Below are 56298 nucleotides of genomic sequence, written 5' to 3'. Positions count from 1 at the left end.
TCGAAGCGTGAACTGGCCGAGAAGGACGCCTACCTCCTCGACCCGTCGGTCGACGACGACCGGATCGTCTTCACCCGGATCACCGCCGACTCGGTCGGTGTCTGGACGGCGAAGGACAAGGGCCACGGCAAGATCCGGAAGCTGGTCGACGGCCCCGCGGACGAGTTGGAGCCCGCGACCGCCGACGGCCGCCTCGCCTACATCAGCCGTGGTACCGGCGAGGGCGCCGAGTCGGACGTCATGCTCCTGGACCGTGACGGCACGACGGTGAACCTGACCCCGGCGGCCGGTTCGGACGCCACCAACCTGACGATGAAGCACGGCACGGTCGCCTGGCGCGACGAGCGCGGCAAGTTCGTCAACGTGTACGACATCGCCACCGGCGAGACCAAGCGGCAGAAGATGACGAGCTTCGCGCTCGGCGAGATCACCGACGTGCAGCTGTCGGAGGACCGGGTCTTCTGGCGCGAGACCACGGCCTTCCTCGTCCGCCTCGACTCGTTCTACTCGGCGCCGCTGTCCGACCTCACGAAGCGCGCGTCGCTGAAGAAGCCGGGCACGACCTACGGCGGCCAGTTCTCCGTCAGCGACGAGTACTTCGCCTACTCGACGTACGACGCCTCGGGCGCGCTGGGCGGCTGGACCGGGAAGATCGGCAAGGTGTACGCGGCTCCGCTCGCGGACGTCGTCAACGGCACCCCGGTCTTCGAGCGGATCTCCTGCTCCTCGGGCATGCAGCTGGCCCCGGCGCTCGGTGACGGGCAGCGCGCGGCCTGGCTGGACACGACGGCCGCCTCGACGGACGTGGTGACCCGGAAGACCTTCGCCGGCACCTGCTCCTGATCACATGACGAGGCGCCCACCGTCCGAGGACGGTGGGCGCCTTGTCGTTCGCTGCGGCTCAGCCCTTGTCGAGGACGGCCATGTCGGCCGGGTCGACGCCGCCGAAGCGGCGGTCGCGCTGGGCGTACTCGACGCAGGCCCGCCACAGGTCGCGGCGGTCGAAGTCGGGCCACAGCACGTCCTGGAAGACCATCTCGGCGTACGCGCTCTGCCAGATCAGGTAGTTGGAGGTGCGCTGCTCGCCGCTGGGCCGCAGGAAGAGGTCCACGTCCGGCATGTCCGGGTAGTAGAGGTACTTCTGGATGGTCTTCTCGGTGATCTTCGCCGGGTCGAGCCGGCCGGCCTTCACGTCCTCGGCCAGCGCCTGCGCCGCGTCCGTGAGCTCCGCGCGACCGCCGTAGTTCATGCAGAAGTACAGCGTGAGCTTGGTGTTGTCCTTGGTCTGCTCCTGCGCGACCTGGAGCTCCTTGGCCACCGACTTCCACAGCTTGGGCATCCGGCCGACCCAGCGCACGCGGATGCCGAGCGAGTCGAGCTGGTCGCGGGACTTGCGGATGAAGTCGCGGTTGAAGTTCATCAGGAAGCGCACCTCCTCGGGGGAGCGCTTCCAGTTCTCGGTGGAGAAGGCGTAGAGGGAGATCGCGCCCACGCCCATCTCGATCGCGCCCTGGAGGACGTCGAGGACCTGCTCGGCGCCGACCTTGTGGCCCTCGGTGCGGGGCAGACCGCGCTCCTTTGCCCAGCGGCCGTTGCCGTCCATGACGATCGCGACGTGCTCCGGGATCAGCTCGGACTGGAGCTTCGGCGGGCGGGCGCCGGACGGGTGCGGCTCGGGGGTGCTGTACTCCCGGCGCTGGCGACCGAGCAGTCGTGCGATGGCCATGACGTGGTCTCTCCTACCTAGCTTTTCTCTACGTACCGCAGGGAGCGCAGGCCGCGCTCCAGATGCCAGTGCAGATAGGCGGACACGAGTCCGCTGCCCTCCCTGACGTGACGCGGCTCGCACGCGTCCGCCGTCGCCCAGTCGCCGGTGAGCAGCGCGCTGAGCAGGCCGACGGCCTCCGGAGAGGGTACGACGCTTCCGGGCACCCGGCAGTCGCCGCATATGACACCGCCCGCCGCGACCGAAAAGAACCGGTTGGGCCCGTGAATGCCGCATTTGGCGCAGTCCTCGAAGCTCGGCGCGTAGCCGTTCACGGCGAGCGAGCGGAGGAGGAAGGCGTCGAGGATGAGGTGGGGGGCGTGCTCACCCCGGGAGAGGGTCCGCAGTCCGCCGACGAGCAGCAGGTACTGCTGCACGGCGGGCTCGCCCTCGTGGTCGGTGAACCGTTCCGCCGTCTCCAGCATGGCGGTGCCGGCGGTGTAGCGGGCGTAGTCGGTGACGATGCCGCTGCCGTACGCGGCGATGGTCTCACTCTGGGTGCAGAGCGGCAGGCCGCGTCCGACCAGCTCACTCCCCCGGGCGAAGAACTGCACGTCCACGTGCGAGAACGGTTCGAGCCGCGCGCCGAACTTCGACTTCGTCCGCCGCACCCCGCGCGCGACGGCGCGTACGCGCCCGTGACCGCGCGTGAGGAGCGTGATGATGCGGTCCGCTTCACCCAGCTTCTGGGTGCGCAGCACGATGCCGTCGTCGCGGAACAGACTCATGGGCCCATTCTCGCGTACGGGGGAAACCCTCCGGACCGGTTACCGGTACGGGATGTTCCATAGGTTTGAAACGCCCCATTCGCTCGAACGAGCGATCGGGACCGTTCTCTCCCCCGCGACGATCACCGCGCGGAGATCATGACGCTGTCACTTCGACACCACCCCCCTGCCATGGAAGGCGGCAACAGCCATGTCCGTTGACGACTACTCGGAGAACCCGTTCGCGCTCAGCGCCGACGACACAGCCAAGCTGGAGGCGATCGAGCAGGCGTTACTCGACCCGTCGCCGCGCCGCATCGGCCGGCTCGACCAGTGGGGCCTGGCCGACACGTACGAGGTCCAAGCGGAGATCGCCGAGTACCGGGAGCTCTCGATCGCCATGGCGGACGGGACGAGGATCGACGCGTCGCTGAGCGTCCCGCGCGGCCTCGCGCCCGGACAGACCTGTCCCGCGATCGTCATGCCCGCCCCGCTGAACGGCCTCGGCCACAGGGCCTGCCTCGGCATGTTCCCGCGCTGGGCCAGCGGCGGCTACGTCGTGCTGGCCTACAGCCAGCGCGGCCTGGCCAAGTCCACCGGCGAGATCCACGTCGCCGGGCCGCAGGACGTGGCCGACGCCAAGGAGATCGTCGACTCGCTGATCCGGATCGACGGCGTCGACCCGGAACGGATCGCCTTCTTCGGCGCGTCCTACGGCGCCGGGACGAGCCTGCTGGCGGCCGCGAACGACCCGCGGATCAAGGCCGTGGCCGGCACCAGCGCCTGGGGCGACCTCTTCGCCTCGCTGTACGAGAACGGCACCCGGCACCTGGCGGCCTTCGAGGCCCTCGTGAAGCTGTTCAAGGAAGACCGCTGCTCGGCGGAGTTCCGCGGCGTCATCCAGAAGATCCGCGGCAACGTCATCGACGACGAGGTCAGGGAGTTCGCCCGGGTCCGCTCGCCCAAGCACCACCTGAAGGCGTACAACGACGCCGAGACCCCGATCCTGATGACCACCGCCTGGCACGAGACGATCTTCTCGGTGCCGGCCGTCGTGGACCTGTTCACGAAGCTCCAGGGCCCCAAGTCGCTGCTCGTCCAGGTCGGCGACCACGGCGACGGCGAGCTGCCCGGTCTGGTGGGCCTCGTCTCCAAGCCCACCGAGATGGCCTACCGCTGGATGGACCACCACCTCGGCGGCACCGCCGGCGACGGCGCTCAGCCGCAGTTCGGTGTCCGCTCGGAGTACATGCACAACCTCCTCTCCGACCTCCAGCACCCCGACTGGGAGAGCTACGCCCTGCCCAAGAAGCGGTTCCACCTCGCCGACGCGGCCGTCGGCGCTGCCGACGGGCAGCTGACCGAGGACAAGCCGCAGCCGGGCTGGACCCGCTCGCTCAAGGCCACGGGCAAGGACACCGAAGCCGTCGTCGCCCCGAAGCTGATCCAGACCGGCCTGGCCGAGCGGGCGGGCCTCCCTCACGTCTACAAGACCGCGGACATCGACCGCGGCCTCGCCGCGATCTGGACCACGGCACCGCTGGAACAGCCCATGCGCGTCCAGGGCGAGTTCGAGTTGCGGGTGACCGTGACCCCGCGGGCGATGGAGGGCACGATCGTGGCCTACCTGATGGACTGCGACCCGGCGACCGGCAAGGCGGCGATCATCACCCACGCCCCGTACACGGTCACCGACCAGGAGCCCGGCCAGGCCACCACCGTGACCTTCCCCCTCCAGCCGGCCCACTACGTCCTGAACAAGGGCCGCCGGCTCCAGCTGATCATCGACACCCACGACCAGTTCTTCGCCGACGCCAACCGCGCGCCGTCCACCGTCGACATCAGCTCCCCGCAGGGCACCGAGTCGTACCTCGACATCCCGCTCCACCCCCTGTCGTAGCCCCGCACGACGAACGCCCGGCCGGAGGTCCCCTCCCGGCCGGGCGTTCCGCGTTCCGCGTCGTGCGGAGTCAGGGCACCTCGCCACGGCTCCGCGCGTTCACGTGCGCCGTGGCCGCGCTCAGCCGCTCGGCCGTGGTGGCCTCCCGTACCCCGTCGGGCTCGACGTCCCATTCCCGTCCACCACCGAGCGGCCGGATCTGGACGTAGGGCCCCTCGTGCCCCATGACCCTCCCGACCCGCCCGGTGCGGATCTCGACGACGTACGACCCGATGGGCAGTGTCATGACCGGTTCTCCTCCCCCGGCGGGACGGCGGCGGCGAGGAGCCGTGCCGTTTCCACCGTGCAGCATCCCAATTCGACGAGCGGCCTCGGAGGATCGGCGGCGAGGGTGACGACGTCGAGCCCGAGCGAGGGAAGCCGGATTCCGGCCCTCGCGAGCGCCTCACGCAATTCCGTCACTGCCTCTTGTGCGACGTCGATGGCCCCCGTGGTCGTCTTCATGATGTCTTCCTTCACCAACGTATGCCTTTCTGAATCCATTTCCTGCTTCGCCTCACCAGGGTGGGGCCGGATCCGTAGAATCGGCAGATGCGCAGGTCGCACAACTGCGGCGTAGGGTTGGGGAGTTAATCCATGGCCAGAGGCAAACAGCAGGATGTACGGGAGTTCTTCGGCGAGCTGCTGAAGGAGCGCCGGGAGGCAGCGGGCCTTACTCAGGGCGAACTTGGCAGACGCGTGTTCGTATCCGGTGGATACATGGGCCTGTTCGAGCAGGGAATCCGAAAGCCGCAGCTGGATGTGGCGATGCGAATCGACGAGGTCCTACAAACCGGCGGTATTTTCGAACGAACGTGGCGCAAACTCATCAACAAGTCGCCCTACGCGTCCTATTTCCAGGCCGCAGCCGCCCTGGAGGACATCGCGACGAAGATCTGCGAGTTCGAGGCCGCTGCCGTCCCCGGCCTCGACGGCGTCACCGGGTTCGCCCCCGTCCGCGACGGCAGGAACCCCACCGGCCCCGTCCTGGTCGTGGCCGCCGCCGCCTGGTCCACGTTCGTCGGCTCGGCGCTGAAGAGCTGACGCGGAAGGCCGTCCGCCCTACGATCTCGGCCATGTCGATCATCGCGTCCATACCCGTCCTCAAGGGGCACGGCGGCACCACCCTGAGCGCCGACCCCGAGGGGCTGCTCCTGGAGCGGCCCCGCGAGGAGCTCACGATCCCCGGCCAGGCCGTCGCCCGGGTGCGGGCCGAAGGAGGGGCCGTCGCCGTCGAGCTGCGGGCTCCCACCGGGACCACGCCCGTGGTCCACCGGATCGAGGGTGTGAGCGAGGCCGCGGCCACCGCCTTCGCCGACGGCGTGAACTCACTGCTGCTCGAACCGGACGAGGAGATCGACGGCGCCACGCTCCTCGTCCTGAGGACCTTCAGGACGCGCAGGCAGCGGAGGCACCTGCGCCGGTTCATGTGGTTCATGCTCGGATGCCTCGGGGCGGTCGTCGCCCTGTCCGTGATCGCCGGGGTCGCGGGAGACGACCCCGGCTACGTCGTCGGCATCGTCCTGATCGGGCTGATCACGGCCGCGGCCCTCGGGGGCGCCTTCTACGAGTTCGGGGAGTGGAACCACAGGCGACGCGTGCGAAGGCACGGCGTCAGGGAGTTCGCCCGGCCGGCCAACGTGCCGGGGATCTACCTCTACGTCGACACCACCGGGATGACCCGCACCGTGTCCCACCTCAGCCACGGGCCGTACCTCGAGGTCGCCTACGACCCGAAGGACCCGGCGGACGTCTGCACGCTGAAGCCGGGGTTCATGCAGCGCCTCAGCATCTCGGCGGGGACGTTCCTCCTCGTCTGCGGGCTGGGTGGCGTGGCGGCGCTGGCCCTCATGACGGTCGACGCCCTCGCCGACAGCGGGGTCTAGTCCGACTTTGGGTAGTCATAAGTTCACCTTATGGGTCCATAGACCGGGGGCGGGTACCAGTCTGCGTACCGCATTATTTAGGGTGGCCTAAGTGTCGGCGGCTTCGCCGCCACGTCGCTTGCGAAGGGAACCCCGTCATGCCCCGCCCCCTCCGGGTCGCGATCGTCGGCGCCGGCCCCGCCGGAATCTACGCCGCCGATGCGCTGCTGAAGTCCGAGGCCGCCGCCGAGCCGGGTGTGTCCATCGACCTCTTCGAGCGGATGCCCGCCCCCTTCGGCCTCATCCGCTACGGCGTCGCCCCCGACCACCCGCGCATCAAGGGCATCGTCAAAGCCCTCCACCAGGTCCTCGACAAGCCGCAGGTCCGCCTCTTCGGCAACATCGACTACGGCACCGACATCCACCTCGACGACCTGCGTGCCTTCTACGACGCCGTGATCTTCTCGACCGGCGCCATGGCCGACCGCCCGCTGAGCATCCCGGGCGTCGAGCTGGACGGCTCCTACGGCGCCGCCGACTTCGCCTCCTGGTACGACGGCCACCCGGACGTCCCGCGCACCTGGCCGCTCGAAGCGGAGAAGGTCGCCGTCCTCGGCGTCGGCAACGTGGCCCTCGACATCGCGCGCATCCTCGCCAAGACCGGCGACGAGCTGCTGCCGACCGAGATCCCGGCGAACGTCTACGACGGTCTCAAGGCCAACAAGGCCGTCGAGATCCACGTCTTCGGACGCCGCGGCCCGGCCCAGGCCAAGTTCAGCCCCATGGAGCTGCGCGAGCTGGACCACTCCCCCACCATCGAGGTCATCGTCAACCCCGAGGACATCGACTACGACGACGGCTCGATCGCCGAGCGGCGCAAGAACAAGCAGACCGACATGGTCGCGAAGACCCTGGAGAACTGGGCGATCCGCGACGCCGGCGACCGCCCGCACAAGCTCTTCCTGCACTTCTTCGAGTCGCCCGTCGAGATCCTCGGCGAGGACGGCCAGGTCGTCGGCCTGCGCACCGAGCGCACCGAGCTGGACGGCACGGGCAACGTGAAGGGCACCGGCACGACCACGGACTGGGACGTCCAGGCCGTCTACCGCGCCGTCGGCTACCTCTCCGACGAGCTGCCCAAGCTCCCCTGGGACGCCGTCAGCGGCACCGTCCCGGACGAGGGCGGCCGGGTCGTCGAGGAGACCGGCGAGCACATGGCCTCCACGTACTGCACCGGCTGGATCCGCCGCGGACCCGTCGGCCTCATCGGCCACACCAAGGGCGACGCCAACGAGACCGTGGCGAACCTCCTGGACGACTTCGCGAACGGCCGGCTGCTCACCCCCGACACCCCGGAGGCGGACGCCGTCGTGTCCTTCCTGGAGGGCAAGGGCCTCACGTACACCACGTGGGAGGGCTGGTACGCCCTGGACGCCGCCGAGAAGGCGCTCGGCGAGCCGCAGGGCCGCGAGCGCGTCAAGATCGTCGAGCGCGAGGACATGCTGCGCGCGAGCGGCGCGATCACGTAGGACTTCGCAGGCTCTCGCCCCTTCCCCGGCCTACCCTGAAAGGACCGGGAAGGGGCGAGAGCCATGTCCGTACCCACCACGACCGACCCGGTCGAACGCGCCAGGGACGCCGCCGCCCGTGAGTCCTGGGCCGAGGCGTACCAGCTGCTCCACGCCCACGACCGGCATCCCTCGCGCGGCCTGACCGCCGACGACCTCTCCGTGCTCGCCGACGCCGCCTGGTGGTCCGGGCACGTCGACGAGTCCGTGACCGCCCGGCTCCGGGCGCACGCCGCCTATCTCGCCGCCGACGACCACCGGGGCGCCGGACTCGCCTCCTGGTGGCTGTACTACGAGTACGCCGGCCTCGGGCGGCCCGCGGCGGCAGCCGGCTGGCTCCACCGGGCCCGGCACCACCTGGAGGACCTGCCCGACTGCCCGGAGCAGTGCTTCCTGGAGATGACGGCCGCCGAGGAGGCCTCGGCGCACGGCGACCACGAGTCCGCCCTCGCCGCGACCCGTCGCATGACCGCCCTGGCCCTCGCCTGCGGCAGCCCCGACCTGCTCGCCCTCAGCCGCCAGGCCGAGTCCCGCGTGCTCCTCGCGGCCGGCCGCAGGACCGAGGGCCTCGCCCTCCTCGACGACGCGATGTGCGCGGTGTCGGCCGGCGAACTGAGCGGCATGGTCACGGGCTGGCTGTACTGCCTCGCCCTGACCCAGTGCATGGAGGCCGCCGACTTCGCGCGCGCGGTGGAGTGGACGAACGCGGCGATGGAGTGGTGCGCCCCGCCGTGGACCGGCCGCCCGCCGGACAGGAACGGGGACACGGACACGGCCCCGGACACAGCGGAAACGTCCGCGGCTGCGGCCCCGCTCCCCATGACCGTCCCCTCCGGCGAGAACCCCTTCCGCGGCGTCTGCCGGGCCCACCGGGTCGAGGTCCTCGACCTCCTCGGGGCCTGGGCGCTCGCCGAGGCCGAGGCCCGGCAGGCCTGCCGGGAGGTGCCGGTGGACTGTCTGGAGTCGGCCGCCGCCGCGTACTACGCCGCCGGGGACGTCCAGCGGCGCCAGGGCCGCCTCGAAGCGGCCGCCGTCTCGTACGGGCACGCCCACGAGCTGGGCCGGATCCCGCAGCCGGGCCTCGCGCTGCTGCGCCTCGCGCAGGGCAGGGCCGACGCGGCCGTGGCGGGCGTCGACCTGGCCCTCGCCTGCCGGAACGACCCCGACCACGACGTGCTGGGCCGGGCCCGTCTGCTCGCCGCCCGTACGGAGGTGGCGCTCGCCGTCCGTGACGTCCCCGGGGCGGCGAAGGCGGCGGCGGACCTCGACGCCCTCGCGGGCGCCGCCGCCGGGGACGTACCCCTGCTGCGTGCCCTGGCCGACACGGCCCTCGGCTCGGTGGCCCTCGCCGAGCAGCGCCCCGGCGCGCTGCTCCCGCTGCGCCGGGCGCTCGCCGGCTGGCTGGAGCTGCGGGTGCCGTACGAGGCCGCGCAGGTGCGGATGCTGCTCGCGGCCGCCTGCCGGGCCGCGGGCGACGAGGAGGCGGCCGGTCTGGAGCTCGGCACCGCGCGGGCGGTCTTCGAGCGGCTCGGGGCCGTACCGGACGCCCGGCGCGCGGCCGCCCTGCTCAGCGGCGGGTCGCGGCGGCGGCTCCCGGGCGGGCTCACCGCACGGGAGGCGGAGGTCCTGCGGCTGGTCGCCTCGGGCGGCACGAACAAGGACATCGCCCGTGCGCTGGTGATCAGCGAGCACACCGTCGCCCGGCACCTGAACAACATCTTCGCCAAGCTGGGCGTCGGCTCCCGCGCCTCCGCCACGGCCTACGCGTACGCGCACGGCCTGGTCTGAACGGCCCATACGCACCGGTGGCCGCGCATGGGCGGTTCGGGCGATGCGCGGCGGGAGCCCACCGGGCTACACCGGAGACATGACCACCACCGACCCCCAGACCACCACCGACAAGCTCCGCGGTGCCGTACGCGGCACCGTCGTGACCCGCGGCGACCCGTCGTACGACGAGGCCCGCCGGGTCTACAACGCCCTGCACGACCGCCGCCCGGCCGTCGTCGTCCACGCCGTGGACGCCGGCGACGTGATCGCGGCGGTGCTCCACGCCCGGGAGCACCAGCTCCCGCTGGCCGTGCGCGGCGGCTCCCACTCGGTCGCCGGCTTCGGCACCGTGGACGACGGCCTCGTCGTCGACCTGTCCCGGATGCGGGGCGTCCGGGTCGACCCGGAGGCCCGTACGGCACGGGCCGAGGGCGGCGCCACCTGGGGCGACTTCAACCACGCCACCCACGCCTTCGGGCTCGCCACCACCGGCGGGGTGATCTCCTCGACCGGCATCGGCGGCCTCACGCTCGGCGGCGGCATGGGCCATCTGTCCCGCCGCTACGGCCTGAGCTGCGACAACCTGATCGCGGCGGACGTGGTGACCGCCGAGGGCACCCTGGTGACCTGCGACGCCGAGCGGAAGCCGGACCTGTTCTGGGCGCTGCGGGGCGGCGGCGGCAACTTCGGCGTCGCCGTCTCCCTCGCGTACCGGCTGCACCCGGTCGCGGACGTCTTCGGCGGTCTGAGCTGCTACCCCCTCGACGGGGACGTGGCACGCGCGTGGCGCGAGCTGATCGCGGACTCCCCGGAGGAGCTGAACTCGATCCTGGTCCTGGCACTGGGCCCGGAGGAACCGTTCCTCCCCGAGCGCTGGCACGGCCGCCCGATCTGCGCCGCGTTCACCTGCTTCAGCGGCCCGGAGGCGGAGGACGAGAAGGTCCTCGCCCGTCTGGACGGAGTCGGCCCGGTGATCGGCCGGTTCATGGAGCGGATGCCGTACCCGATGATCAACACCCTCTTCGACGAGCAGCTGCCGGCCGGGCTCTACCACTACTGGAAGGGCAACTTCAGCCGTGAGCTGTCGGACGGGGCGATCGCGGTCCACACGGAGTACGGCGCGACGATGCCGTCCCTCGAATCGGACACGGCGATCTTCCCGATCGACGGCGCCTGCCACCGGGTGGGCCCGGAGGAGACCGCGTTCGCGTACCGGGACGCCGTCTTCTCGCACTCCTTCGGCGGCACCTGGACCGACCCGGCCGACTCGGACCACAACATCGCCTGGACCCGCGCCTACGACACGGCCCTGCGCCCGCACACCCAGGAGGGCGGCTACGTCAACTTCATGGACACCGACGACCAGGACCGCGTACGGGTCAACTACCGCCAGAACTACGACCGGCTGAGGACGGTCAAGCGCCGCTACGACCCCGACAACGTGTTCCGGCTGAACCAGAACATCGCCCCCTAGCACCCTCGAAATGGGGAAAGGCGGTGTGGCACCGCCGGCCTGCGCGCTCCGGCGTGAGGCAATGGCCGGGTGAACCGGTCCACGTCCCTCGAACGGATCCGCCGTAGCCGGCGACGGCGGGCCGCCCGGCGTCGGCTGGCACAAGGCCGCAGGGCGGCCGGGGCAGGTGGCGGCGCCACGGCCCCCGCCTCACGGCTCTCGCTGGTCCTGCTCAGCCTGCCGGGGCTGGCCGCCATCGCCGCGCTGCTCTTCACCTGGCTGCAGGTCAGCCAGTCGGGCAAGGAGCTGCGGATCGTCGAGGACCAGCAGATCACCACCCGCTTCAACGCCGCGATCGACAACCTGGCCTCCACCTCGCTCGACGTCCGGCTCGGCGGGATCTACGCGCTTGAGCGGATCATGAAGGACTCCGCCGCCGACCAGCCCACCATCGTGTCCGTGCTCTCGGCGTACGTACGCCAGCACGCGCCGCTGCCACGGAAGGCCGCGCCGACGACCGATGTACGGGTCGCCATGGACGTGCTGGTGCGGCGCCGGCCCGAGCGGGACGGCGGGCTGACCATGGACCTGAGCCGGGCGGATCTGCGGGGCTGGGGCGCGGAGGGGACCCGGCCGCCGGGCGAGCGCATCCGGTTGCACGGCGCGGTGCTCGCCGGGGCGGACCTGAGCGGCGCGGAGCTCTCGGACGCCGACCTCGGCGAAGCCGATCTGGAGGCCGCGAACCTGGACGGCGCGAACCTGTCCCGAGCGGACCTCGGTGATGCCTACCTGTACCGCGCCCGATTGACCGACACGCAATTCCTCAGGGCCGACCTCACGGCTGTCACCCTCTGCGCGCCCGACGGCCCCTGCTCCGAGATGAACGGAACGAACTTCTCGGGTGCCGACCTCAGCGGTGCCTCCCTCTTCCACGCCGACCTGAGGAAAGCGCAGCTCTGCGATCGCGAGCACTACATCCAGTCACCGGGACAGGACGAGGCGGAGGCGATCGGCTGCGCCCGCCTGAGCGAGGCGGACCTCACGTCGGCGAATCTCACGGGAGCCGACCTGAGCGGGGTGGACCTGTCGGACGCCGCCCTCGACGGCGCCGATCTGACGGGCGCCGACCTGACCGGCGCAAACCTCACCGGCACGACCTTCGAGGGGGCGGTCATTACCGGAACCAAGGGGCTGCCCGCGGCAGACCGTCCTGCGCGGTCGCCCGGCAGGTGAGACGCCCCGGGGCTACGAGACCGTCCGGGCCGAGGCAAGCAGCCGCACGACGTCGTCCGGGGCGAGTGCGAGCGCGTTGCCGACCGTCCCGAGGACCTCTCGCTCGGCCGGGCTGTAGACGCCGTCGGCGAGGGCGATCCCGGCGGCCTGGAGCAGGATCGACTCCCGGCCGGAGGGCGCCAGGTGCGGGGTGAGGGGCTCCAGGGCCTCGTGCAGCTCGATCGCGAGGAGCGCGCCCTCGGGGTTCACCTCGGGCATGAAGCGCCCGGTGTCGGCCTCCAGGGCCTCGACGAGGTCGACGAGCTGGACGGCGGTGCACTCGGCGAAACCGGCGGACCTGACGGCGCTCACGGCCCGGTCGAGGACCGCGCGCGAGTCGGTGCCGCCGGCCGCGAGCACGGCGAGGGCGACGGTGTGCACGGCGTCCCGCAGCATCGCGGAGAAGCGGCTGGTCGTGGGGTGGTCGAGCACCTCCGTACCGAAGTGGGTGTGACAGGCCGCGCACTCGACGACGGGCCCCGTACAGCCCCGGGGCAGGACCGGGACCCCCAGGACGGCGAACCTGCGGCGGCCGGTGCGGCGCCGGTAATTGCGGTCGCCGCCGCACTCCTCGCAGAAGAACTCGCCGTCTCCGACCGTGTTCCAGGAGGTACGGATTCCGCAGACGCCCACTTTCCCACCACGTGAATTCCGGGCAGACCGCACACGCACCTCCTCAACGGCCCGGCTGCACTGCCGGCGTTGGCGTGATGTTAGCCACATCCTTGATGTGGCGTCAGCACCCCGTCAGGACTTCACCGCGGAGATGGCCGAGACACGTCACCGCCCGCGGAGCGCGGCGTCGGCGCTTTGTGAAGGCCAGGAAGCCTCCGCCGGCCCGGCCGGCCGCCTCCACCGGGCCTGTCGCACCGGATTCGATGGCCGAAGCGGTCGTCGCGAGATCACCCTCCGGGGTGGCACCGAGCCCCGGAAACATGACACGGGCCGGAAACGGGACGGCCCCCGCCCCTCGGAAGGGTGCGGGGGCCGTCTCCTGGGGACCGGGTCAGCGGGCGGAGCGGTTGACCGCCGAGATGACCGCCTTCAGGGAGGCGCGGGTCGTGTTGGCGTCGATGCCGATGCCCCACAGGACCTGACCGTCGATGGCGCACTCGATGTACGAGGCGGCCTGCGCGGAGGCGCCCTCGCTCATGGTGTGCTCCTGGTAGTCCAGCAGGCGGGCGTCCACGCCGATCGCCTGCAGGGCGGCGAAGAAGGCGGAGATCGGGCCGTTGCCGGAGCCGGTCAGGACGGTCTCGGCACCGTCCACGACCGCCTCGACGGTCAGCGTGTCCGTGCCGTCCGTGTCGGAGGTGGTCTGGCCGGAGCGCAGCTGGATGCGCCCCCAGGCGTTCTCCGGGTTGGGCAGGTACTCGTCCTGGAAGACGGACCAGATCGCGGCCGGGGTGACCTCGCCGCCCTCGGTGTCCGTCTTCTGCTGGATGATCTTCGAGAACTCGATCTGCATCCGGCGGGGCAGGTCCAGCTTGTGGTCGTTCTTCAGGACGTACGCGATGCCGCCCTTGCCGGACTGCGAGTTGACCCGGATGACGGCCTCGTAGGAGCGGCCGACGTCCTTCGGGTCGATCGGCAGGTACGGCACGGCCCACTCGATGTCGTCCACGGTGACGCCCTTGGCGGCCGCGTCGGCCTCCATGGCGTCGAAGCCCTTCTTGATGGCGTCCTGGTGGGAGCCGGAGAAGGCGGTGTAGACCAGGTCGCCCGCGTAGGGGTGGCGCGGGTGGACCTCCATCTGGTTGCAGTACTCGGAGGTGCGACGGATCTCGTCGATCTGCGAGAAGTCGATCTGCGGGTCGACGCCCTGGCTGAACAGGTTCATGCCCAGGGTCACCAGGTCGACGTTGCCGGTGCGCTCGCCCTGCCCGAACAGGCAGCCCTCGATGCGGTCGGCGCCGGCCATGATCGCCAGCTCGGCGGCCGCCACGGCCGTGCCGCGGTCGTTGTGCGGGTGGACCGATACGCAGATGTGCTCGCGGCGGGTCAGGTTCCGGGACATCCACTCGAAGCGGTCCGCGTGCGTGGACGGCGTCGAACGCTCCACGGTGGCGGGCAGGTTCAGGATGATCTCGCGGCCCGGGCCCGGCTGCCAGACGTCACAGACCGCCTCGCAGACCTCCAGGGCGAAGTCCAGCTCGGTGTCGGTGAAGATCTCGGGGCTGTACTGGTAGCCGAAGATCGTGCGCTCGTCGAGCAGCTTCTCCGCGTACTCCATGACCAGGCGGGTGCCGTCCACGGCGATCTGCTTGATCTGCTCCTTCGAGCCGCGGAAGACGACCCGGCGGAAGGTGGGCGCGGTGGCGTTGTACAGGTGGACGGTGGCGCGCTTCGCGCCGACCAGGGACTCCACGGTCCGCTCGATCAGGTCCTCGCGGGCCTGGGTCAGTACGGAGATGGTGACGTCGTCCGGGATCGCGCCCTCTTCGATGATGGAGCGCACGAACGCGAAGTCGGTCTCGCCGGAGGACGGGAAGCCGACCTCGATCTCCTTGTAGCCCATGCGCACGAGCAGGTCGAACATCTCGCGCTTGCGGGCCGGGGACATCGGGTCGATCAGGGCCTGGTTGCCGTCGCGCAGGTCGGTGGACAGCCAGCGCGGGGCCTTGGTGATCCGCTGCTCGGGCCAGGTGCGGTCGGGGATCCGTACCTGCTCGTACTGGCCGTACTTGTGGATCGGCATCCCGGACGGCTTCTGCAGCTGCGTCGCGTTGGTGATCGGCGTGGGGCGGCCGACGAACGGAGACTGGGTCATTGCGTTGGGCTCCTCGGGTCCAGCAAGAAGGACGGCCGACTGTCGAACGCAACACCAGGTCCCGCGGGGAGGGGGTCGGCCTACGACTACAGGCCCTCGCCGCGGCAGCTAAGGAGAAGCAGCCCGAAACGCATGATGTGCCGCAGCCTAGCCCAGGGACGCCGGAGGCGGACGTCCCGTATCAGTATGCGGGACGGCGCCCGCGTCAAGGCCGAACAGTGACGCATCACTCCATTTCGCCAATCTTCGTCTCACCCCGTGACAGTCGCCTCACGCAGTGCCACATTGCGAGCATGACTCCCCAGACGCCCGTCTTCTGCTCGATCGTCCCCCCGCACCTCCTGGAGCACCTGGCTCACTCCTCGAACCCGGCCGTCGCCGCGGCCGCGCGCCGCACGCTCATCGCGGACGCCTCGGCCCGTACGTTCCGGATCCTGCCGCTGCCCGGCACCGCGCCCACGCTCGCCCCCGCCGAGGCCGGCAAGCCGCACCGCACGATCTACGACTGCGAGCGCGGCACCGGCCTGCCCGGGGTGAAGGTCCGCGGCGAGGGCGACGCGGCGACCGGGGACGCCACCGTCAACCGGGCGTACGCCGGCCTGGGCGCCACCTTCGACCTCTTCCTCAACGCCTTCGGGCACAACTCCATCGACGGCGCCGGGCTGCCGCTGCTCGCCTCCGTCCACTACGACGAGAAGTACGGCAACGCCTTCTGGAACGGCGAGCAGATGGTGTTCGGCGACGGCGACGACGAGATCTTCCTCGACTTCACCCTCCCCGTGGACGTCATCGGCCACGAGCTCGCCCACGGCTTCACCCAGTACTCGGCGAACCTGGAGTACTTCAGCCAGTCCGGCGCCCTCAACGAGTCGGTCTCCGACGTCTTCGGCTCCCTCGTGAAGCAGTACGCGCTCGGCCAGTCCGCCGAGACCGCCGACTGGCTCATCGGCGAGGGCCTCTTCCACCCGAACGTGGAGGGGACGGCGCTGCGCTCCATGAAGGCCCCGGGCACCGCGTACGACGACGACGTCCTCGGCAAGGACCCGCAGCCCGGCCACATGGACGACTACGTCCGCACCGGCCGCGACAACGGCGGCGTCCACATCAACTCCGGCATCCCCAACCACGCCTTCTACCTGGCGGCGACCGAGCTGGGCGGCAACTCCTGGGAGCGGGCCGGGCAGATCTGGTACGACGTGATGACCGGCGGGACGCTCACCCCCGAGGCCCGGTTCTCCGAGTTCGCGGCGGCCACGGTGGCGGCGGCGCGGGCGCGGTACGGCGACGGGGAGGAGATCCAGGCCGTCCTGAAGTCCTGGTCGGCGGTGGGCGTACCGACCGACTGATCCGGCTGGTACACAGGTCCCATGCGGATTCGAGTGCGGCGCACGGGCGGTTTCGCGGGCATCGAGCGGTCGGCGGAGGTGGAGGTCTGGGGCCCCGAGTGGGAGTCCCTGGCCACCGCCGTCCTCGCCGACGGCGACGACGGGAGCCAGGGCGTGCCGGACGGCTTCCGGTACGAGATCACCGTCGACGCCCGCACGGTCCACTGCTGCGACCCCCGCCTCACGGACGCGCAGAGGACCCTCGTGACGAGGGTCCTCAAGGAGGGCGCGTAGCGGGCCCTAGGGGGTGTCTTGTCGATCAGGCCCCGCGAGCCCGGCCTGATCGGCAAGACACCCCCTAACGGGTGCGGCGCCAGAAGCGCCCGGACCGGCGCCCTTCGTCCCGGACGGGCCCGACGTCGAGGGTCCAGTCCCCCTCGGCGCTCCGGACGGCCACGAGCAGCGGCCCTTCGGGCAGCGGCCGCGAGGACTTCGGCCGCCTGGCCGCCTCGTTCACCAGCAGGTGGTCGCTACCGTCCGGCTCGTAGCCGCGCGCGTAGAAGTACGCGTGGTCGTCGCGCGGGCGCAGCCGGCCGACGAGCTCGCCGGCCGGCCCCGTGTGGAGCAGGACGTCGGCGCCCCGCCCTGCGGCGCCTTCGCCGAGTGGCCGCACGGCGCTGATGGGCCGGATCACGATCTTCCAGTCCTCCTCGCTGTGGGAGCCGACGCGGAGGCGCAGCGGATTCCGGCCCTCGTGGCGCAGCAGCATCCGGCCCTCGTAGTCCCGCAGCGTGGTGTTCGCGAGGAGCTTCTCGCCCTTGCCTGTCTTGCCGACCGCTTCGAGCAGGAAGTAGCCCTCACCCCACCGGTAGGAGTCGACCAGCAGGAACCCGGCCGGCAGGGGAACGTCGACGGTGATGTCGGTCCTGCCGTTGCCGGTGCAGACGAACTCGGGAAAGTCCTCGCCGAAGAGACCGGCGGGTGAGGCCGCCGGGGAGACCGGTGGCCACGGCGACGGGGGTGCGGCCTGGGCCGGGATGCCCGGGGCGGGATCCCCGACCGGGGCAGCGGCCGGAGGCCGGGCCGCGACCGGGGCAGCGTCCTGAGGCGGGGTGTCGACCGGGGCAGCGTCCTGAGGCGGGGTGTCGACCGGCGACGCGGCCTGAGCCGAGCTGGGGACCGGGTCCGTCGTCTTGGTGACGGCGAGGGACAGCGGCTCCACGGAGGCGGGCTCGACGGGGTCCCTCCCCTCGATGCCGAAGTCCTCTGCCAGTCCGACGAGCCCGGAGTCGTACCCCTGGCCCACGGCGCGGAACTTCCACGCGCCGTCGCGCCGGTAGAACTCGCCGAGGACGAACGCCGTCTCGGTGGTCGCGTCGTCGACCTCGTACAGCGCCAGCTGCTCGCCGCTTCCGGCGCTCACCGTCCGCACGTACAGCCCCGGCACCTGCCCGAACATCCCGCCCTCGCTGGAGGCGGTGATCACGACCCGCTGGACGGCCGGCTCGACGCGGGCGGTGTCGATCTCCAGCCAGTCGGCGACCTGGTCGTCCTCGATGCTCACCCGGCCGAGCAGGCGGACCGCCCCGGACAGGTGGGTGAGCTGGTTGTAGAAGACCAGGTCACCGTCGCCCCTGACCCTGCCGGCGGCGTCGAGCAGCAGCGCAGAGGTGTCGACCTCCGGTACCTCGCCACCGGCCGCCCGCCGGACGACCGCGATCCGCCACACCTGCCCGGGGACCGGCAGGTTTCCCCCCTTGACGATCTTTGTCACCGCGCCATGCTGGCACGCGGTGACGGGGAAGTCGACGGGTCGGAACCCGGCCTCCGGCCGGACGGCTGGTGGCCGCGCGGGAAGCCCGGCTTCCGCAGCTGCTTCGGAACCCCCTTCACTGCCGTCCTCGCACCGCTCGGCCCCAGGGGGCCTCACGGGCATCGGGCGGCTGCGCCGGCCTCCGGCCGGACGGCTGGTGGCCGCGCTAGAAGCCCAGCTTCCGCAGCTGCTTCGGATCGCGCTGCCAGTCCTTCGCGACCTTGACGTGGAGGTCCAGGAAGACCGGGGTGCCGAGGAGGGCCTCGATGTGCTTGCGGGACTTCATGCCGACCTCCTTGAGACGGCTGCCCTTCGGGCCGATGATGATGCCCTTCTGGCTCGGGCGCTCGATGTACACGTTGGCGTGGATGTCGAGCAGCGGCCGGTCCGCCGGGCGGTTCTCGCGGGGGATCATCTCCTCGACGACCACCGCGATCGAGTGCGGCAGCTCGTCCCGTACGCCTTCGAGCGCGGCCTCGCGGATCAGCTCCGCGACCATGACCTGCTCCGGCTCGTCCGTGAGGTCGCCCTCCGGGTAGAGCGGCGGGGACTCCGGGAGCAGCGGGATCAGCAGGTCGGCGACGAGCTGGACCTGCTTGTTGCCGACGGCCGAGACCGGCACGATCTGCGCCCACTCGAAGCCCAGCTCCTTGCCGAGCTGGTCGACGGCGATCAGCTGCTCGGCGAGGGTCTTGGAGTCGACCAGGTCGGTCTTGGTGATGATCGCGACCTTGGGGGTCTTCTTGATCCCGGCGAGTTCCTTGGCGATGAACTTGTCGCCGGGGCCGAGCTTCTGGTCGGCGGGCAGGCAGAAGCCGATCACGTCGACCTCGGCCCAGGTGGTGCGCACGACGTCGTTGAGCCGCTCCCCGAGGAGGGTGCGCGGCTTGTGGAGGCCGGGGGTGTCCACCAGGATCAGCTGCGCCTCCGGGCGGTGCACGATGCCACGCACGGTGTGCCGGGTGGTCTGCGGCCGGTTCGAGGTGATGGCCACCTTCTGGCCGACCAGAGCGTTCGTAAGAGTGGACTTGCCCGCGTTGGGGCGGCCGACGAAGCAGGCGAAGCCGGCCCGGTGGACGGCTTCGGTTTCTTGGTTGCGAGCGCTCATGGGGGCCATTGTCCCCGATGAGCGCCCGCCTCACGTACTCACGTGCGCACTCGGCTCGGCGCGGGCCGCCCTGTGGCGTCGGATCCGGAGGCCGAAGAGGCCCGCGGCGCCCCCGACGAGCAGGGTCGCGGCGGCGAGCCAGGGCAGGGCGAGGAAGGAGACCGTGCCGGTTTCCCGGACGTCCTTCGCGGTCGCGGTGAGGGTGATGTCACCCCAGTCGAGCTGCGGGGAGCCGGTCCACCGCTCGGTGAGCCGGATCTTCTGCCGGGGCAGCAGCTCGGACGGCACCTTGGCGAGGTCGCGGTCGAGGAGGGTGCGCCCGAAGAGCCCCTCCGCCTTGAGGGCGACCTTGGGGTTGAGGGTGACGTTGCCCCGGTTGTGCAGCGTGTACGAGACGACCGCGCTGCTCGTGCCGGCGCCGGGGACCAGCGGCCGGTCCTGGTCGACGGTGACGTCCTCGACGCCGAGGGCGGGCACGGTCGGCCCGTTGACCCGCAGGTAGAGGCGGGCGGCGACGGCGCGCTGGACGCCGACGGCGACGGCGCCCTTCCCGCCGGGGCTGATCCGCTCGTCGAGGGCGACGAGCGCCCCGGGGTGGTCGCCGGGGTCGGCGTCGGCGGGGACGGTCAGCGTGTACCGGACGGTGACGGCGGAGCCGGGCGGGACGGTGATCCGGGTCCGCTCGGGCGTGATCCAGGCACCGGCGCCGGTCTGCTTCTCCCGCTGGGTGCGGACGGCGAAGCCGCCGTCCCGGTCGGTGTTGTAGGCGTCGGCGCCGTAGAGCCGGAAGGTCAGCGGGGCGGCCGTCTTGTTGGCGACGGTGACCCGGTCGGTGAGCGTGGAGCCCGGATCGGCGGAGAGGAAGAAGTAGGGGCGGCTGCCCAGCCGGGCGGCGGCCGGATAGACGGCCCACTCGCCGTTCTCGGCGGCCTGCGCGTGCGGGGCGGGGCCCAGCAGGAGGAGCAGGACGCTCAGGAGGAGTACGTACAGCGTGCGCACGAGTCGGAAACCCCCGGGGTGCGGAGCGGGCCGGCCGGGTGCGCGCCCGGCCCGCACGGTGGTCAGGACAGGGTGAGCGTCAGCACGCCCGCGTACGAGCCCGGCGCCGTGAAGGCCGGGACGTCGAGGGAGAGCCCCGCGTCGATGGTGAACTCGCCGCCCGTGAGGGCGCCGTTCGGCGTGGAGGCGAGGGTCGCGCCGCCGCTGCCGACCGGACCGGACGAGCCGGCCGCGCAGGCGCTGGGGCTGCCGGCCTTGGCGGTGCAGGCCGGGGTCCAGCTGAGGTTGCCGGCGCCGATGGAGCCGCCGGTGCCGGTGAAGTCGGTGACCTTGCCGGTGAGGGACCAGCCCGCGGGGCCGCCGCGGAAGTCCTTCACCGTCACCGTCTTGAGGTCGCCGGTCGCCGCGCCGCCCTGACCGAAGTCGACGGACGACAGCTCGACGGCGTCCCCGGCCTGGGTCATGGACAGCTCACCGGCGGTGACGGCCGCGGTGATGGTCTGGCTGTTCGGCGGCGCCGGTACGACGACCTTGTACGCGGCGGGTCCGGCCCCCTTCTCGGGGTCCCAGGCCGCGCCCTCGTAGGCCACGATCCCGGTGGTCGCCACGTCGTTGACCTTCAGGCGCGCGGCGAAGGAGCCCTCGCTGTCGGTCGTGACGGTCATCTTGTCCGCGGTCTCCGCCGCCCCGGCCCGGCCGACGACGGTGACGTCGGTGAGCGGGGTGAACTTGGAACCGTTGACGGTCACCCGGACGCCCGGGTCGCCGGACGCGGTGTCGAGGGCCAGCGCGCGGGTGTTGGGGCTGGTCACGGGGCTCGCGACGACCGTCTCGGAGACCGGGGCGGGCGGGTTGAGCACCGTACAGGGGGTGTCCAGCTCCATGAGGTAGCTGGTGTGGATGTTGTAGTCGCCGGGCGAGAGGGTGATCGACCCGGCCTGGGTGACGGTGAAGGTGCCGGTCATCGAGAAGGCCGGGAAGGAGCCCTTGCCGGGGACCGGCGGGTTCTTCTTGGGGCCGTTGACGGTGACCGCGCCGTTCTGGGCGCCGCCGAGGACGACCTTGCCGCTGGGCGTCATGATGTCGGCCGGCAACGCGAGGTCGACCGGGTTGGACGCGGCGGGCTTGGTGATCGTGTACGTCACCGTGACCGTCTCGCCGACCTTGGGGCTGGCCTTGTCGACGGTGATCTCGGCGGTGGTGGCGCCCGTGATGGGCGGGATGCCGGCGATCGGCGGCGGGACGCAGCGGGTCTGGAATTCCACCGGCTGGGAGGTGGTCGTCGCGCCGGCCGGGGCCGCGAGCGCGCCTCCTGCGACCGCGAGGGCGGTGGCGCCGAGAACGGCGGTCCAGCGCCGTCTTCGGGCCGCCGCCCGGGATCGGGTGAGTGCCATGGGTATGCCCCCTCCTGAGGGATGAGTGGGCGCCATTGACGGCTGCGGGCGGAGAGAAGTCAATGCCAGCGAAAGACATCGACTGATGTCCCGTCAGATACTGTCAAGATCCTCGAAGCGGAGTCGTTTCCCCAGGTCAGCCACCTCTTCCAGGGCGCCGGAACACGACGGAGACCGGTGCCGCCCAGGGCGACACCGGTCCGGTTGGTGCGGGGCTCAGCTGAAGACGAACGGGCCCGGCGACTGCGAGGTCAGCGCGTCACAGTTCACCGTGACCCCGAAGATCACCATCTTGAGGGCGACACCCGCGAAGTACGAGTTGAGGCTGTCGCCGGAGGCCACGGTCCCGCTGAGAGGTCCGATGGTCACGGGCCCCACGGGGAGCGCCGGGTTCTTCTTGCCGCTGAAGACCCGCGTACCGCCACCGGCCTTGGCCAGCGTCAGCGTGGCGTTGATCTGGTTGGCGCCGACCGGGATCGGGGTCGTCACGGACGAGGTGAGGGTGATGGTGGCGGCGGTGCCGCTCTGCGTGGCGACGAGGGTGGCGCTGCCGCCGCCCCACGAACCGCAGTCGTACGTCGCCGTGGCCGAGCCCGGCGAGACGGCGGCGGCCGTCGGCGCGAAGGCGAGCGAGGCGGCGGCGAGTCCTCCGGCGACGACCGCGAAGGTCCCTAAGGTGCTTCTGCTTCTCATGGCGAGTTCGAACCCCTTCCGATGGCGAACGCAGGGGGTGCGGACACTGCGTGAATGGTGGAGATCTGACGGTCCGTCGGGCGGACCGGTGTTCATTGAGACGCAGACCGCATGGGAAGGCAAGAGAAGATGCGGTGATCCTTCACAAACACACAAACGCGCTGACGCGCAAGGGCCCGGCGCGTGTACGCCGGGCCCTCGATGTCCAGTTCTCGCCGCTCGCCCCAGCCTGATCGGCGAGACACCCCCGAGGGGCGGCCGAGTCGCTCAGCCCGCCGTGACCGCCACGCGCAGCCGTCCGTCCGGACCGGCCAGCAGGACCGGGGTCTCCGGGCCGCCGAGGTCCCGTACCGCCGCGCGGTCCTCGTCCGACGCGGACTCGGCGCTCGACACGACGGCCGCCGCCTCCAGGGACTGGGCGCCGCTCGCCACCGCCATCGCGACCGCGGTCCGCAGGGCGCTCAGCTTGAGCGACTCCAGCTCCACGGTCCCCGCCACGTACGTGCGGCCGGTCTCGTCCCGTACGGCGGCCCCCTCGGGCACACCGTTGCGGGCGCGGGCGCTGCGCGCCAGCGTGATGATCTTGAGGTCCTCGGCGCCGAGGTCGCCGTGCTCGCTGCTGAGTGTCATGCCCTGAGCATAGATCCGCTCCGGAACGCCGCCCGCGACGACCCCGAGGCTCAGCCCGCGACCGGGTACATCGCCCCGCGGCGCCCCGCGGGCGACACCAGCCACTCCAGCTTCTCCGCCGTGCCGGCCTCCGGCAGCGGGGTGTGGAGCACGATCACCAGGTCCGGGCGGGCCGGGACCCTGAGCTGGGTCGCCTCGACGTACAGCGTGCCGACCAGCGGGTGCTCCAGCTCCTTGCGGTTCTGGCCGCCGGGCAGGATGTCCCGCCGCTCCCACAGCTCCGCGAACTCCGGGCTCAGCTCCTTGACCTCCTCGACGACCTGCCGGAAACCCTCGTCGTCGGGGCTCTCCGAGCACGCCGAACGGAACTGGGCGACGACCCGGGGGGCGATCTCCTCCCAGTGGCCCATGCGGGTGCGGTACAGCGGGTCGGTGAAGAAGGTGACCAGGCAGTTCTGCGCGGACTCGGGACCCATCCCGAGCACGATCGCCGCCGCGTCGTTGTAGAGGACGGTGTTCCAGTACGCGTCCATGATGTGCGCGGGGAACGGCATCCACGCGTCGATGAGCCGCCTCAGCCCGTCGCACATGTCCCGGTCCTCCGGGGCCGTCTCCGGCGCCGGCGGGTTCAGCGCCGCCAGGACGTACAGATGGCGCCGCTCGGCCGGGCTCAGCCGCAGCACCCGCGCCACCGCGTCGAGCACCTGCGGCGAGACCGTGATGTCCCGGCCCTGCTCGAGCCACTGGTACCAGGAGACCCCGACGCCCGCGAGGACCGCGACCTCCTCCCGGCGCAGCCCCGGCGTCCGGCGGCGCGCGCCACCGTCCGGGAGGCCCGCCTCCGCGGGGCTCACCCGGGCCCGACGGCTCATCAGGAACTCGCGCAGCTCGCCGAGTCGGTGCTGCTTCGTCGTGGTGCTCTCGAGAGCGGTGGCCACGTGTGCTTCCTCCCCCTGGATGCCTGGTGGTACGACCAACAGGATAAGTTCCCGCTCCCCAGCCTTGTTCCCGGACGCCGAAGGTGGGGTCATGGCAACCCTGACCTCTCCCCCCGCGGGCACCGACAGCAAGGCCGCCCCTCCGGCCGCTCCCCCGGTCCTCACCGGCCGCACCCGGCTCATCCTCTTCGTGCTGTGCGCCGCCCAGTTCATGGTCGCGCTCGACTTCTCCGTACTGAACGTGGCGCTGCCCGTCCTCGGTGCCGACCTCGGCCTCGGCCAGTCCGCCCTCCAGTGGGCGGTCACCGCCTTCGCGCTGCCCTCCGGCGGCTTCCTGCTCCTCTTCGGCCGCGTCGGCGACCTCTACGGACGCAAGAAGCTGTTCCTCGCCGGACTCGCCCTCTTCGGCCTCGCGTCGCTGCTCGCCACCTTCGCCTGGAACCCGGCCGCCTTCCTCACCGGACGCGCCCTCCAGGGCATCGGCGCCGCCGCGATCGTGCCCACCGGCATGTCCCTGCTGACCACGACCTTCCCCGAGGGGCCGCTGCGCGACAAGGCGCTCGGCATCTCCGGCACGCTGCTCTCGCTCGGCTTCACCGTCGGCATGGTCCTCGGCGGCGTCATGACGGACACCCTCGGCTGGCGCTCCACCATGGGCCTGCTCGCCCTCTTCGCCGTGATCGTGCTGCCGCTGGCCCCGGGCCTGCTCCCCGAGTCCCGCACCCCCGAGCGGCCCCGCCTGGACGTGCCCGGCGCGGTGACCGTCACCGGTGGTCTGCTCGCCCTGATCTACGCCCTGTCGACGGCGGCCGAGCGCGGCTTCGGCGGCACGGACGTGCAGGTCGGCCTGGTGGCGGGAATCGTGCTGCTCGCGGTGTTCGTGCGGGTCGAGTCCCGGCACGCGGCCCCGCTGGTCTCGCTGCCGATGCTGCGGCGCCGCACGGTCGCCTTCGGCAACCTGGGCGGTCTGATCACCTTCTCGATGATGTCGACCGTCGTCTTCGTCCTCACCCTGTACCTGCAGGAGACGATGGATCTTTCGGCCTTCGCGACCGGACTGATCTTCGGTGTGCAGGGCGTGATGTCGGTCGTGGCCGGCATGCTCGCGCCGAAGGTGATCGGCCGGATCGGCACCCGCGCCACCCTGGTCGGCTCGCTGGTCGGTCAGGGCGTGCTGACGGCCGCGCTGCTCGGCCTGAGCGAGGAGTCGGGCGTGGTCCTGGCGACCGTCGCCGTCTCGCTGGCCTCGATGTGCCACCTCGGCGCGATCATCTCGTACGGACTGACCGTCACCTCGGGTGTCCCGGACGAGGAGCAGGGCCTGGCGACCGGCCTGGTGACGACCACCCAGCAGGTCGGCCTCACGATCGGCATCCCGCTGCTCGGCGTGCTCGCCACCACGGGCGGTGACCTGTTCGGAGGCGTCCGCACGGTCCTCGTCCTGGACACGGCGATCGTCCTCGGCACGGCGGTCCTGGTCGGCCTCGGTCTGCGGCGCCGGTCCTGAACCACGCCGGCGGGAGAGCGACGGCCGGTCGAGAGCTACCGCCTGTCGAGAGCTACGGCCTGTCGAGACGGAGCCGTACGGCCTTCGGCAGACCCGCGACCACCAGGTCGTACGAGTCCTCGACGAGCTCCCGGACCATACGGTCCGGGAGCTCTCCGACGGTCACCGTGTTCCAGTGCCGCTTGTTCATGTGATAGCCCGGGGCGATCGCCGGATGCTCCTCGCGGAGCCGTAGGGCATCGTCCGGATCGCACTTGAGGTTGACCCGCAGCGGCTCGGCTTCGAGCCACGAGAGCGCGAACAGCTTCCCGGCGACCTTGAAGACGGAGACGTCGGGTCCGAACGGGAACTCCTCCGTCGCGTCGTTGAAGTCCAGGCAGAAGGCGCGCAGCTCGTCGGGGGTCATGCCTGCTTCTCCTCCGGTTCCAGGGGTTCCACGAGAACGGTGACGATCTTGTTCCGGCGGCCCGCCGGGGACTCGGCCGTCAGCCGCAGCGAACGCCCGTCCGGCAGCTCCACGACCGCCTTGGCTCCCGCGATCGGAACCCGGCCGAGTGCCTTCGCGAGCAGTCCGCCGACGGTCTCCACGTCCTCGTCGTCGTACTCGTCGGGCCCCAGCCCGTACAGCTCGCCGAGGTCGCCGATGTCGAGGCGCGCGGTGACCCGGTGACTGCCCCCGCCGAGGTCCTGGACCGGCGGCAGCTCCCGGTCGTACTCGTCGGTGATCTCGCCGACGATCTCCTCCAGGATGTCCTCGATGGTGACGATCCCGGCCGTGCCGCCGTACTCGTCGATGACGACGGCGACGTGATTGCGCTCCTGCTGCATCTCGCGCAGCAGGTCACCGGCGTTCTTGGTGTCGGGTACGAAGGCGGCGGGCCGCATCGCCGTCGACACCACGTCCGCCTCGGAGTCCCGGTTGATGTGCGTCTTGCGGACCAGGTCCTTCAGATACACGATGCCGACGATGTCGTCCTCGTTCTCCCCGGTGACGGGGATGCGGGAGAAGCCGGAGCGCAGCGCGAGGGTGAGGGCCTGACGGATCGTCTTGTACCGCTCGATGCAGATGAGATCGGTACGGGGCACCATCACCTCCCGTACGAGCGTGTCGCCCAGCTCGAAGACGGAGTGCACCATGCGGCGCTCCTCGTCCTCGATCAGCGACTCCTGCTCGGCGAGGTCCACCATGGCCCGCAGCTCGGCCTCGGAGGCGAAGGGGCCCTTGCGGAAGCCCTTGCCCGGGGTCAGCGCGTTGCCGATGAGGATCAGCAGCTGCGGGATCGGCCCCATGATCCGGGCCAGCGGCAGCAGGACGTACGCGGCGGCCGTCGCCGTGTTCAGCGGGTGCTGGCGGCCGATGGTGCGCGGTGAGACGCCCACGGCCACGTACGACACGAGGACCATCACGCCGATGGCGACGAGCAGCGCCTCCCAGGTCTCCGGGAAGGCTTCGAGGCAGGCGTACGTGACGAGGACGCCGGCCGCCATCTCGCAGGCGACGCGCACGAGCAGGGCCACGTTGAGATAGCGGGTGGGGTCGGAGGCGACCTGGGCGAGCTTCTCGGCCCCGCGCCGGCCGGACCGTACGGCCTCGGCGGCGCGGAAGCTGGTGACGCGCGCGAGACCGGCCTCGGCGCAGGCGGCGAGCCAGGCCACGACGACCAGGGCCACCGCGCCGAGGATCAGCGAAACGTCCATCGGGGTCAGGAGACGGTCGGCGCCGGGGACGGGCCGGTGAGGCCCTTCTCCTCGCGCCAGCCGTCGACGATCGCCGCCTGGAGGCCGAACATCTCGGCCTTCTCGTCGGGCTCCTCGTGGTCGTACCCGAGGAGGTGGAGCACGCCGTGGACGGTGAGCAGCTGCAGCTCCTCGTCCATGGAGTGCTCCGTCGGCGCGTCCTTGCCCTGCTGGGTGGCGACCTCGGGGCAGAGCACGATGTCACCCAGGAGCCCCTGCGGGGGCTCCTGGTCGTCCTTCGCCGGCGGACGAAGCTCGTCCATCGGGAAGGACATGACGTCCGTCGGACCCGGCAGATCCATCCACTGGATGTGGAGCTGCTCCATCGCCTCCGCGTCCACGACGATCACCGAGAGCTCGGAGAGCGGGTGGATGCGCATGCGCGCGAGCGCGTAGCGGGCGACGTCGAGGATCGCCTGCTCGTCGACCTCGGTACCGGACTCGTTGTTGACGTCGATCGACATGGTGCTTGTGTACTTCTCTCGTTAAGTCGTCACAGCCCGTTGCGGCCGTTGCGGCTGTCGTACTGCTCGTACGCGTCGACGATACGGCCGACGAGCTTGTGCCGGACGACATCCTGCGACGTGAGCGTCGAGAAGTGGACGTCCTGGACGCCTTCCAGGATGTCGCGGACCTGTCGCAGACCGCTCTTCGTCCCGTTCGGCAGGTCGACCTGGGTGATGTCACCGGTGATGACGATCTTCGAGTCGAAGCCGAGGCGGGTGAGGAACATCTTCATCTGCTCGGGGCTCGTGTTCTGCGCCTCGTCCAGGATGATGAACGCGTCGTTCAGCGTCCGGCCGCGCATGTACGCCAGGGGCGCGACCTCGATCGTCCCGCTCGCCATGAGCTTGGGGATGGAGTCGGGGTCGAGCATGTCGTGCAGCGCGTCGTAGAGCGGGCGCAGGTAGGGGTCGATCTTCTCGTAGAGCGTGCCGGGCAGGAAGCCGAGGCGCTCGCCGGCCTCGACGGCCGGGCGGGTCAGGATGATCCGGGTGACCTGCTTGGACTGCAGGGCCTGGACCGCCTTGGCCATGGCCAGGTAGGTCTTTCCCGTACCGGCGGGGCCGATGCCGAAGACGATCGTGTGCTTGTCGATCGCGTCGACGTACCGCTTCTGGTTGAGGGTCTTGGGACGGATCGTGCGACCGCGGTTGGAGAGGATGTTCTGCGTGAGCACCTCGGCGGGGGTCTCCTCGCCGCCCTCCGAACCGTTCTCGCTCGCCCTGAGCATGGCGATCGAGCGTTCCACTGCGTCCTCCGTCATCGGCTGACCGGTGCGGAGCACCAGCATCATCTCGTCGAACAGGCGCTGGATCAGCGCGACTTCCGCCGCGTCGCCCACCGCGCTGACCTGGTTGCCCCGGACATGGATGTCGGCCTGCGGGAACGACCGCTCGATCACGCGGAGCAGCGCGTCACCGGAGCCGAGCAGGCTGACCATCGGATGCTTGGCGGGGACGGTGAAGTGGGCGCGGGCCTGTCCGGGCGCCCCGTCCTGGGGCGATCCGTTGCGGGCTGTGGGTGTCTGAGTCATGGGCCGGCACTGAGGCCTGCGCATACCTCCCGTTGCAGGGTTCTCGCTGCTCGACAACCTCTGGGCTACCAAGCCTACGACTTGGCACGGACAAGCCCGTAGCGGTTTACGGAGGGGCCCGCGGCGGCCGACGGCTCAGGTGTGGGCCGCGCGGAAACCGATCGTCGGCACCGCCCGGCGCAGCGGCCAGGGGCGGGCGGGGGCGGGGAGGAGCCGCTCCAGGAAGGCGTAGCGGTCGCGCAGGGCCTCGGGGTCCTGGCTCTCGTGGCCCTGGACGTGCTGCCACCAGGCGGCGATCTCGCCCCAGGTCGGGGCGGACAGGGAGCCGCCGAACTCCTGGACGGAGAGGGCGGCGGTGAGCCCGGCGAAGGCGAGGCGGTCGGCGAGCGGCCAGTCGGCGAGGGTGCCGGTGACGAACCCGGCGACGAAGACGTCCCCGGCGCCGGTCGGGTCGAGGGCGGAGACCTGGATGGCGGGCACTTCGGCGGTCTCGCCGGTGCCGCCGTCGACGGCGTAGGCCCCTTCGGAGCCCAGGGTGACGACGGCGTAGCGGACCTTGTCGGCCAGGGCGCGGGCGGCGGCCCGGGGGCAGTCGGTCCGGGTGTAGCGCATCGCCTCGGCGGCGTTCGGCAGGAAGGCCTCGCAGTGCGCGAGGTCGGTGAGGCCGGCCAGGTCCCAGCGGCCGGTGTCGTCCCAGCCGACGTCGGCGAAGACCTTGGCGCCGCCGCGGGCGGCCTGGGCGACCCAGTCCTCGTCACGGCCGGGGACGAGGGAGGCGACGGCCGCGCGCGCGTGCGGCGGGTAGGCGGGCAGGGCGCCGTCCAGCGGCGGGGCCTCGTGGCCGTGGGAGACCATCGTGCGCTCGCCCTCGTAGGCCATGGAGACCGTGACCGGGGAGTGCCAGCCGGGGACGGTGCGGGAGAGCGACAGATCGATCCCCTCGCCCTGTTCGAGCGCGTCCCAGCAGTACTCGCCGTAGTGGTCGTCGCCGAAGGCGGCGGCGAGGGAGGTGCGGAGCCCCAGCCGGGCGAGGGCGGTGGCCATGTTGGCGACCCCGCCGGGGCTGGAGCCCATGCCGCGGGCCCAGGACTCGGTGCCGCGGACGGGGGCGGAGTCGAGGCCGGTGAAGATGATGTCGAGGAAGACCGTGCCGGTCAGGAAGACGTCGCAGGCGGGGTCGGTGGGCTCGCGCAGGCACACCAACGGGTCGACCCCGGCGTCCTGTTGCGGCTGGTCTCCCCTTGCTGTGGTCACGGCGGACTCCCCGGTCGTGGTGCGTGGATCGGCACCGTGGTGCCGATCTGGACAGTGTGCCCGATGGGGCTTGAGAGACGGAGAGACACCACGCGACGGTCGCGCGATACCCATCCCTCTCGACCCCAAACCAATTGTGACCCGTATCACGGCCCGAATCGGGGGAATCCACCTTCTCCGCCCACTCGGATGCTTGATACACATGGTGCCGCGACCCCGTGGCTCACCGGGCGCCGTCTCACTTCCCTGTTCAGTTCCTGGAACGCCCATGTCGTCGCGCCCGCGCGTCCCGGGGGGCCTCGCCGCCCTCGTCTGCCTCTTCACCGCCGGTTACCTGGCCCCGTACCTGCTGCCGACCGTCGTCGGCCGGCTCTCCGCCGGGCTCGGCCTCACTCCGTCACAGGCGGGCCTCGTGGGGTCCGTCCTGCTCCTCGGCTCCTCCACCGCGGGCTTCACGCTCGCCGCGCGCGGGGAACGGATCGGCCCCCGCCGGGCGGCCCGCGCGGGCCTGCTCGCGATGGCGGTGGGATACGGCTCCGCCGCCGCGACCGGCATCGTGCCCCTGGTGGTCGCGGGCGCGGTCCTCGGCGGCCTCGGCTCGGGTACGGCGACGGCGGTGGCGGCGGCCGGGATCGCCGGACAGCGGGACCCGCACCGGGCCTCGACGCTCGGCCTGCTCTCGGTCTCGGCCACGGCGGGCGCGCTCTACCTCACCCTCCCGCACCTGTCCGGCGGCCACGCGCCGCCGCTGCTCGCGATCGCCTGCGCGGCGGCCCTCGTGTGGCCGCTCACGAGCAGGCTGCCGGGCACGGTCCGGGAGCCCCGCGAGTCCGCCCCCACCGGCCCCCTCCCCCACCGCACGGCAGGCGCGGTCCTGGCGGGCGGCATCCTCCTCTGGTCCCTCTCCCAGAACGCCCTGTGGGGCGTGAGCGGCCGCATCGGCCTCACCCAGGCCGGACTCTCCGAGGTCACCGTCGGCGCGGTCTTCGCGGCGGCGCTCGGCGCGGGACTCCTGGGAGTCACGGCGGCCGGCGCACTCGGCTCCCGCCTGGGCCGGGCGGTGCCGATCGGCGTGGGCACGGTCGTCATCGCGGCCTGCGTACTGCTCAGCTCGGCGGCGGGAGATCTGACCTCCTTCGCGACCGGCGAGATCCTGTGGAACGCCTGCTACCCGGTGGTCCTCTCCTACCTCCTGGGCCTGGCCGCCTCCCTCGACCCCCGGGGCCGCTGGGCGGTCCTGGTCGGCGCGGCGTCCTCCCTGGGCGTGGCCTGCGGCCCCCTGGCGGGAAGCCTGCTCTCGGAGGGCGCCGGGTACCCGGGCATGGGCATGGTCCTGTGCGCCCTGCTCGTCCTGGTCGCGATCCCGATGACAGCGGTGGCCCGCCACGTCTCGGGCCGCCCCCTGGTCCCGGGCTCGGTGCGGCGCAGGGGCGGCGCGGCGGGCGCGGTCCTGGCGGGCACGGCGGCGGCGACCCCGCCGACGGTCCCGCAGATGGGCGCGCCGGAACAGGAGATCGCCCCCGTGCGGGTCCCGGCGAGCCGCCGCCGCCTTGTGAAGTCGGCCTACAGACTGGCGAGGCCGAGCGACCGGGGGTGAGAGGGGCGCCTGCGGCGAGCCTCTCCCCCACCCCGCCGCAGGCGCTACGCCCGGCCCCCGCCGAACTCGTACGCCTCCACCTCGGAGAGATACCGCGCCCGCCGCCCCTCGTCATCCTCCAGGAACGACGCCTCGAACGAATTCCGCGCCAACTCCCGCAGCTGCTCCGACGACAGCCCCAACGCCTCCCGCACCCCGTCGAAGTTGTCCCCCACATACCCCCCGAAGTACGCCGGGTCGTCCGAGTTCACGGTGACGAGCAGCCCCGCCGCCATCATCGCCGGCAGCGGGTGATCACCCAGCACGTCGATCGCGCGCAACCGCACGTTCGACAGCGGACAGAGCGTCAGCGGCACCCGCTCCCGCACGAGCCGCTCGACGAGCTCCGGGTCCTCCATGCACCGCAGACCGTGGTCGATCCGCTCCACGCCGAGGACGTCGAGCGCCTCACGGATGTACTCCGCCGGGCCCTCCTCGCCCGCGTGGGCGACGCGGCGCAGCCCGAGCGCCCCGGCCGCCTCGTACACCTCGCGGAACTTGGCCGGCGGGTGGCCGACCTCCGCCGAGTCCAGGCCGACACCGGTGATCCGGTCCAGATAGGGCTTCGCGGCGTCCAGGGTCGCGAGCGCCGACTCCGCCGACTCGTCGCGCAGGAAGCACATGATGAGCCGGGTGGAGATCCCGTACCGCTCCTCGGAGCGTTCGAGGGAGGCGCTCAGGCCCTCGATCACCGTGCCGATGGGGACGCCGCGGGCGGTGTGCGCCTGCGGGTCGAAGAAGATCTCGGCGTGCCGGACGCCCTGGGCGGCGGCCCGCTCCAGATAGGCGTCGGTGAGCTCGGTGAAGTCCTCGGCGGTGCGCAGGACCGCCATCAGGCCGTAGTAGAGGTCCAGGAAGGACTGGAGGTCGCTGAAGCGGTACGCCTCGCGCAGGGCGTCGGTGTCCGCGTACGGCAGGGTGACGCCGTTGCGCGCGGCGAGCGCGAAGGCCAGCTCGGGTTCGAGGGTGCCTTCGATGTGGAGGTGCAGTTCGGCCTTGGGGAGAGCCGCGGGGAGGGGCATGCGTGGTGCTCTATCTCTTCGGTACGGGGACCCTCATGAGGTCCTGGGCAATGCTCAGTTCGCCCTCGAACCCGACCGCCCGCGCCTGCCGCTCGAACTCGGCCGGGTCGGAGTAGCGCTGCGAGAAGTGGGTCAGGACGAGATGCCGTACGCCCGCGTCCCGGGCGACCGCCGCGGCCTGTCCGGCCGTCAGATGGCCGTGGTCGGTGGCGAGGCGGACGTCCTCGTCGAGGAAGGTCGACTCGATGACGAGCATGTCGGCGCCGTCGGCGAGCGCGTGCACGCCGTCGCAGAGCCGGGTGTCCATGACGAAGGCGAACCGCTGCCCGCGCCGGACCTCGCTGACGTCGTCGAGGGTCACGCCGCCGAGGACGCCCTCGCGCTGGAGGCGGCCGACGTCGGGGCCCTTGATGCCGTGCGCGGCGAGCCGTTCGGGCAGGATGCGGCGCCCGTCGGGCTCGGTGAGCCGGTAGCCGTACGACTCGACCGGGTGCGAGAGCAGGCACGCGTCGAGGGTGTACGCCTCGGTGACGGCGAGCGGCCCGTCGGCGGCCACCGGCGCCTCGGCCAGCCGCACGGTCTCGCGGTAGGCCGTGGCGTACCGCAGCCGCTCGAAGAAGTGCTGCCCGCTCGCCGGGTAGTGGGCGGTGACGGGGTGCGGGACCTGGTCGAGGTTGATCCGCTGGATCACCCCGGCGAGGCCGAGCGAGTGGTCGCCGTGGAAGTGCGTGACGCAGATCCGGTCGATGTCGTGCGCGGCGACCCCGGCCCGCAGCATCTGGCGCTGGGTGCCCTCACCGGGGTCGAAGAGGATGCCCTGTCCGTCCCAGCGCAGCAGATAGCCGTTGTGGTTGCGGTGCCGGGTCGGGACCTGGCTTGCGGTCCCGAGCACGACGAGTTCCCGTACGGACATGACGGCTGCCGGTCTAGCCGGGGGGCCAGTTGAGGCCGCGGCCGCCGAGCACGTGCGCGTGGGCGTGGAAAACGGTCTGGCCCGCGCCGGCGCCGGTGTTGAAGACGATCCTGAAGCCGCTGCCCTCGACCTTCTCCTGGGCGGCGACCTCTCCGGCCTCGCGCAGTATGTCGGCGGCGACGGTCGGGGCGGCGGTGGCCAGGGACGCGGCGTCCGGGTAGTGGAGGCGCGGGATCACGAGGACGTGGCTGGGCGCCTGCGGGTTGATGTCGCGGAACGCGAGCGTGGTCTCCGTCTCGCGCACGATCGTCGCGGGCACTTCCCCCGCCACGATCTTGCAGAACAGGCAGTCGCTCTGCGGCTCTCCGGCCATGGCCCGGGCCTCCTCGCCTCGTCGGTCGCTACACGCGCATGCTATCCGCCGCCACGGCCGCCGCCGTGTCCCAGGTCAGTCCTTGGGCGCGCGCCGGTTGAGGGCCGAGCGGCTCACCCAGTACGTGATGATCACGGCCCAGAACAGCGGCGTCCCGAGCCCGCCGACCACCCCGGCGTCGAAGGACCAGAGGGCCATCGACACCACCGAGTAGAGCCCGAGCAGCCCCACGGCGGTGGCCATCGCGATCACCGGCCGGCAGGAGCGCGCCACCAGGAGCATCGGGCGGCGCAGCCGGGGCGGCACCCGGCGGCCCATCCACAGCACCCAGCCGCCCCAGGAGCCGACGATCACGGCCACGCCGATCACGAACGGCACGATCGCGTCCGCGCCGGTGTCACCGCTCCGGGCCGGAGCGGCGCCGAACGTCGAGGCGATGAAGCCGAGCAGCGCCACCCAGCGCGCCCCCGCCACCGTGTTCCAGGCCATGGCCTCCAGGTTGTAGCGGGCCTTGCGGTCCTGGAGGTCGAGCGCGGCGGAGGCGACGAAGCCCTCGGCGGCCTGGGTCCAGGCCCCGCGCCGGAACCAACGGCGCCGCAGCCGAAGCAGCGACAGGTTGTTGTGGGCCTCGCTGCTCTGCGGGTTGAGCCGCAGGGCGGCCTCGTACGCCCGCTGCGCGGTGGCGTGATCGCCCCGGCGCTGGGCGGTGAGCCCCACCAGGAAGTGGGCCGCGTCCTCCTCGGGGGCGAGGCTGACGGCGGCCCGCGCCGCCTCGTACGCCTCGACGGTACGCGCGGGCGTACGCGCGTGCTCCGCGAACTGCGCGAGGGCGGTGCCGAGGGCGTAGTGGGTGCCCCAGTACTGCGGGGCGAGCCGGACGGAGTACCGGGCGGCGGTCTCGGCCTCCTGGAACCGCCGCAGTTCGAGCAGGATCTGGACGCGCATCAGCCAGGCCATGAGCAGCTCGGGTTCGGCGCGCAGCGCACCGTCCACGGCTTCCAGGGCGGCCTGGTGCTTCTCGGCACGGTGATGGCAGCGGGCGAGCAGGACGAGCGCCTCGGCGTCCTCCGGTTCGCCCGCCAGGTGCTGGGCGACCAGTTCGCCGGCCTGCGCGAACCGCCCGGTGTCGTACAGGGCCTCGGCGCGCAGGAGCGTGGTCGGCGTGGTCACAGCTTGCGCTTCCGCTTGAGGTGGGCGAGGAGGTCGTCGTACAGGCCGCCCTCGTTGGCGAACATGGCGACGTTCCGGGCGGCGGCGAACCACGGCTCGGTGGACGGCTTGATCTGCTTGGCCGCGCCCAGCAGGTCCTTGGTGGTGATCAGTCGCACGGAGCCGCTGCGGGCGGAGTCGAGCAGCGCGGCCTCGGCGGCCGATTCGCAGACATGGGCGAGGTCGGCGCCGGAGAAGTCCTCGGTGACCTTGACGAGCTTGCCGAGGTCGACGGCCTCGATGGGCCGCTCGCGCAGGTGGTAGCGGAGGATCGCCTCGCGCGCGGTGGCGTCCGGCGGCAGCACGAGGAGCGTGCGGTCGAGGCGGCCGGGGCGGCGCAGCGCGATGTCCACGTCCCAGGGCACGTTGGTGGCGGCGAGCACGAACACGCCCTCGTTGCCCGCGCCGCTGGCGATGCCGTCGAGCTCGGTGAGGAGCTGGTTGACGACGTTGCGCAGTCCGCTGTGGTGAGTCCGGGAGCGCTTGGCGCCGAGGGCGTCCAGCTCGTCGAGGAAGACGACGCAGGGAGCCTGGCGGCGGGCGGTCTCGAAGATGTCGTGGATGTTCTTCTCGGAGGCCCCGATCCACATGTCGAGGACGTCGGAGAGCGAGACGGTGAGGAAGTTCGCGCCCAGCTCGCCGGCGACGGCCCGCGCGATGAAGGTCTTGCCGCAGCCGGGAGGCCCGTAGAGGAGCAGCCCGCCGCGCAGCGACTTGCCGTACAGCCTGCGCAGTTCGGGGTTGCGCATGGGAGCGAGGAAGGCGGCCTCCAGGCGCTCCTTGACCTCGTCCATGCCACCGACGTCGGCGAGGCGTACGGCGCCGGGCGCGTCGACGTCCCAGGCGTCGGCGTCCCCTGCGGCTCCGTCGCCTTCGGCCGCCTGCGGGTCCTCCAGGAAGCGGGGCCCGACGACGTCCTGCACCTGCTGCTCGGCGGCGTCCCAGTCGAAGGCGGGGGCCTTGCCCACGGCCGGCTCGGGCCGCTCGGTCGGCCCGGTCGGCCCGGTCGGCTCGGGGGCGCTCTCCGTGGGGGCCGGGGTCGCGGTCGGCCCGGTCGCGCGCTCCGTGGGAGCGGTGGCCGGGGCCGGCGGCATCCCCATGGCCCGCATCATCAGCGCACGCGCGTCCGCGTCCCCCGGCGCGTGCTGGAGTGCGACGGCCGCCTCCGCGACGGCCTCGTCGTTCCGTCCCTCGGAGAGGAGGAGTTCGGCGAAGTGAAGACGCAGGGGTACGTCACCGGGGGCGGCGGCCACGGCGGCGCGCAGACTGCGGATCAGGGGGGACTCGTCGGCCATGCGGCCAGCCTAAGGAGCGCGCGGGGGCAGCTGTCCACCGGGTTCGGTCCGTTGCACACTCCGTACACTTCGCGGGATGAGACGGGACCGCGTACCGCGCAGGCTGACGGTGGGCGCCACGGTGTGGCTGTGGACGGTCGGGCACCACCACGCCCCGGACTGCCTGACGTTCCTCACCCTGCGCCGCGCCGAGAACCGCCACACCCAGCTCCGTCTGGTCTTCCGGGACGGTCCGGGCCGCATCGTGTCCGGCTACCCCTTCGGCGCCGGCGACATCGCCTCGACCGGCGCCGGCGCCATCCTCAACCTGAACGAGCCGGGCGTCGTACGCCGCTTCCTGGACGAGGCCGCGGCCCGCGGCCTGCTCCCCGCCGCCCACGGCATCCACGACGAGGACGGCTGGCCCCTCTACGACACCCTGACGACAGGGGAAGGACCCGGGAGCGCAGAGGTCGCCGGGAGCCCTGAGGCCGGAAGCGACTGAGGCCTGGAGTGCCTGAGGCCGGGAGCGACTGAGGACTGAAGTGCCTGAGGCCGGAAGTGCCTGAGGCCGGGAGCGATCAGCTCCAGCGGCCCGTGCTCCCCAGGACGAGCGCCGTCGCCGCCGTGCCCGCCGTCGACGTCCGCAGCACGCTCCGGCCGAGCCGGTACGGCTTCGCCCCGGCCGTCTCGAACGCGGCAAGCTCCTCCGGGGAGACCCCGCCCTCGGGGCCGACGACCAGCACGATCGAGCCCTTCTCCGGGAGTTCGGCGGTGGCGAGCGCCCCGCTCGGGTGGTCGCGGTCCTCGTGCAGCACGGCCGCGAAGTCGGCGCCGGCGAGCAGCGCGGCGACCTGCTTGGTCGTCATCAGGTCCGCGACCTCGGGGAACCGGGAGCGGCGCGACTGCTTCCCGGCCTCGCGCGCGGTGGACCGCCACTTGGCGAGCGCCTTGAGGCCCCGGTCGCCCTTCCACTGCGTGATGCAGCGGGAGGCGGCCCACGGCACGATCGCGTCCACCCCGGTCTCCGTCATGGTCTCGACGGCGAGTTCGCCCCGGTCGCCCTTGGGCAGCGCCTGGACGACGGTGATACGGGGCTCCTCCTCGGGGTCCTCGTGGACCTCGTCGACCCGCACGGTGAGCTGGTCCTTGCCCTCGGCGGCCAGCACCACGCACGCGGCCCAGCGGCCCAGGCCGTCGGCGAGGACGAGCTCCTCGCCCTCCCGCAGTCGCTTCACGGAGACGGCGTGCCGGCCCTCGGGGCCGTCCAGGAGAAAACTCCCGGGGCCGGGAACGGCGTCGACGACGAAGACGGGTGCGGTCATGAGGCGCTCCTGTGGGGCAGCTCGGAGAGAGCGGTGTCGAGTTCGGCGGCCAGCACCTCGACCAGCTGCCCGGCGGGGAGTTCGCGGGCGAGCCGGTGGCCCTGACCGGCCCACAGGGCCATGCCCTGGGCGTCACCGGCGGTGGCGGCGGCCTTCCGGATCGGGGCGGTGAGGTGGTGGATCTCGGGGTAGGCGGCGGGGGCGTACGGCCCGTGCTCGCGCATGAAGCGGTTGACGAGGCCGCGCGCCGGGCGCCCGGTGAAGGCCCGGGTGAGGGCGGTCCGGGTGTACAGCGGGTCGGTCAGGGCCCGCTTGTGCAGCGGGTGGGCGCCCGACTCGGGGCAGCAGAGGAAGGCCGTGCCGAGCTGGGCTGCGTCCGCCCCGGCGGCCAGGGCGGCGGCGATCTGCGCGCCGCGCATGATGCCGCCGGCCGCGACGATCGGCAGGGCGACGCTCTCGCGGACCAGGCTGAGCAGGGCGAGCAGTCCGGTGCCCGGGGCGTCCTCGGCGGGATCGTCGCGGAACGTGCCCTGGTGTCCACCCGCCTCGGCGCCCTGCACGCAGACGGCGTTCGCCCCGGCCTGCTGGGCGGCGAGGGCCTCCTCTGCGGAGGTGACGGTCACGATCGTGAACGTTCCCACACGCGCGAAGGAGGCGAGGACCTCGGGCGCGGGGCAGCCGAAGGTGAAGGAGACCACACGGACCGGGTCCTCCAGGAGGATCGCCAGCTTGGCGTCGTACGCGTCGTCACGACAGTCGTCGGTCTCGCCGAGCGGGGTCTCGTACCAGGTGGCCTCGCCCGCGAGCTGATGCCGGTAGACCTCGACGGAGGCGGGGTCGGCGGGCCGCCCGGACTCCGGCAGGAAGAGGTTGACGCCGAAAGGACGTGCGGTGAGCCCGCGCACCTGCTTGATCTCCTGGTAGAGGCCTCCGGCCGTCTTGTACCCGCCGGCCAGGAAGCCGAGCGCCCCGGCCGCGCACACGGCTCCGACGAGCTCGGAAGAGGAGGCGCCACCCGCCATGGGGGCCTGCACGATCGGAAACCGAGAGAGATCGTTCAGTGCGGTGGTGGACATATGGGCATCGTGCCATGCCCCTGCTTCCGGGCCGAATCCGTACGTCAGGTTACGGAAGGGGCGGGCGGAATCCGTACGTCAGGTCGCGGAAGGCGGGCCGGAGACGGGAAAGGGGCGGGGCCGCGTCACCGCGGTCCCGCCCCTTCCGCACCGATTTCCGGGTCCCGTCAGGTCCGCCCGTTGAACGCATCCTTCAACCGCGAGAACAGCCCCTGCTGTCCCGGCTGGAACTGCCCCGTGGGCCGCTCCTCGCCACGCAGCTTGGCCAGTTCGCGCAGGAGGCGCTCCTGCTCCGCGTCGAGCTTGCCCGGGGTCTGCACCTCGACGTGCACGATCAGGTCGCCCCGGCCGTTGCCGCGCAGGTGCGTGACGCCGCGGCCGTGCAGCGGGATCGACTGACCGGACTGCGTGCCCGGCCGGACGTCGATCTCCTCGAGGCCGTCGAGGGTCTGCAGCTGCACCTTGGTACCGAGCGAGGCCGCCGTCATCGGGAGGGTGACCGTGCAGTGCAGATCGTCGCCGCGCCGCTGGAAGGTGTCGTGCGGGGTCTCGTGGATCTCGACGTACAGGTCGCCGGCGGGGCCGCCGCCGGGGCCGACCTCGCCCTCGCCCGCGAGCTGGATCCGGGTGCCGTTGTCGACACCGGCCGGGATCTTCACCGTGAGGGTGCGGCGGGACCGGACCCGGCCGTCGCCCGCGCACTCGGGGCACGGGGTCGGGACCACGGTGCCGAAGCCCTGGCACTGCGGGCAGGGGCGCGAGGTCATGACCTGGCCCAGGAAGGACCGGGTGACCTGCGAGACCTCGCCGCGACCGCGGCACATGTCACAGGTCTGCGCGGAGGTGCCGGGTGCGGCGCCCTCGCCCGAGCAGGTCGTACAGACGACCGCCGTGTCGACCTGGATGTCCTTGGTGGTGCCGAAGGCCGCCTCGTTGAGGTCGATCTCCAGACGGATCATGGCGTCCTGGCCGCGGCGGGTCCGCGAGCGCGGGCCGCGCTGCGAGGCCGTACCGAAGAAGGCGTCCATGATGTCGGAGAAGTTGCCGAAGCCACCGGCCCCGAAGCCGCCCGCGCCGCCTCCGCCGGAGGCCGAGAGCGGGTCGCCACCCAGGTCGTAGACCTGCTTCTTCTGCGGGTCCGAGAGGACCTCGTAGGCGGCGTTGATCTCCTTGAAGCGTTCCTGCGTCTTCGGATCGGGATTCACATCCGGGTGCAGCTCGCGCGCGAGCCTCCGGAAGGCCTTCTTGATCTCGTCCTGGGAAGCGTCGCGGCGCACGCCGAGTACGGCGTAGTAGTCCGTGGCCACTTACGACTCCGCCAGGATCTGTCCGACGTAACGTGCCACTGCGCGTACCGCTCCCATCGTTCCGGGGTAGTCCATGCGGGTCGGTCCGACCACGCCGAGTTTGGCGACTGCCTCGCCGCCCGAACCGTAGCCGACCGAGACGACTGACGTGGAGCTCAGCCCCTCGTGGGCGTTCTCGTGCCCGATGCGTACGGTCATGCCCGATTCCTTGGCCTCGCCGAGCAGCTTGAGGAGCACGACCTGCTCCTCCAGAGCCTCAAGGACAGGCCTGATCATCAGGGGGAAGTCGTGTCCGAAGCGGGTGAGATTGGCGGTGCCGCCGATCATCAGCCGCTCCTCGTGCTCCTCGACGAGGGTTTCGAGGAGGGTCGCGAGCACGGTCGAGACCGTGGCGCGGTCCTCGGGCTCCTCGAAGGACTCGGGGAGGTCCTGCACCAGCTGCGGCACGTCGGCGAACCGGCGGCCGACGACCCGGCTGTTGAGCCGGGCCCGCAGGTCGGCGAGCGAGGTCTCGCCGAAGGGCGCGGGGCAGTCGATGACCCGCTGCTCGACGCGGCCGGTGTCCGTGATGAGCACCAGCATCAGGCGGGCGGGAGCCAGCGAGAGCAGCTCCACGTGCCGGACGGTCGAGCGGGTCAGCGAGGGGTACTGGACGACGGCGACCTGACGGGTCAGCTGGGCGAGCAGCCGGACCGTACGGCCGACGACGTCGTCCAGGTCGACCGCGCCGTCGAGGAAGTTGTGGATGGCGCGGCGCTCGGGCGTCGACAGCGGCTTGACGCCGGCGAGCCGGTCGACGAAGAGGCGGTAGCCCTTGTCGGTCGGGATGCGGCCGGCGCTGGTGTGAGGCTGGGCGATGAAGCCCTCCTCCTCCAGGACGGCCATGTCGTTGCGCACGGTGGCGGGCGAGACGCCGAGCTTGTGACGCTCGGTGAGCGCCTTGGAGCCGACGGGCTCCTCCGTCCCGACGTAGTCCTGGACGATGGCACGCAGGACCTCGAGTCTGCGTTCGCTGAGCATCGTGCGCACCTCCAGCTGTCGTCGTCGTTCCGGTTGCTCCGCTTTTGGCACTCGCCCTGTTCGAGTGCCAGCGATCCCCCGGCCAGTGTACGGCGGCGGGCATCGCTCCTGGCAAGGTGGCGACGCCTCCACCGGTTAGCGTCGCCGCATGGACGTGGATTGGGAAGCGTACGGATGGGAGCGGCTCGCGGACGGGGTGGGCCGGCGACGCCTGCCCGGGTGGGACGCCACGGTCGGACTGGCACTGGGCGAACGGGCGGTGCTGCTGTACGACACGGGCTCCTCGCTCGCGGAGGGCGCCGAGCTGCGGACACAGATCACGGACCTCACGGGCGGCCGCAGAGTGACGCACATCGCACTGAGCCACCCCCATTTCGACCACGTCTTCGGCACCGCGGCGTTCTCGGGAGCAGAGGTCTTCGGCGCGGTGGGCTCGGACGAGCTCCTCGGCCGGGTGCGGGACCGGGAGGCGCTGCGCGCGGACGCGGTACGGCACGGGCTCGACGAGGCGGCGGCGACGGAGGCGGTGGACGTCCTGGTGACCCCGCGGCACGTGGTCTCCGGCGAGTGGACGCTCGACCTGGGCGGCCGGCAGGTCCTCCTGGCGAACGTCGGCCCCGGCCACACGGGCCACGACCTGGTGCTCCTGGTGCCGGGTGAGCGCGAGGTGGTCTTCTGCGGCGACCTGGTCGAGGAGTCGGGCGAACCACAGGCGGGCCCGGACGCGATCCCCTCCCGCTGGCCGGACGCGCTCGACCGGCTGCTGCGGCTCGGCGGCGAGGACGCGGTGTACGTGCCGGGGCACGGGGCGGTGGTGGACGCCACGTTCGTACGACTCCAGCGGGAGGAACTGGCAACGCGCTTCTCCGTCGCATAACGTCGCCCGAATGCGCAGCTACAACCCGGACCTGACGCCCCCCCTGACTGCATCTCCCGGGGGGCGACCCCCGGACCCCCAGCCGTGCCTTCCGACACCGCGCCGCCCTGGACAGGATCGAGCCCATGCGCAGCTACAACCCGGACCTGACGCCCCCCTGGAAGCGCTCGGCACCCGTTCCCGAGGTCCCGGCCGACCGTGATCTGGTCGTCGAGGAGGTCACGACGGGCTTCTGCGGGGCGGTGATCCGCTGCGAGGCGGGCACGGTGACCCTGGAGGACCGTTTCGGCAAGCACCGCGTGTTCCCGCTGGATCCGCGCGGCTTCCTCCTGGAGGGCCGGGTGGTGACCCTGATCCGCCCGTCAACCCATCCCACCCGCCCCACCCGTACGGCGTCGGGCTCCGTGGCGGTCCCGGGGGCGCGGGCCCGGGTGGCGCGCGCGGGCCGGATCTACGTGGAGGGCCGCCACGACGCGGAGTTGGTGGAGCGGGTCTGGGGCGACGACCTCCGCATCGAGGGCGTGGTCGTGGAGTACCTGGAGGGCGTCGACGACCTCCCCTCGATCGTCACGGAGTTCGCCCCCGCGCCGGACGCCCGCCTGGGCGTCCTGGTGGACCACCTGGTCCCGGGTTCGAAGGAGTCGAGGATCGCCGCCCAGGTGACCTCGCCGGACGTGCTGGTCGTCGGCCACCCGTACATCGACATCTGGGAGGCGGTGAAACCGGCGTCGGTGGGCATCCGGGCCTGGCCGCGGGTCCCCAGGGGCCAGGACTGGAAGACGGGCGTGTGCGAGGCCCTGGGCTGGCCGCCGAACACGGGCGCGGCCTGGCAGCACATCCTGTCGAGGGTGACGACGTACAAGGACCTGGAACCGGAGCTGCTGGGCCGGGTGGAGGAACTGATCGACTTCGTGACGGCGCCGTAGGGCCTTCCGCCCCGACCGCGCCGTGGGGCGTTCCGCCCCCCCCACTCGCCCCCGTGGGAACGGGGGTGCCGGGGCGGGGCGCGGTCGGGTAGCGTGCGCGGCATGTCGAGCCCCGAGTCGGACACGTCGGGGGCTTTCGGTCACGCCGTCAGCCCCCTGGACCCCCGAGTTCTCACGGACCACTGAGTTCACTTCGTACGGCCCCCCGCGGCCGTACGGACCACTGGGTTCGAAGTCCTGCCACCCTGCCGTCCCGCCGCCCTCCGCGGCCGGACGCGTGGGCCCGTGGGTGCTGACCGCGGTGACGAGATGCCTCTGTCGTCATTTCCTCACCCCGGAGCCACTCGATGCCCCTCCCGCTCCTTCTGCTCGCCCTGGCGGCCTTCGCCATGGGCACCTCCGAATTCATGCTCGCCGGCCTTGTGCCGGACATCGCCTCCGACCTCGGCGTCACGGTCGGCAGCGCGGGTCTGCTCACCTCGGCCTTCGCCGTCGGAATGATCGTCGGCGCGCCGCTCCTGGCCGCGCTCGCCCGCGCCTGGCCGGTACGGGCGAGCCTGCTCGGGTTCGTCCTCGTGTTCTCGGCGGCGCACGTCCTGGGCGCCGTCACCAGCAGCTTCACCGTCCTGTTCGCGACCAGGGTGGTCGCGGCCCTCGCGAACGCCGGGTTCCTCGCCGTTGCCCTGACCACCGCCACCCGGCTCGTGCCGCCGGACCGGAAGGGGCGCGCGCTGGCCGTTCTGCTGTCGGGCACGACGCTGGCCACCATCGCCGGAGTCCCCGCGGGATCGCTGCTCGGCACGCTGCTCGACTGGCGGGCCACGTTCTGGGCCGTCGCCGCCCTCTGCGTGCCCGCGGCCCTCGGCGTGCTCCGGGGAATCCCGGCGCGGCCCGCGCGGGAGGGCACGGCCGAGGGGCCGGACCTGCGCGCGGAGCTGGCGCGGCTCAGGCATCCGCGGCTGCTCCTGGTGATGCTGCTGGGCGCCCTGGTGAACGCCGCGACCTTCGCGAGCTTCACCTTCCTGGCGCCCGTCGTGACCGGTTCCGCCGGTCTTGGCGAGCTGTGGGTTCCGGTCGCCCTGGTCCTCTTCGGGCTCGGCTCCTTCGCCGGGATCACCCTGGCGGGGCGGTGGTCCGACCGGTACCCGGGCCTGGTCGTCGCGGTCGGCGGTCCGCTGCTGCTCCTCGGCTGGCCGGCCCTGGCCGTGCTGGCCGAGGAGCCGGCCGCGCTGCTCACCCTCGTGTTCACGCAGGGCATGGCGTCGTTCGCGCTGGGCGGCACGCTGATCGCGCGGGTCCTCTACGAGGCCGCGGGAGCCCCCACCATGGCCGGCTCCTACGCGACCGCCGCGCTCAACGCCGGGGCCGCCACCGGACCGCTCGTCGCCGCCCTCGCCCTCCGGACCGGAGCGGGCACACTCGGCCCGCTGTGGGCGAGCGGCCTCCTCGTCGTGGGCGCACTGCTCATCGCCCTGCCGTCACGCAGGGTGCTCTCCGCCGCCCAGGCCACCCGGACAGGCCCGAACGGACCAGGCACAGGCCCTGGCGACGTCCTGCCGGTCAGGCCGCGAGCCCGGCCTGACCGGCAGGAAACCCCCTAGGAGGTGGCTTGCCGATCAGGCCGGGCTCGTCGGCAGGACATCCCTAGTCCACGAGGTCCCGCACCACCGCGTCCGCGAGCAGCCGTCCGCGCAGGGTCAGAACCGCCCGCCCCGCGGCGTACGGCCCGTCGTCGAGCAGCCCGTCGGCGAGGGCCTTGCGGGAGGCCGCGAGGCCCGCCGGCTTGAGGAGGGACAGCTCGACGCCCTCCTTGAGCCGCAGCTCCAGGAGCACGCGCTCGACTCTCCGGTCCTCCTCGGAGAGCAGCTCCCGTCCGGCCCCCGGCGACTTCCCGGCGGCCAGCGCGGCGGCGTACGCACCGGGATGCTTCACGTTCCACCAGCGGACGCCGCCGACGTGGCTGTGGGCGCCGGGGCCCGCGCCCCACCAGTCGGCCCCCCGCCAGTACAGCTCGTTGTGGAGGCAGCGCCCGGCCTCGGAGGTGGCCCAGTTGGAGACCTCGTACCACTCGAAGCCGGCCCTGGAGAAGACGTCCTCGGCGATCAGGTACCGGTCGGCGTGGACGTCGTCGTCGGTCATGGGGACCTCGCCGCGCCGAATGCGCCGCGCCAGCTGCGTACCCTCCTCGACGATCAGCGCGTAGGCGCTGATGTGGTCGGGCCCGGCGCCGATGGCCGCGTCGAGCGAGGCCCGCCAGTCGTCGTCGGTCTCGCCGGGGGTGCCGTAGATCAGGTCGAGGTTGACGTGCTCGAACCCGGCGGCCCGCGCCTCACCGACGCAGGCCTCGGGGCGGCCCGGGGTGTGCGTCCGGTCGAGGATCTTCAGGACGTGCTGCTTGGCGCTCTGCATGCCGAAGGAGATCCGGTTGAAGCCGCCGGCCCGCAGCTCCGCCAGATAGGCCGGGTTCACGGAGTCGGGGTTCGCCTCGGTCGTCACCTCGGCGTCGTCGGCGAGCCCGAACTCCTCGCGGACGGCACCCAGCATCCGTACGAGATCAGCGGCGGCGAGCAGCGTGGGCGTACCGCCGCCCACGAAGACGGTCCGCACCGGCCGCGGATCGTCGCCGAGCACCTTCCGGGCGAGCCGGATCTCCTCGACGACCTGCTCGGCGTAGTTGTCCCGGGAGGCGAGCACGCCACCGGTCCCCCGCAGCTCACTGGCCGTGTAGGTGTTGAAGTCGCAGTACCCGCAGCGCGTCGCGCAGTACGGCACGTGCAGATAGAACCCGAGCGGCCGCTCCCCCGCCCCTTCGAGGGCGTGCGGGGGCAGCGCCCCGTCGTCGGGAACGGACTCACCATCGGGCAGTACGGAAGGCATGAGCCCCATTGTCCCGTACTGCCCGAGGTGAACGCCCGGCCTGTGGACAACCTCTCCACAGGGGCGAGGGTCGGGTCCACGGCGGCGAGGGTCAGGACTCCCGCGACCCCGCGTACATCTCCTCGATGAGCGCCTTGTACTCGCGCTCCACCACCGGCCGCTTCAGCTTCAGGGACGGGGTCAGTTCGCCGTGTTCGATGTCGAGGTCGCGCGGCAGCAGGCGGAACTTCTTGATCGTCTGCCAGCGCTGGAGGCCCTCGTTGAGCCGGTCGACGTAGCCCTGGACCATCGCCACGGTCTGCGGGGCGGCGACGACCTCGGCGTACGACTTGCCCGCGAGGTCGTGCTCGGCGGCCCAGCCGAGGAGGGTGGGCTCGTCGAGCGCGATCAGCGCGGTGCAGAAGTTCCGGTCGGCACCGTGGACGAGGATGTTCGAGACGAACGGGCAGACGGCCTTGAAGTGGCCCTCGACCTCGGCCGGCGCGATGTACTTGCCGCCGGACGTCTTGATCAGGTCCTTCTTGCGGTCGGTGATCCGCAGGTACCCGTCGGGCGACAGCTCGCCGATGTCACCGGTGTGGAACCAGCCGTCGGACTCCAGGACCTCGTTCGTCTTCTCCGGCAGGCCGTGGTAGCCCTCCATGACGCCGGGGCCGCGGAGCAGGATCTCGCCGTCGTCGGCGATCCTGACCTCGGTGCCGGGGAGCGGCTTGCCGACGGTGCCGGTGCGGTAGGCCTCGCCCGGGTTGACGAAGGAGGCGGCGGACGTCTCGGTGAGTCCGTAGCCCTCCAGGATGTGGATGCCGGCGCCGGCGAAGAAGTAGCCGATCTCGGGGGCGAGCGCGGCGGATCCGGAGACGCACGCGCGCAGGTTGCCGCCGAAGGCCTCACGGATCTTGGCGTAGACGAGGGCGTCGGCGACCTTGTGCTTGGCGGTGAGGCCGAAGGGCACGGAGGCGGTCCCGGTGCGGCGGAAGTTGTCCTGGCTGGCCTTGGCGTACTCGCGGGAGACGCCGGCCGCCCACTGGAAGATCTTGTACTTGGCTCCGCCGGCGGCGCGGGCCTTGGCGGCGACGCCGTTGTAGACCTTCTCGAAGATGCGGGGGACGGCCGCCATGTAGGTCGGCTGGACGACCGGCAGGTTCTCGATGATCTTGTCGACGCGGCCGTCGACGGCGGTGACGTGCCCGACCTCGATCTGGCCCGAGGTGAGGACCTTGCCGAAGACGTGGGCGAGCGGCAGCCACAGGTACTGGACGTCGACCTGGGTGACGAGACCGGTGGCGGCGATGGCCTTGGCCATGTACGACCAGTTGTCGTGCGGGAGGCGGACGCCCTTGGGGCGGCCCGTGGTGCCCGAGGTGTAGATGAGGGTGGCGAGCTGCGTGGCGGTGATCGCCGCGACCCGCTCCTTGACGGCCTCGGGGTGCTTCTCCAGGTAGCCCTTTCCGCGCGCCTCCAGCTCGGCGAGGGTGAGGACGAACTCGCCGTCGCTCTCCACCCCGGTGGCGTCGATGACGACGACATGGCGGAGGTTCGGCAGGTCGGCGCGGCGCTCGACGGCCTTCGCGAGCTGGGCCGCGTCCTCGGCGATGAGGACCCGCGACTCGGAGTCGGAGAGGATGAACGCCGACTCCTCGGCGTTGGTCTGCGGGTAGACCGTGGTGGTCGCGGCGCCCGCGCACATGACACCGAGGTCGGCGAGGATCCACTCGACCCGGGTGGAGGAGGCGAGGGCGACCCGCTCCTCGGACTCGACACCGAGGTCGGCGAGGCCGGCGGCGATCGCGTAGACCCGCTCGGCGGCCTGCCCCCAGCTGAGCGACTTCCAGTCGTCCGGGCCGGCGCCGGAGGCGGCGGGCACCGGATAGCGGTAAGCCTCCGCATCCGGAGTCCGCTCGACGCGCTCAAGGAAGAGGGTCGCCACGGAGGGCGGCCGATTCTCGATCTGGGTCTGTGTGTCGCTCACGACGTCCTCCGGGCGGCGGCGGTGCCTTCTGGTGGTTCGTAACTAACTGGCGAGTAACCTTCGAGCCGGGATCAGAGTAAAGGCCCGAGGTCCGGCGCGTAAGGGCCTACGGGGCGCCGCTTGATAACGAACGGGCCCACGCGCACTCGGCACGTGGACCCGTCGTTTCCCCAGGACAGCGATGTACGGCTCGTCCCGGTTACTTCTTCTTGCCGGAGGACTCGTCGCTGGAGAGGACGGCGATGAAGGCCTCCTGCGGCACCTCCACCGAGCCGACCATCTTCATGCGCTTCTTGCCTTCCTTCTGCTTCTCCAGCAGCTTCCGCTTACGGGAGATGTCACCGCCGTAGCACTTGGCGAGGACGTCCTTGCGGATGGCGCGGATGGTCTCCCGGGCGATGACCCGGGAGCCGATCGCGGCCTGGATCGGCACCTCGAAGGCCTGCCGGGGGATGAGCTCGCGCAGCTTGGCGACGAGCCGCACACCGTAGGCGTACGCGGCGTCCTTGTGGGTGACGGCGGAGAAGGCGTCGACCTTGTCGCCGTGCAGCAGGATGTCGACCTTGACCAGGCTGGAGGCCTGCTCGCCGGTGGGCTCGTAGTCGAGGGAGGCGTAACCGCGCGTCTTGGACTTCAGCTGGTCGAAGAAGTCGAAGACGATCTCGGCGAGGGGCAGGGTGTAGCGGATCTCGACCCGGTCCTCGGAGAGGTAGTCCATGCCGATCAGCGTGCCGCGACGGGTCTGGCACAGCTCCATGATCGCGCCGATGAACTCACTGGGGGCGAGGATCGTGGCGCGTACGACGGGCTCGTACACGTCGTCGATCTTGCCCTCGGGGAACTCGCTCGGGTTGGTGACCGTGTGCTCGCTGCCGTCCTCCATGACCACGCGGTAGACCACGTTGGGGGCGGTGGCGATGAGGTCGAGCCCGAACTCGCGCTCGAGCCGCTCACGGATCACGTCGAGGTGGAGGAGCCCCAGGAAGCCGACGCGGAAGCCGAAGCCCAGCGCGGCGGAGGTCTCCGGCTCGTAGACCAGCGCGGCGTCGTTGAGCTGCAGCTTGTCGAGGGCCTCGCGGAGGTCCGGGTACTCCGAGCCGTCCAGCGGGTAGAGGCCCGAGAACACCATCGGCTTCGGGTCCTTGTAACCGCCGAGGGCCTGGGTGGCGCCCTTGTGCAGGGAGGTGATCGTGTCACCGACCTTGGACTGGCGGACGTCCTTCACACCGGTGATGAGGTAGCCCACCTCACCGACGCCGAGACCGTCGGAAGGCGTCATCTCCGGAGACGAGACACCGATCTCGAGCAGCTCGTGGGTGGCACCGGTCGACATCATCTTGATGCGCTCGCGCTTGTTGAGCTGGCCGTCGACCACTCGTACATAGGTCACGACACCCCGGTACGAGTCGTACACGGAGTCGAAGATCATCGCGCGGGCGGGCGCGTCGGCGACACCGACCGGGGCGGGAACGTCCCGGACGACCCGGTCGAGCAGCGCGTCGACACCGACACCGGTCTTCGCGGAGACCTTGAGGACGTCCTCCGGCTGGCAGCCGATGAGATTGGCCAGCTCCTCGGAGAACTTCTCCGGCTGGGCGGCCGGCAGGTCGATCTTGTTCAGCACGGGAACGATCGTGAGGTCGTTCTCCATGGCCAGGTAGAGGTTGGCCAGCGTCTGCGCCTCGATGCCCTGCGCCGCGTCGACCAGCAGGACCGTGCCCTCACAGGCCGCGAGCGAACGCGAGACCTCGTACGTGAAGTCGACGTGCCCGGGAGTGTCGATCATGTTCAGGATGTGCGTGCTGCCCTGACCCGGCCCCTCGGTCGGCGCCCACGGCAGCCGGACCGCCTGGGACTTGATCGTGATGCCGCGCTCCCGCTCGATGTCCATGCGGTCGAGGTACTGGGCACGCATCTGCCGCTGGTCGACCACACCGGTCAGCTGGAGCATCCGGTCGGCGAGCGTGGACTTGCCGTGGTCGATGTGCGCGATGATGCAGAAGTTGCGGATCAGAGCCGGGTCGGTACGGCTCGGCTCGGGCACGTTGGTAGGAGTCGCGGGCACGCAGGGTCTCGTCTCGGGGCGATGTCGGATCGATACGTAGGCTCCATGGTCCCATGCCCGTCGCCCTGCGCCCGGTTTGGGCGGGCACGAGAGTGGCTGATACCGTGGACAGCTGTGTCTCGTGTGCCCTCTCAGCCTGCGAGACGCATCCAGAAGGAACATCGAACCTGTAAAGGCTCTTTTCGTGGCGAACATCAAGTCCCAGATCAAGCGGAACAAGACGAACGAGAAGGCGCGCCTGCGCAACAAGGCCGTCAAGTCCTCGCTCAAGACCGCGATCCGCAAGGCCCGCGAGGCCGTCGCCGCGGGTGACGTCGAGAAGGCCACCGTGGCTTCCCGCGCCGCCTCCCGCGCGCTCGACAAGGCTGTCTCGAAGGGCGTCATCCACAAGAACGCCGCCGCCAACAAGAAGTCGGCGCTGGCCACCAAGGTTGCCGCTCTCCAGGGCTGAGCTCTGATGTAACGGCCGCACGGGACCCAGCGGGCCCTCTCTCCCGCTCCCACCCGGCCACCCAGGACTCGCACGCGGACGCGTTCGCCACGCGGGTGCGAGCCCACCAGCTCAACACCAAAGGCCCCACCACCTCCTTCCCCAGGAGGGCTGGGGCCTTTGGCGTACGTACGTACGTACGGGTTGGGCGACGGGGCAGCCCGGGAAACGGGTCGGGGACGGAGCCCTTGCAGGGTCCGAGGGCACAGCCCCAGGCGGGGCTGGGGGGCGGAGCCCCAATCGGCCTGGGGCGAGCCACACACGGGCCGGGGGCGGAGCCCTTGCAGGGTCCGCGGGCCGACGGCCCTAGGCGGGGTGCGGGGCCTACGGCCCCGGGGCCAGGGGCGCGGCCGCGAGAGGGCCCAGGGAGCAGAGCCCCAGGCGGAGTGCTGGGCGCAGCCCCAGGCGGGTCCAGAGGTCGAGCCCCAGACGGGGCGCGGGCACAGCCGCGAACGGGGGGCGGGGGCGGTGCCCCAGGCGGGACCCCGGGGCGCAGCCCCGAGGGGGTCCAGGGGCGCAGCCCCAGGCACCCCGGGGCGCAGCCCCGAGGGGGTCCAGGGGCGCAGCCCCAGGCAGGGTCCGGGGCGGAGCCCCGAGGGGGGTTCGGGGGCGCAGCCCCAGGCAGGGTCCGGGGCGCAGCCCCGAGGGGGTCCAGGGGCGCAGCCCCAGGCAGGGTCCGGGGCGCAGCCCCGAGGGGGGTTCGGGGGCGCAGCCCCCGGAGCTCTCTCCCCCGCCCACCACCAGCCCCCGGCAGGGTTTCGGGAAGGGGTGGGGTGGGGGAATCCGCCCTGGCACCAGCCACCAACCGCCCCGCACCCACACCACACGCACAACCGGCCCCCCGGCCACGGCCACGGCACGCACCGGCACGGCACGGCACGCCACCGGCACCGGCACCGCACAGGCCAAGCCCGCCCCACCGCCCCCAACCCCCAACCGCTACCCGCCCCGCCGCATCCTCGCCGCCCGAGCCACCGCGACCACCGCCTTCTCCAGGGCGTACTCCGGGTCGTCCCCGCCGCCCTTCACCCCCGCGTCCGCCTCCGCGATCGCCCGCAGCGCGAGCGACACCCCGTCGGGGGTCCAGCCCCGCATCTGCTGCCGTACGCGGTCGATCTTCCACGGCGGCATACCCAGCTCCCGCGCCAGATCCGCAGGCCGCCCACCCCGCGCCGACGACAGCTTGCCGATCGCCCGTACGCCCTGCGCCAACGCGCTCGTGACGAGCACCGGCGCGACCCCGGTCGAGAGCGACCACCGCAGGGCCTCGAGGGCCTCCGCCGCACGTCCCTCCACCGCGCGGTCCGCGATGTTGAAGGAGGAGGCCTCGGCGCGGCCCGTGTAGTAGCGCCCGACGACGGCCTCGTCGATCGTCCCGTCCACGTCGGACGTGAGCTGCGCGACCGCGGACGCGAGCTCCCGCAGATCGCTGCCGATGGAGTCGACGATTGCCTGGCAGGCCTCGGGCGTGGCCGAACGCCCCAGCGTCCGGAACTCCTGCCGCACGAACGTCAGCCGTTCCGCCGGCTTCGTCGTCTTCGGGCAGGCCACCTCCCGCGCCCCCGCCTTGCGCGCCGCGTCGAGCAGCCCCTTGCCCTTGGCGCCGCCGGCGTGGAGCAGGACGAGCGAGATGTCCTCGATCGGGTCGTCGAGATACGCCTTGACGTCCTTGATCGTGTCGGCGGACAGATCGTGGGCGTTCCGCACGACCAGCACCTTGCGCTCGGCGAAGAGCGAGGGGCTGGTGAGCTCCGCCAGCGAGCCGGGCTGGAGCTGGTCGGGCGCGAGGTCGCGCACGTCCGTGTCGGCGTCGGCGGCACGCGCGGCCGCCACCACCGCCTGGACGACACGGTCGAGGAGCAGGTCCTCCTGCCCCACGGCGAGCGTCACGGGGCCGAGGAGGTCGTCGGGGGAAGTCTTTCTGGTGGCCATCGCGGTCCAGCATCCCACGGACCACTGACAGGACGGCGATGCCCGAGAATGACGGGGTGAGTGAACGACACGTACTGGTACTCCCCGACCGCGACGCCGCCGAGGAGGTCGCCGGGGAACTCCCCGACCGCTTCGGCGTCGCCGAGGAACCGCAGCTCGTACGGGACTCCCTGGCCGGGGAGGACGACGCCGAGGACGCCCAGTGGCTGGTGGTCGTCGAGGACCCGGACGGCCGGCTCGACCCGACGGCACTGGACTCCCTGGCGGCGGAGTACGAGGGCTGGCTGGAAGCCCCATAGGCCCGACCTACGTCCCGCCGCCGGGCCAACCCCCGGGGCGAACCCTCAGCCCCGCCCCGCCTTGGGCACGATCTGCACATCCAGATCGATGCTGATGCTCGACCCCACCGCCGCGATCCCCCGCGCCAGCAACGTCTGCCAGGTGAGCGTGAAGTCCTCCCGGTGCAGTTCGGTGGTGGCCCGGCAGGCGCACCGGGTCTCGCCCTCAAGACCGCTCCCGAGGCCCAGGTACTGGGTGTCGAGGGTGACCGTGCGGCTCACCCCGTGGAGGGTGAGCGCCCCGGTGACGGCCCAACGGCTGCCGCCCTTGTGTGTGAAGCGCTCGCTGAAGAACTCCAGCGTCGGGTACGCGCCGACGTCGAGGAAGTCGCCGGACCGCAGATGGTCGTCGCGCATCTGCACCCCGGTGTCGATGGAGGCCGCGTCGATGACGACGTGCATCGCGGAGCGCTCCACGCGGTCACCGATCCGGACCGCGCCGGCGAAGCTGTTGAACCGGCCGTGGATCCGCGCGAGCCCGATGTGACGTGCGGTGAAACCGATCTGGGAGTGCGTCGGGTCGATCTCCCAGTCGCCGGGCTCGGGAAGCTGGGGCTGCGGGGCGATCTGGAGCAGCACGTCGTCGAGACCGGTGTGGCCGCCCTCGGTGACGACGACCCTGCCGTGGTGCGGCGTGTAGCCCTCGGCGGTGACCGCGAGCCGGTACTCGCCCGCCGGCACGGTCGCGAGCGCCGTGCCGTACGGGTCGGTCTCGCCGGCGATCACCTTGCGCCCGGCGGCGTCGCTGAGGACGAACTCGGCCTGCCGGACCGGTTCGTGCACGGGGTCGAGCACCCGGCAGCTCAGCATCCCGGCCGAGGCGGGAACGGTGAGACCGGCGAGCGGGCCGCCTCGCACGGCGCCCGCCCCACGCTTCCCGAAGAGACGATCGAACATTCTTCACGCACCCCCGTGCGACTCGTTCACTATGCAACGAAGTCGCATTCGATCACCGCTGGGGCGTTCGACGCAAACCGGGCACTAGGTGAGCAAGCGTTACCGAGGGTTCGAATCGGAAATTCCGCCGCGAACGACCGGCAGCACGTCGAGCTCGATCCCGAACAGATCCCGGTACGCGCCCCTCACCTCGTCCTCACCCTCGAGGATCCGCTCGTCGCGCTCACCCTTGGCCCTCGTGATCAGCTTCCGGTCGCTGAGGGTGATCCGGCCCTCCTCCGTGAGAAGGGAGCAGACGAGACTGTGCGGGAAGTGCGAGTCGGGCGAGGTCCGGTGGTACCAGGCACCGGCCGTGAAGTCCCCGAGCCGACGCGGCCGGAGCTCCATCCGGTACTGCGGCTTCCCGTCCCGCAACACGTCCACGTCACCCTCGGCCGTGTCCACGAGCCGGAAGACACCACCCGGATCCGCCTGGTCACCGCGGTCTTCGAAGCGGAGCGGGAAGTGGCCGTGGTCACCGAAGCCGACGTCGGCGAGCCACCGCTCCCCGTCCGCCGTCTCCACGAGCAGCGCCATGTGGTCGTACGCGATGCCCAGTTTCCCCTCCGGCCCGAAGACCCGCGCCTGGAGCAGCGACACCCGGTAGCCGAGCCCCCGCAGCAGAACGGCGAACGCCGTGTTGACCTCGTAGCAGAACCCTCCCCGGTGCGCGCCGATCACCTTGTCGAGCAGCGCCTTCTCCTCCAGGACGATGTCCTCGCCGAGGTGGATCGAGAGGTTCTCGAACGGCACGGTCCGCAGATGACGCAGATGCAGATCGCGCAGGGCCTCGGCGTCCGCACGGTCCGGCCGCTCCGCGCCGATGCGCCGCAGATAGGCCCGGACGTCCCCCGGCGTGGGAGCGAAGGGCTCGGAGGGAACGGGAGACCCGGAGGGAACGGGAGACCCGGAAGGAACGGGGGGTTCGGAGGGAACGGGGGAATCGGAGGGAACGGGAGCCGTCGGTCGCGTCGTCATGTCGCCAGTCTGCCCGGTCAGCCCTGCCCTGCCCCCGGCTGTCCGACCGGCTCCGACTCCTCTTTCGGAGAGGGTAGTTCCCGCATCCGCGGCAGCGGCGAGGGCAGCACCCACAGCACGGCGAAGACGGCCCCGACGGTGGCGATCCAGAGCGTCGGGCGCAGCCCGATCGAGGTGCCGAGGAGACCGCCGACGAGCGCGCCGAGCGGACGGAAGCCGTGGTTGAGCGTCCGGAAGGCGCCCATGACCCGGGCCCGCACGGCGTCGGGTATCAGCGCCATCTGGAACGATCCCGCCGCGATGTCGACGATCATCACGCCGACGCAGGAGAGGAACTCGGCCACGAACAGCACGAAGACCACGAGCGCCGGCGGACCGTCGGCCAGGGGTATCAGGACCAGGGGCAGGGTGAATCCGAGGAAGCCGGCGACGAGCGAGCCCCCGATGCCGATCCGTCGGACGACCGCCCCGCTGACCACCGCACCGAGGAGACCGCCCACGGCTCCCGCTCCGAGGATCAGGCCGAGCAGTCCGGCACCGAGGCCGAGTTCGGTGGTCACGTAGAGCACGAAGAGGGTGTGGAACATGTAGTTGAAGAACTGGACCGTGCCGGAGGCGGCGAACAGCGCCCGCATCGAGCGCTCCCGGACCACCCAGCGCAGCCCCTCGGTGAAGTGCCCCTTGGCCACGGGGGCCGGCGGGGGCTCGACCGGCTTGATCCGGGCCAGGTACCCGGCCGACACGAGATAGGTCAGGGCGTCCGCGACCAGCGCGAAGGGGGCGGTGAGGAACTGCACGAGCAGCCCGCCGATCCCGGGTCCCGCCAGCCAGGCCGTCGAACGGCTGCCGTTCACCAGCGAGTTCGCCTGCACATAGCGCTCGGTGGGCACGAGCGCCACGAAGAGCGTGGTGTTGCAGACCTCGAAGAGCACGGTGAGCGCGCCGATCCCGAAGGCCACCACGTACAGCTGGGTGAGCGTCAGCACGTCGAGCACATGGGCCACGGGAAGGGTCAGGACCAGCGCCGCCCGTCCGAAGTCGGCCGCGATCATCGCCCGTCTGCGACTGGTCTGCCGGTCGGCCCAGGCGCCGAACGGCAGGTTGAGCAGGAGCGCGGGCAGGAGTTCGGCGGCCTTGAGCCAGCCCATCGCCGCGGCGTCGGCGCCGAGGACGAGGACGGCGGCGAGCGGGATCGCCATGAGGGATATCTGGTCCCCGGCGAGGGAGATGGTCTGCCCGGTCCAGTAGCGGCGGAAGGTCCGCTCGCGCAGCAGCGCCGGTACGCGTTCGACGAGAGCCATCCCGCTCACTCCTTCTCGCTGTCGGGGACGTCCAGATCCAGGTAGGCGATCCGCAGGACACTGACGGGCCTGGCGCCCTCCGGGCGGAGGGACGGGTCGGAGGCCCGCACCTCGTAGGGCCGGAGCAGCGCGCCGATGCGCGCTCCGAGGTCGGCCAGCTCCTCGTGGGTGAGATGGAGCAGCGAGTCGCCGAACTGCTCGGCCTCCTGCCACTCCTTCGGCAGCCGGTGCCGGTTCGCCATGGCCCGGGCGACCCGCTCGAAGTACCGCTCGGCGACGGCGACGCTCAGCGCGTCGGCCGCCTGGGCGATCGACGGGTCCTCGCTGTACTCCGGCCACTCCGTGTACTGGGCCGTGGCCTGCCAGGGCTTCTCCCGCCCCCGGCCGCCCTGCGCCTCCTCCACGAGCCC

At 71.8% G+C, this 56298-nt stretch carries 53 protein-coding genes (2 of these 53 only partly in view); 18 read left to right on the top strand and 35 right to left on the bottom strand.

Translation table 11 applies throughout. The annotated features are described in order from the left end of the window. Nucleotides 1-843 carry the 3' end of a M4 family metallopeptidase gene (locus tag E0F75_RS23845; protein ID WP_187624590.1) on the top strand. 1893 nt of this gene lie to the left of the window's left edge, so only the last 843 of its 2736 coding nucleotides appear in the window; the start codon falls outside the window, past its left edge; its stop codon occupies nucleotides 841-843. A 58-nt stretch (nucleotides 844-901) separates the two neighbouring features. On the opposite strand, the gene E0F75_RS23840 is transcribed toward E0F75_RS23845, so the two are convergent. After that, a complete protein-coding gene (locus tag E0F75_RS23840; protein ID WP_187624589.1) occupies nucleotides 902-1726 on the bottom strand; it encodes an isoprenyl transferase in 825 nt (274 codons plus the stop codon). Between the two features lie 17 nt (nucleotides 1727-1743). After that, nucleotides 1744-2493, bottom strand: a complete 750-nt coding sequence (recO, locus tag E0F75_RS23835; RefSeq protein ID WP_187624588.1) for a DNA repair protein RecO — start codon at nucleotides 2491-2493, stop codon at nucleotides 1744-1746. Between the two features lie 190 nt (nucleotides 2494-2683). Here recO and E0F75_RS23830 point away from each other — a divergent pair, with 190 nt between their 5' ends. Continuing rightward, nucleotides 2684-4372 (top strand): CocE/NonD family hydrolase, encoded by a 1689-nt coding sequence (locus tag E0F75_RS23830; protein WP_187624587.1) that lies wholly within the window; start codon nucleotides 2684-2686, stop codon nucleotides 4370-4372. Nucleotides 4373-4442: 70 nt separating this feature from the next. Here E0F75_RS23830 and E0F75_RS23825 read toward each other — a convergent pair whose 3' ends face one another. Beyond that, entirely contained in the window at nucleotides 4443-4658 is a 216-nt protein-coding gene (locus E0F75_RS23825; RefSeq protein ID WP_187624586.1) for a hypothetical protein, read from the bottom strand. Beyond that, the gene (locus E0F75_RS23820; protein WP_187624585.1) at nucleotides 4655-4876 is read right to left on the bottom strand and encodes a hypothetical protein; all 222 of its coding nucleotides are present in this window, start codon (nucleotides 4874-4876) and stop codon (nucleotides 4655-4657) included. Before E0F75_RS23820 ends, E0F75_RS23825 begins: the two co-directional genes overlap by 4 nt. Nucleotides 4877-5008: 132 nt before the next feature. Between E0F75_RS23820 and E0F75_RS23815 the strand changes: the two genes are divergently transcribed. The 6 genes from E0F75_RS23815 (at nucleotide 5009) to E0F75_RS40435 (ending at nucleotide 12300) form a co-directional block, all read left to right on the top strand. Beyond that, nucleotides 5009-5455: a helix-turn-helix domain-containing protein gene (locus E0F75_RS23815; protein ID WP_187624584.1), complete on the top strand. Its 447-nt coding sequence runs from the start codon at nucleotides 5009-5011 to the stop codon at nucleotides 5453-5455. 32 nt (nucleotides 5456-5487) lie between these two features. Continuing rightward, nucleotides 5488-6297: a hypothetical protein gene (locus E0F75_RS23805; protein ID WP_187624583.1), complete on the top strand. Its 810-nt coding sequence runs from the start codon at nucleotides 5488-5490 to the stop codon at nucleotides 6295-6297. Nucleotides 6298-6434: 137 nt separating this feature from the next. After that, nucleotides 6435-7805, top strand: coding sequence for an FAD-dependent oxidoreductase (locus tag E0F75_RS23800; protein ID WP_187624582.1), 1371 nt, complete (start codon nucleotides 6435-6437; stop codon nucleotides 7803-7805). Nucleotides 7806-7868: 63 nt separating this feature from the next. Further along, nucleotides 7869-9632 (top strand): LuxR family transcriptional regulator, encoded by a 1764-nt coding sequence (locus tag E0F75_RS23795; protein WP_187624581.1) that lies wholly within the window; start codon nucleotides 7869-7871, stop codon nucleotides 9630-9632. 79 nt (nucleotides 9633-9711) lie between these two features. Further along, nucleotides 9712-11088, top strand: a complete 1377-nt coding sequence (locus E0F75_RS23790; protein WP_187624580.1) for an FAD-binding oxidoreductase — start codon at nucleotides 9712-9714, stop codon at nucleotides 11086-11088. A gap of 69 nt (nucleotides 11089-11157) precedes the next feature. Then, on the top strand, nucleotides 11158-12300 hold the full coding sequence (locus E0F75_RS40435; protein WP_187624579.1) for a pentapeptide repeat-containing protein: 1143 nt from the start codon (nucleotides 11158-11160) through the stop codon (nucleotides 12298-12300). Between the two features lie 12 nt (nucleotides 12301-12312). On the opposite strand, the gene E0F75_RS23775 is transcribed toward E0F75_RS40435, so the two are convergent. Then, nucleotides 12313-13005, bottom strand: a complete 693-nt coding sequence (locus tag E0F75_RS23775) for a TerB family tellurite resistance protein (RefSeq protein ID WP_187624578.1) — start codon at nucleotides 13003-13005, stop codon at nucleotides 12313-12315. 340 nt (nucleotides 13006-13345) lie between these two features. After that, nucleotides 13346-15109, bottom strand: coding sequence for a 2-isopropylmalate synthase (gene leuA, locus E0F75_RS23770; protein WP_187624577.1), 1764 nt, complete (start codon nucleotides 15107-15109; stop codon nucleotides 13346-13348). A 293-nt stretch (nucleotides 15110-15402) separates the two neighbouring features. Here leuA and E0F75_RS23765 point away from each other — a divergent pair, with 293 nt between their 5' ends. Continuing rightward, entirely contained in the window at nucleotides 15403-16455 is a 1053-nt protein-coding gene (locus E0F75_RS23765) for a M4 family metallopeptidase (RefSeq protein ID WP_187624576.1), read from the top strand. 21 nt (nucleotides 16456-16476) lie between these two features. After that, complete coding sequence (locus E0F75_RS23760) at nucleotides 16477-16728, top strand: protealysin inhibitor emfourin (RefSeq protein ID WP_187624575.1); 252 nt, start codon at nucleotides 16477-16479, stop codon at nucleotides 16726-16728. A 64-nt stretch (nucleotides 16729-16792) separates the two neighbouring features. Here E0F75_RS23760 and E0F75_RS23755 read toward each other — a convergent pair whose 3' ends face one another. The 7 genes from E0F75_RS23755 to E0F75_RS23725 form a co-directional block, all read right to left on the bottom strand. Continuing rightward, nucleotides 16793-18208: a TerD family protein gene (locus tag E0F75_RS23755; RefSeq protein ID WP_229312803.1), complete on the bottom strand. Its 1416-nt coding sequence runs from the start codon at nucleotides 18206-18208 to the stop codon at nucleotides 16793-16795. A 205-nt stretch (nucleotides 18209-18413) separates the two neighbouring features. Beyond that, nucleotides 18414-19364, bottom strand: coding sequence for a GTPase Era (gene era / locus E0F75_RS23750; RefSeq protein ID WP_374115426.1), 951 nt, complete (start codon nucleotides 19362-19364; stop codon nucleotides 18414-18416). 21 nt (nucleotides 19365-19385) lie between these two features. Beyond that, nucleotides 19386-20354 carry a WxL protein peptidoglycan domain-containing protein gene (locus E0F75_RS23745; protein WP_187624574.1) on the bottom strand — a complete coding sequence of 323 codons (969 nt, stop codon included), beginning with the start codon at nucleotides 20352-20354 and terminating at the stop codon, nucleotides 19386-19388. A 62-nt stretch (nucleotides 20355-20416) separates the two neighbouring features. Next, on the bottom strand, nucleotides 20417-21748 hold the full coding sequence (locus E0F75_RS23740) for a beta-xylosidase (protein ID WP_187624573.1): 1332 nt from the start codon (nucleotides 21746-21748) through the stop codon (nucleotides 20417-20419). A gap of 216 nt (nucleotides 21749-21964) precedes the next feature. Further along, a complete protein-coding gene (locus E0F75_RS23735) occupies nucleotides 21965-22441 on the bottom strand; it encodes a hypothetical protein (protein WP_187624572.1) in 477 nt (158 codons plus the stop codon). A gap of 267 nt (nucleotides 22442-22708) precedes the next feature. Further along, nucleotides 22709-23071: a cytidine deaminase gene (locus tag E0F75_RS23730; RefSeq protein WP_187624571.1), complete on the bottom strand. Its 363-nt coding sequence runs from the start codon at nucleotides 23069-23071 to the stop codon at nucleotides 22709-22711. A 50-nt stretch (nucleotides 23072-23121) separates the two neighbouring features. Further along, on the bottom strand, nucleotides 23122-23943 hold the full coding sequence (locus tag E0F75_RS23725; protein WP_267499531.1) for a helix-turn-helix transcriptional regulator: 822 nt from the start codon (nucleotides 23941-23943) through the stop codon (nucleotides 23122-23124). Between the two features lie 157 nt (nucleotides 23944-24100). Here E0F75_RS23725 and E0F75_RS23720 point away from each other — a divergent pair, with 157 nt between their 5' ends. Then, nucleotides 24101-25516 carry an MFS transporter gene (locus tag E0F75_RS23720; protein WP_187624569.1) on the top strand — a complete coding sequence of 472 codons (1416 nt, stop codon included), beginning with the start codon at nucleotides 24101-24103 and terminating at the stop codon, nucleotides 25514-25516. Between the two features lie 52 nt (nucleotides 25517-25568). Here E0F75_RS23720 and E0F75_RS23715 read toward each other — a convergent pair whose 3' ends face one another. From E0F75_RS23715 to E0F75_RS23695, 5 genes are all read right to left on the bottom strand, one after another. After that, a complete protein-coding gene (locus E0F75_RS23715; RefSeq protein WP_187624568.1) occupies nucleotides 25569-25922 on the bottom strand; it encodes an MmcQ/YjbR family DNA-binding protein in 354 nt (117 codons plus the stop codon). After that, nucleotides 25919-27214: a hemolysin family protein gene (locus E0F75_RS23710; protein WP_187624567.1), complete on the bottom strand. Its 1296-nt coding sequence runs from the start codon at nucleotides 27212-27214 to the stop codon at nucleotides 25919-25921. The genes E0F75_RS23715 and E0F75_RS23710 overlap by 4 nt, the downstream gene beginning before the upstream one ends. Nucleotides 27215-27219: 5 nt before the next feature. Further along, nucleotides 27220-27717, bottom strand: coding sequence for an rRNA maturation RNase YbeY (gene ybeY / locus E0F75_RS23705; protein ID WP_187624566.1), 498 nt, complete (start codon nucleotides 27715-27717; stop codon nucleotides 27220-27222). A gap of 29 nt (nucleotides 27718-27746) precedes the next feature. Further along, nucleotides 27747-28790, bottom strand: coding sequence for a PhoH family protein (locus tag E0F75_RS23700; RefSeq protein WP_187624565.1), 1044 nt, complete (start codon nucleotides 28788-28790; stop codon nucleotides 27747-27749). Nucleotides 28791-28925: 135 nt separating this feature from the next. Beyond that, nucleotides 28926-30044, bottom strand: a complete 1119-nt coding sequence (locus E0F75_RS23695) for a carbohydrate kinase family protein (protein WP_055598777.1) — start codon at nucleotides 30042-30044, stop codon at nucleotides 28926-28928. 268 nt (nucleotides 30045-30312) lie between these two features. Between E0F75_RS23695 and E0F75_RS23690 the strand changes: the two genes are divergently transcribed. Beyond that, the gene (locus tag E0F75_RS23690; protein ID WP_187624564.1) at nucleotides 30313-31641 is read left to right on the top strand and encodes an MFS transporter; all 1329 of its coding nucleotides are present in this window, start codon (nucleotides 30313-30315) and stop codon (nucleotides 31639-31641) included. A 44-nt stretch (nucleotides 31642-31685) separates the two neighbouring features. Here the strand turns inward: E0F75_RS23690 and E0F75_RS23685 are convergent, their stop codons facing one another. From E0F75_RS23685 to E0F75_RS23665, 5 genes are all read right to left on the bottom strand, one after another. Continuing rightward, nucleotides 31686-32702, bottom strand: a complete 1017-nt coding sequence (locus E0F75_RS23685) for an adenosine deaminase (protein WP_187624563.1) — start codon at nucleotides 32700-32702, stop codon at nucleotides 31686-31688. A 10-nt stretch (nucleotides 32703-32712) separates the two neighbouring features. Next, nucleotides 32713-33615, bottom strand: coding sequence for a ribonuclease Z (locus E0F75_RS23680; RefSeq protein ID WP_187624562.1), 903 nt, complete (start codon nucleotides 33613-33615; stop codon nucleotides 32713-32715). 13 nt (nucleotides 33616-33628) lie between these two features. Continuing rightward, a complete protein-coding gene (locus tag E0F75_RS23675) occupies nucleotides 33629-33988 on the bottom strand; it encodes a histidine triad nucleotide-binding protein (RefSeq protein ID WP_187624561.1) in 360 nt (119 codons plus the stop codon). A gap of 75 nt (nucleotides 33989-34063) precedes the next feature. Further along, the gene (locus E0F75_RS23670; protein ID WP_187624560.1) at nucleotides 34064-35158 is read right to left on the bottom strand and encodes a tetratricopeptide repeat protein; all 1095 of its coding nucleotides are present in this window, start codon (nucleotides 35156-35158) and stop codon (nucleotides 34064-34066) included. Beyond that, nucleotides 35155-36492 carry a 26S protease regulatory subunit gene (locus E0F75_RS23665; protein ID WP_187624559.1) on the bottom strand — a complete coding sequence of 446 codons (1338 nt, stop codon included), beginning with the start codon at nucleotides 36490-36492 and terminating at the stop codon, nucleotides 35155-35157. The genes E0F75_RS23670 and E0F75_RS23665 overlap by 4 nt, the downstream gene beginning before the upstream one ends. A gap of 76 nt (nucleotides 36493-36568) precedes the next feature. Here E0F75_RS23665 and E0F75_RS23660 point away from each other — a divergent pair, with 76 nt between their 5' ends. After that, on the top strand, nucleotides 36569-36976 hold the full coding sequence (locus E0F75_RS23660; RefSeq protein ID WP_187624558.1) for a hypothetical protein: 408 nt from the start codon (nucleotides 36569-36571) through the stop codon (nucleotides 36974-36976). A 76-nt stretch (nucleotides 36977-37052) separates the two neighbouring features. Here the strand turns inward: E0F75_RS23660 and E0F75_RS23655 are convergent, their stop codons facing one another. The 4 genes from E0F75_RS23655 to hrcA form a co-directional block, all read right to left on the bottom strand. After that, nucleotides 37053-37796, bottom strand: coding sequence for a 16S rRNA (uracil(1498)-N(3))-methyltransferase (locus tag E0F75_RS23655; RefSeq protein WP_187624557.1), 744 nt, complete (start codon nucleotides 37794-37796; stop codon nucleotides 37053-37055). Beyond that, nucleotides 37793-38872 (bottom strand): nitronate monooxygenase, encoded by a 1080-nt coding sequence (locus tag E0F75_RS23650; protein ID WP_187624556.1) that lies wholly within the window; start codon nucleotides 38870-38872, stop codon nucleotides 37793-37795. The genes E0F75_RS23655 and E0F75_RS23650 overlap by 4 nt, the downstream gene beginning before the upstream one ends. Nucleotides 38873-39039: 167 nt before the next feature. After that, on the bottom strand, nucleotides 39040-40179 hold the full coding sequence (gene dnaJ / locus E0F75_RS23645; RefSeq protein ID WP_187624555.1) for a molecular chaperone DnaJ: 1140 nt from the start codon (nucleotides 40177-40179) through the stop codon (nucleotides 39040-39042). Then, nucleotides 40180-41199 carry a heat-inducible transcriptional repressor HrcA gene (gene hrcA / locus E0F75_RS23640; RefSeq protein ID WP_187624554.1) on the bottom strand — a complete coding sequence of 340 codons (1020 nt, stop codon included), beginning with the start codon at nucleotides 41197-41199 and terminating at the stop codon, nucleotides 40180-40182. A 148-nt stretch (nucleotides 41200-41347) separates the two neighbouring features. On the opposite strand from hrcA, the gene E0F75_RS23635 reads away from it, so the two are divergent. The 3 genes from E0F75_RS23635 (at nucleotide 41348) to E0F75_RS23625 (ending at nucleotide 44603) form a co-directional block, all read left to right on the top strand. After that, nucleotides 41348-42076 (top strand): MBL fold metallo-hydrolase, encoded by a 729-nt coding sequence (locus E0F75_RS23635; protein WP_187624553.1) that lies wholly within the window; start codon nucleotides 41348-41350, stop codon nucleotides 42074-42076. 125 nt (nucleotides 42077-42201) lie between these two features. Then, nucleotides 42202-43002, top strand: a complete 801-nt coding sequence (locus tag E0F75_RS23630) for a DUF3097 domain-containing protein (protein ID WP_187624552.1) — start codon at nucleotides 42202-42204, stop codon at nucleotides 43000-43002. A 347-nt stretch (nucleotides 43003-43349) separates the two neighbouring features. After that, complete coding sequence (locus tag E0F75_RS23625) at nucleotides 43350-44603, top strand: Cmx/CmrA family chloramphenicol efflux MFS transporter (RefSeq protein WP_187624551.1); 1254 nt, start codon at nucleotides 43350-43352, stop codon at nucleotides 44601-44603. A gap of 43 nt (nucleotides 44604-44646) precedes the next feature. On the opposite strand, the gene hemW is transcribed toward E0F75_RS23625, so the two are convergent. The 3 genes from hemW to lepA all read right to left on the bottom strand — a co-directional run bounded on the left by hemW (nucleotide 44647) and on the right by lepA (nucleotide 49913). Beyond that, a complete protein-coding gene (gene hemW / locus E0F75_RS23620) occupies nucleotides 44647-45879 on the bottom strand; it encodes a radical SAM family heme chaperone HemW (protein ID WP_374115425.1) in 1233 nt (410 codons plus the stop codon). Nucleotides 45880-45970: 91 nt separating this feature from the next. Next, nucleotides 45971-47848 (bottom strand): long-chain fatty acid--CoA ligase, encoded by a 1878-nt coding sequence (locus E0F75_RS23615; protein ID WP_187624549.1) that lies wholly within the window; start codon nucleotides 47846-47848, stop codon nucleotides 45971-45973. A 199-nt stretch (nucleotides 47849-48047) separates the two neighbouring features. Continuing rightward, nucleotides 48048-49913, bottom strand: a complete 1866-nt coding sequence (gene lepA, locus E0F75_RS23610) for a translation elongation factor 4 (protein ID WP_187624548.1) — start codon at nucleotides 49911-49913, stop codon at nucleotides 48048-48050. A gap of 184 nt (nucleotides 49914-50097) precedes the next feature. On the opposite strand from lepA, the gene rpsT reads away from it, so the two are divergent. After that, nucleotides 50098-50364 (top strand): 30S ribosomal protein S20, encoded by a 267-nt coding sequence (rpsT, locus tag E0F75_RS23605; protein WP_030317512.1) that lies wholly within the window; start codon nucleotides 50098-50100, stop codon nucleotides 50362-50364. A gap of 978 nt (nucleotides 50365-51342) precedes the next feature. On the opposite strand, the gene holA is transcribed toward rpsT, so the two are convergent. After that, a complete protein-coding gene (gene holA / locus E0F75_RS23600) occupies nucleotides 51343-52335 on the bottom strand; it encodes a DNA polymerase III subunit delta (protein ID WP_187624547.1) in 993 nt (330 codons plus the stop codon). 38 nt (nucleotides 52336-52373) lie between these two features. Here holA and E0F75_RS23595 point away from each other — a divergent pair, with 38 nt between their 5' ends. Further along, entirely contained in the window at nucleotides 52374-52634 is a 261-nt protein-coding gene (locus E0F75_RS23595; RefSeq protein WP_194481545.1) for a hypothetical protein, read from the top strand. Between the two features lie 45 nt (nucleotides 52635-52679). On the opposite strand, the gene E0F75_RS23590 is transcribed toward E0F75_RS23595, so the two are convergent. The 4 genes from E0F75_RS23590 to E0F75_RS23575 form a co-directional block, all read right to left on the bottom strand. Continuing rightward, nucleotides 52680-53570, bottom strand: a complete 891-nt coding sequence (locus E0F75_RS23590; protein ID WP_187624546.1) for a YceI family protein — start codon at nucleotides 53568-53570, stop codon at nucleotides 52680-52682. A 99-nt stretch (nucleotides 53571-53669) separates the two neighbouring features. Beyond that, nucleotides 53670-54587, bottom strand: coding sequence for an arylamine N-acetyltransferase (locus E0F75_RS23585; RefSeq protein WP_187624545.1), 918 nt, complete (start codon nucleotides 54585-54587; stop codon nucleotides 53670-53672). 17 nt (nucleotides 54588-54604) lie between these two features. Further along, complete coding sequence (locus tag E0F75_RS23580) at nucleotides 54605-55888, bottom strand: MFS transporter (protein WP_194481543.1); 1284 nt, start codon at nucleotides 55886-55888, stop codon at nucleotides 54605-54607. 5 nt (nucleotides 55889-55893) lie between these two features. Then, nucleotides 55894-56298, bottom strand: the 3' portion of a protein-coding gene (locus tag E0F75_RS23575) for a helix-turn-helix domain-containing protein (protein WP_187624543.1). It continues 219 nt past the right edge of the window; only the last 405 of its 624 coding nucleotides appear in the window; its start codon lies off the right edge, out of view; it ends in the stop codon at nucleotides 55894-55896.

Source organism: Streptomyces sp. CB02980 (assembly GCF_014451325.2).
In the GTDB taxonomy this organism is placed as follows: Bacteria; Actinomycetota; Actinomycetes; order Streptomycetales; family Streptomycetaceae; genus Streptomyces.
Note: the sequence above shows the minus strand (reverse complement) of the source record. Positions and strands in the feature narration are given on the sequence as shown.

Coding starts and splice junctions, on each gene's coding strand:
- E0F75_RS23840 (WP_187624589.1), bottom strand. CDS start 1,726: ATGGCCATCGCACGACTGCTCGGTCGCCAGCGCCGGGAGTACAGCACC.
- recO (WP_187624588.1), bottom strand. CDS start 2,493: ATGAGTCTGTTCCGCGACGACGGCATCGTGCTGCGCACCCAGAAGCTG.
- E0F75_RS23830 (WP_187624587.1), top strand. CDS start 2,684: ATGTCCGTTGACGACTACTCGGAGAACCCGTTCGCGCTCAGCGCCGAC.
- E0F75_RS23825 (WP_187624586.1), bottom strand. CDS start 4,658: ATGACACTGCCCATCGGGTCGTACGTCGTCGAGATCCGCACCGGGCGG.
- E0F75_RS23820 (WP_187624585.1), bottom strand. CDS start 4,876: ATGAAGACGACCACGGGGGCCATCGACGTCGCACAAGAGGCAGTGACG.
- E0F75_RS23815 (WP_187624584.1), top strand. CDS start 5,009: ATGGCCAGAGGCAAACAGCAGGATGTACGGGAGTTCTTCGGCGAGCTG.
- E0F75_RS23805 (WP_187624583.1), top strand. CDS start 5,488: ATGTCGATCATCGCGTCCATACCCGTCCTCAAGGGGCACGGCGGCACC.
- E0F75_RS23800 (WP_187624582.1), top strand. CDS start 6,435: ATGCCCCGCCCCCTCCGGGTCGCGATCGTCGGCGCCGGCCCCGCCGGA.
- E0F75_RS23795 (WP_187624581.1), top strand. CDS start 7,869: ATGTCCGTACCCACCACGACCGACCCGGTCGAACGCGCCAGGGACGCC.
- E0F75_RS23790 (WP_187624580.1), top strand. CDS start 9,712: ATGACCACCACCGACCCCCAGACCACCACCGACAAGCTCCGCGGTGCC.
- leuA (WP_187624577.1), bottom strand. CDS start 15,109: ATGACCCAGTCTCCGTTCGTCGGCCGCCCCACGCCGATCACCAACGCG.
- E0F75_RS23765 (WP_187624576.1), top strand. CDS start 15,403: ATGACTCCCCAGACGCCCGTCTTCTGCTCGATCGTCCCCCCGCACCTC.
- E0F75_RS23760 (WP_187624575.1), top strand. CDS start 16,477: ATGCGGATTCGAGTGCGGCGCACGGGCGGTTTCGCGGGCATCGAGCGG.
- era (WP_374115426.1), bottom strand. CDS start 19,364: ATGGCCCCCATGAGCGCTCGCAACCAAGAAACCGAAGCCGTCCACCGG.
- E0F75_RS23740 (WP_187624573.1), bottom strand. CDS start 21,748: ATGGCACTCACCCGATCCCGGGCGGCGGCCCGAAGACGGCGCTGGACC.
- E0F75_RS23735 (WP_187624572.1), bottom strand. CDS start 22,441: ATGAGAAGCAGAAGCACCTTAGGGACCTTCGCGGTCGTCGCCGGAGGA.
- E0F75_RS23730 (WP_187624571.1), bottom strand. CDS start 23,071: ATGACACTCAGCAGCGAGCACGGCGACCTCGGCGCCGAGGACCTCAAG.
- E0F75_RS23725 (WP_267499531.1), bottom strand. CDS start 23,943: ATGAGCCGTCGGGCCCGGGTGAGCCCCGCGGAGGCGGGCCTCCCGGAC.
- E0F75_RS23720 (WP_187624569.1), top strand. CDS start 24,101: ATGGCAACCCTGACCTCTCCCCCCGCGGGCACCGACAGCAAGGCCGCC.
- E0F75_RS23715 (WP_187624568.1), bottom strand. CDS start 25,922: ATGACCCCCGACGAGCTGCGCGCCTTCTGCCTGGACTTCAACGACGCG.
- E0F75_RS23710 (WP_187624567.1), bottom strand. CDS start 27,214: ATGGACGTTTCGCTGATCCTCGGCGCGGTGGCCCTGGTCGTCGTGGCC.
- ybeY (WP_187624566.1), bottom strand. CDS start 27,717: ATGTCGATCGACGTCAACAACGAGTCCGGTACCGAGGTCGACGAGCAG.
- E0F75_RS23700 (WP_187624565.1), bottom strand. CDS start 28,790: ATGACTCAGACACCCACAGCCCGCAACGGATCGCCCCAGGACGGGGCG.
- E0F75_RS23690 (WP_187624564.1), top strand. CDS start 30,313: ATGTCGTCGCGCCCGCGCGTCCCGGGGGGCCTCGCCGCCCTCGTCTGC.
- E0F75_RS23685 (WP_187624563.1), bottom strand. CDS start 32,702: ATGCCCCTCCCCGCGGCTCTCCCCAAGGCCGAACTGCACCTCCACATC.
- E0F75_RS23680 (WP_187624562.1), bottom strand. CDS start 33,615: ATGTCCGTACGGGAACTCGTCGTGCTCGGGACCGCAAGCCAGGTCCCG.
- E0F75_RS23675 (WP_187624561.1), bottom strand. CDS start 33,988: ATGGCCGGAGAGCCGCAGAGCGACTGCCTGTTCTGCAAGATCGTGGCG.
- E0F75_RS23665 (WP_187624559.1), bottom strand. CDS start 36,492: ATGGCCGACGAGTCCCCCCTGATCCGCAGTCTGCGCGCCGCCGTGGCC.
- E0F75_RS23660 (WP_187624558.1), top strand. CDS start 36,569: ATGAGACGGGACCGCGTACCGCGCAGGCTGACGGTGGGCGCCACGGTG.
- E0F75_RS23655 (WP_187624557.1), bottom strand. CDS start 37,796: ATGACCGCACCCGTCTTCGTCGTCGACGCCGTTCCCGGCCCCGGGAGT.
- E0F75_RS23650 (WP_187624556.1), bottom strand. CDS start 38,872: ATGTCCACCACCGCACTGAACGATCTCTCTCGGTTTCCGATCGTGCAG.
- hrcA (WP_187624554.1), bottom strand. CDS start 41,199: ATGCTCAGCGAACGCAGACTCGAGGTCCTGCGTGCCATCGTCCAGGAC.
- E0F75_RS23635 (WP_187624553.1), top strand. CDS start 41,348: ATGGACGTGGATTGGGAAGCGTACGGATGGGAGCGGCTCGCGGACGGG.
- E0F75_RS23630 (WP_187624552.1), top strand. CDS start 42,202: ATGCGCAGCTACAACCCGGACCTGACGCCCCCCTGGAAGCGCTCGGCA.
- E0F75_RS23625 (WP_187624551.1), top strand. CDS start 43,350: ATGCCCCTCCCGCTCCTTCTGCTCGCCCTGGCGGCCTTCGCCATGGGC.
- hemW (WP_374115425.1), bottom strand. CDS start 45,879: ATGCCTTCCGTACTGCCCGATGGTGAGTCCGTTCCCGACGACGGGGCG.
- holA (WP_187624547.1), bottom strand. CDS start 52,335: ATGGCCACCAGAAAGACTTCCCCCGACGACCTCCTCGGCCCCGTGACG.
- E0F75_RS23595 (WP_194481545.1), top strand. CDS start 52,374: ATGCCCGAGAATGACGGGGTGAGTGAACGACACGTACTGGTACTCCCC.
- E0F75_RS23590 (WP_187624546.1), bottom strand. CDS start 53,570: ATGTTCGATCGTCTCTTCGGGAAGCGTGGGGCGGGCGCCGTGCGAGGC.
- E0F75_RS23585 (WP_187624545.1), bottom strand. CDS start 54,587: ATGACGACGCGACCGACGGCTCCCGTTCCCTCCGATTCCCCCGTTCCC.
- E0F75_RS23580 (WP_194481543.1), bottom strand. CDS start 55,888: ATGGCTCTCGTCGAACGCGTACCGGCGCTGCTGCGCGAGCGGACCTTC.